At 68.2% G+C, this 56068-nt stretch carries 61 protein-coding genes (1 of these 61 running past the window's edge); 20 read left to right on the forward strand and 41 right to left on the reverse strand.

The genetic code is table 11. The features are described from left to right. From VH571_RS12870 to dnaK, 7 genes are all read right to left on the reverse strand, one after another. Positions 1–951, reverse strand: the 5' portion of a protein-coding gene (locus VH571_RS12870; RefSeq protein ID WP_423264919.1) for a glycosyltransferase. Its footprint begins 630 nt before the window's first position; 951 of the gene's 1581 nt are visible here — the first part of the coding sequence; it begins with the start codon at positions 949–951; its stop codon lies off the left edge, out of view. A gap of 64 nt (positions 952–1015) precedes the next feature. Further along, the gene (locus VH571_RS12875; RefSeq protein WP_423264920.1) at positions 1016–1765 is read right to left on the reverse strand and encodes a phosphotransferase; all 750 of its coding nucleotides are present in this window, start codon (positions 1763–1765) and stop codon (positions 1016–1018) included. A 57-nt stretch (positions 1766–1822) separates the two neighbouring features. Further along, positions 1823–2917: an acyltransferase family protein gene (locus tag VH571_RS12880; RefSeq protein WP_423264921.1), complete on the reverse strand. Its 1095-nt coding sequence runs from the start codon at positions 2915–2917 to the stop codon at positions 1823–1825. Between the two features lie 70 nt (positions 2918–2987). After that, positions 2988–3398: a heat shock protein transcriptional repressor HspR gene (locus tag VH571_RS12885; RefSeq protein ID WP_055961177.1), complete on the reverse strand. Its 411-nt coding sequence runs from the start codon at positions 3396–3398 to the stop codon at positions 2988–2990. Positions 3399–3446: 48 nt separating this feature from the next. Next, positions 3447–4442: a DnaJ C-terminal domain-containing protein gene (locus VH571_RS12890; protein ID WP_423264922.1), complete on the reverse strand. Its 996-nt coding sequence runs from the start codon at positions 4440–4442 to the stop codon at positions 3447–3449. A 94-nt stretch (positions 4443–4536) separates the two neighbouring features. Further along, positions 4537–5148, reverse strand: a complete 612-nt coding sequence (locus VH571_RS12895; protein WP_228514477.1) for a nucleotide exchange factor GrpE — start codon at positions 5146–5148, stop codon at positions 4537–4539. 3 nt (positions 5149–5151) lie between these two features. Then, the gene (gene dnaK, locus VH571_RS12900) at positions 5152–7014 is read right to left on the reverse strand and encodes a molecular chaperone DnaK (RefSeq protein WP_055961183.1); all 1863 of its coding nucleotides are present in this window, start codon (positions 7012–7014) and stop codon (positions 5152–5154) included. Positions 7015–7254: 240 nt separating this feature from the next. Here dnaK and VH571_RS12905 point away from each other — a divergent pair, with 240 nt between their 5' ends. The 5 genes from VH571_RS12905 (at position 7255) to VH571_RS12925 (ending at position 13191) form a co-directional block, all read left to right on the forward strand. After that, positions 7255–8520, forward strand: a complete 1266-nt coding sequence (locus VH571_RS12905; RefSeq protein WP_423264923.1) for a hypothetical protein — start codon at positions 7255–7257, stop codon at positions 8518–8520. Positions 8521–8817: 297 nt separating this feature from the next. Next, positions 8818–9522: a response regulator gene (locus tag VH571_RS12910; protein WP_423264924.1), complete on the forward strand. Its 705-nt coding sequence runs from the start codon at positions 8818–8820 to the stop codon at positions 9520–9522. Continuing rightward, positions 9519–10727, forward strand: coding sequence for a sensor histidine kinase (locus VH571_RS12915; RefSeq protein ID WP_423264925.1), 1209 nt, complete (start codon positions 9519–9521; stop codon positions 10725–10727). The genes VH571_RS12910 and VH571_RS12915 overlap by 4 nt, the downstream gene beginning before the upstream one ends. After that, positions 10724–11716, forward strand: a complete 993-nt coding sequence (locus tag VH571_RS12920) for a hypothetical protein (protein WP_423264926.1) — start codon at positions 10724–10726, stop codon at positions 11714–11716. Before VH571_RS12915 ends, VH571_RS12920 begins: the two co-directional genes overlap by 4 nt. A 92-nt stretch (positions 11717–11808) precedes the next feature. Further along, positions 11809–13191, forward strand: a complete 1383-nt coding sequence (locus VH571_RS12925; RefSeq protein ID WP_423264927.1) for an MFS transporter — start codon at positions 11809–11811, stop codon at positions 13189–13191. A 265-nt stretch (positions 13192–13456) separates the two neighbouring features. On the opposite strand, the gene VH571_RS12930 is transcribed toward VH571_RS12925, so the two are convergent. The 6 genes from VH571_RS12930 to VH571_RS12955 all read right to left on the reverse strand — a co-directional run bounded on the left by VH571_RS12930 (position 13457) and on the right by VH571_RS12955 (position 20960). After that, the gene (locus VH571_RS12930; RefSeq protein ID WP_423264928.1) at positions 13457–14317 is read right to left on the reverse strand and encodes a DsbA family protein; all 861 of its coding nucleotides are present in this window, start codon (positions 14315–14317) and stop codon (positions 13457–13459) included. Positions 14318–14404: 87 nt separating this feature from the next. Then, positions 14405–15580, reverse strand: a complete 1176-nt coding sequence (locus VH571_RS12935) for a glycoside hydrolase family 1 protein (protein WP_423264929.1) — start codon at positions 15578–15580, stop codon at positions 14405–14407. Positions 15581–15630: 50 nt separating this feature from the next. Beyond that, on the reverse strand, positions 15631–17370 hold the full coding sequence (locus tag VH571_RS12940) for an ABC transporter ATP-binding protein (protein ID WP_423264930.1): 1740 nt from the start codon (positions 17368–17370) through the stop codon (positions 15631–15633). After that, positions 17367–18305: an ABC transporter permease gene (locus VH571_RS12945; RefSeq protein WP_055961208.1), complete on the reverse strand. Its 939-nt coding sequence runs from the start codon at positions 18303–18305 to the stop codon at positions 17367–17369. Before VH571_RS12945 ends, VH571_RS12940 begins: the two co-directional genes overlap by 4 nt. 10 nt (positions 18306–18315) lie before the next feature. Then, complete coding sequence (locus VH571_RS12950) at positions 18316–19296, reverse strand: ABC transporter permease (protein WP_055961211.1); 981 nt, start codon at positions 19294–19296, stop codon at positions 18316–18318. After that, entirely contained in the window at positions 19293–20960 is a 1668-nt protein-coding gene (locus VH571_RS12955) for an ABC transporter substrate-binding protein (protein WP_423264931.1), read from the reverse strand. The genes VH571_RS12950 and VH571_RS12955 overlap by 4 nt, the downstream gene beginning before the upstream one ends. A 202-nt stretch (positions 20961–21162) precedes the next feature. Here VH571_RS12955 and VH571_RS12960 point away from each other — a divergent pair, with 202 nt between their 5' ends. Further along, positions 21163–22455, forward strand: coding sequence for a GNAT family N-acetyltransferase (locus VH571_RS12960; RefSeq protein ID WP_423264932.1), 1293 nt, complete (start codon positions 21163–21165; stop codon positions 22453–22455). Between the two features lie 188 nt (positions 22456–22643). Here the strand turns inward: VH571_RS12960 and VH571_RS12965 are convergent, their stop codons facing one another. Next, a complete protein-coding gene (locus tag VH571_RS12965) occupies positions 22644–23816 on the reverse strand; it encodes a LacI family DNA-binding transcriptional regulator (RefSeq protein WP_423264933.1) in 1173 nt (390 codons plus the stop codon). A 289-nt stretch (positions 23817–24105) separates the two neighbouring features. Here VH571_RS12965 and VH571_RS12970 point away from each other — a divergent pair, with 289 nt between their 5' ends. From VH571_RS12970 to VH571_RS12990, 5 genes are all read left to right on the forward strand, one after another. Next, on the forward strand, positions 24106–24903 hold the full coding sequence (locus VH571_RS12970) for an isocitrate lyase/PEP mutase family protein (protein ID WP_423264934.1): 798 nt from the start codon (positions 24106–24108) through the stop codon (positions 24901–24903). Between the two features lie 113 nt (positions 24904–25016). Continuing rightward, on the forward strand, positions 25017–25910 hold the full coding sequence (locus tag VH571_RS12975; RefSeq protein WP_123940712.1) for an ABC transporter ATP-binding protein: 894 nt from the start codon (positions 25017–25019) through the stop codon (positions 25908–25910). Beyond that, complete coding sequence (locus VH571_RS12980) at positions 25907–26719, forward strand: ABC transporter permease (RefSeq protein ID WP_423264935.1); 813 nt, start codon at positions 25907–25909, stop codon at positions 26717–26719. Before VH571_RS12975 ends, VH571_RS12980 begins: the two co-directional genes overlap by 4 nt. Before the next feature lie 96 nt (positions 26720–26815). Then, positions 26816–28057 carry a sensor histidine kinase gene (locus VH571_RS12985; protein WP_423264936.1) on the forward strand — a complete coding sequence of 414 codons (1242 nt, stop codon included), beginning with the start codon at positions 26816–26818 and terminating at the stop codon, positions 28055–28057. Then, positions 28054–28770: a response regulator gene (locus VH571_RS12990; RefSeq protein ID WP_423264937.1), complete on the forward strand. Its 717-nt coding sequence runs from the start codon at positions 28054–28056 to the stop codon at positions 28768–28770. The genes VH571_RS12985 and VH571_RS12990 overlap by 4 nt, the downstream gene beginning before the upstream one ends. A gap of 2 nt (positions 28771–28772) precedes the next feature. On the opposite strand, the gene VH571_RS12995 is transcribed toward VH571_RS12990, so the two are convergent. The 10 genes from VH571_RS12995 to VH571_RS13040 form a co-directional block, all read right to left on the reverse strand. Then, complete coding sequence (locus VH571_RS12995) at positions 28773–29897, reverse strand: YhjD/YihY/BrkB family envelope integrity protein (RefSeq protein ID WP_423264938.1); 1125 nt, start codon at positions 29895–29897, stop codon at positions 28773–28775. A gap of 24 nt (positions 29898–29921) precedes the next feature. Continuing rightward, on the reverse strand, positions 29922–30200 hold the full coding sequence (locus tag VH571_RS13000) for a DUF3618 domain-containing protein (RefSeq protein WP_055961236.1): 279 nt from the start codon (positions 30198–30200) through the stop codon (positions 29922–29924). Continuing rightward, positions 30197–30589, reverse strand: a complete 393-nt coding sequence (locus VH571_RS13005) for a phage holin family protein (RefSeq protein WP_055961238.1) — start codon at positions 30587–30589, stop codon at positions 30197–30199. The genes VH571_RS13000 and VH571_RS13005 overlap by 4 nt, the downstream gene beginning before the upstream one ends. A gap of 8 nt (positions 30590–30597) precedes the next feature. Continuing rightward, positions 30598–30867 (reverse strand): hypothetical protein, encoded by a 270-nt coding sequence (locus tag VH571_RS13010; protein ID WP_084816065.1) that lies wholly within the window; start codon positions 30865–30867, stop codon positions 30598–30600. 98 nt (positions 30868–30965) lie between these two features. Beyond that, positions 30966–31943 carry a prenyltransferase gene (locus VH571_RS13015; RefSeq protein WP_423264939.1) on the reverse strand — a complete coding sequence of 326 codons (978 nt, stop codon included), beginning with the start codon at positions 31941–31943 and terminating at the stop codon, positions 30966–30968. Next, complete coding sequence (locus tag VH571_RS13020) at positions 31940–32281, reverse strand: lycopene cyclase domain-containing protein (RefSeq protein WP_423264940.1); 342 nt, start codon at positions 32279–32281, stop codon at positions 31940–31942. The genes VH571_RS13015 and VH571_RS13020 overlap by 4 nt, the downstream gene beginning before the upstream one ends. Next, positions 32278–32646 carry a lycopene cyclase domain-containing protein gene (locus VH571_RS13025; protein WP_423264941.1) on the reverse strand — a complete coding sequence of 123 codons (369 nt, stop codon included), beginning with the start codon at positions 32644–32646 and terminating at the stop codon, positions 32278–32280. Before VH571_RS13025 ends, VH571_RS13020 begins: the two co-directional genes overlap by 4 nt. Further along, entirely contained in the window at positions 32646–34346 is a 1701-nt protein-coding gene (gene crtI, locus VH571_RS13030; protein ID WP_423264942.1) for a phytoene desaturase family protein, read from the reverse strand. Before crtI ends, VH571_RS13025 begins: the two co-directional genes overlap by 1 nt. Then, positions 34343–35218, reverse strand: coding sequence for a phytoene/squalene synthase family protein (locus tag VH571_RS13035; protein WP_423264943.1), 876 nt, complete (start codon positions 35216–35218; stop codon positions 34343–34345). Before VH571_RS13035 ends, crtI begins: the two co-directional genes overlap by 4 nt. Next, complete coding sequence (locus VH571_RS13040) at positions 35215–36309, reverse strand: polyprenyl synthetase family protein (protein ID WP_423264944.1); 1095 nt, start codon at positions 36307–36309, stop codon at positions 35215–35217. Before VH571_RS13040 ends, VH571_RS13035 begins: the two co-directional genes overlap by 4 nt. Positions 36310–36355: 46 nt before the next feature. Between VH571_RS13040 and idi the strand changes: the two genes are divergently transcribed. After that, positions 36356–36925, forward strand: a complete 570-nt coding sequence (idi, locus tag VH571_RS13045) for an isopentenyl-diphosphate Delta-isomerase (RefSeq protein WP_423264945.1) — start codon at positions 36356–36358, stop codon at positions 36923–36925. 138 nt (positions 36926–37063) lie between these two features. Here the strand turns inward: idi and VH571_RS13050 are convergent, their stop codons facing one another. Genes VH571_RS13050 through VH571_RS13075 form a run of 6 tightly spaced genes read right to left on the reverse strand, consistent with a single transcriptional unit; the run spans position 37064 to position 43901 of the window. Beyond that, positions 37064–38533: an aminopeptidase P family protein gene (locus VH571_RS13050; protein ID WP_423264946.1), complete on the reverse strand. Its 1470-nt coding sequence runs from the start codon at positions 38531–38533 to the stop codon at positions 37064–37066. Further along, on the reverse strand, positions 38530–39423 hold the full coding sequence (locus tag VH571_RS13055; protein ID WP_423264947.1) for an ATP-binding cassette domain-containing protein: 894 nt from the start codon (positions 39421–39423) through the stop codon (positions 38530–38532). The genes VH571_RS13050 and VH571_RS13055 overlap by 4 nt, the downstream gene beginning before the upstream one ends. Continuing rightward, on the reverse strand, positions 39413–40285 hold the full coding sequence (locus VH571_RS13060) for an ABC transporter ATP-binding protein (protein ID WP_055961253.1): 873 nt from the start codon (positions 40283–40285) through the stop codon (positions 39413–39415). The genes VH571_RS13055 and VH571_RS13060 overlap by 11 nt, the downstream gene beginning before the upstream one ends. Beyond that, complete coding sequence (locus VH571_RS13065; protein WP_423264948.1) at positions 40282–41211, reverse strand: ABC transporter permease; 930 nt, start codon at positions 41209–41211, stop codon at positions 40282–40284. The genes VH571_RS13060 and VH571_RS13065 overlap by 4 nt, the downstream gene beginning before the upstream one ends. Further along, entirely contained in the window at positions 41208–42287 is a 1080-nt protein-coding gene (locus VH571_RS13070) for an ABC transporter permease (RefSeq protein WP_233572958.1), read from the reverse strand. The genes VH571_RS13065 and VH571_RS13070 overlap by 4 nt, the downstream gene beginning before the upstream one ends. 6 nt (positions 42288–42293) lie before the next feature. Continuing rightward, positions 42294–43901, reverse strand: a complete 1608-nt coding sequence (locus VH571_RS13075; protein WP_423264949.1) for an ABC transporter substrate-binding protein — start codon at positions 43899–43901, stop codon at positions 42294–42296. A gap of 132 nt (positions 43902–44033) precedes the next feature. Between VH571_RS13075 and VH571_RS13080 the strand changes: the two genes are divergently transcribed. Beyond that, positions 44034–44618, forward strand: coding sequence for an Lrp/AsnC family transcriptional regulator (locus VH571_RS13080; RefSeq protein ID WP_233572956.1), 585 nt, complete (start codon positions 44034–44036; stop codon positions 44616–44618). A 23-nt stretch (positions 44619–44641) separates the two neighbouring features. Here the strand turns inward: VH571_RS13080 and VH571_RS13085 are convergent, their stop codons facing one another. Both VH571_RS13085 and dcd read right to left on the reverse strand, forming a co-directional pair. Beyond that, a complete protein-coding gene (locus tag VH571_RS13085; protein ID WP_423264950.1) occupies positions 44642–45010 on the reverse strand; it encodes a hypothetical protein in 369 nt (122 codons plus the stop codon). A 346-nt stretch (positions 45011–45356) separates the two neighbouring features. Beyond that, on the reverse strand, positions 45357–45959 hold the full coding sequence (gene dcd, locus VH571_RS13090) for a dCTP deaminase (RefSeq protein ID WP_423264951.1): 603 nt from the start codon (positions 45957–45959) through the stop codon (positions 45357–45359). Positions 45960–46152: 193 nt separating this feature from the next. On the opposite strand from dcd, the gene VH571_RS13095 reads away from it, so the two are divergent. Continuing rightward, positions 46153–47193, forward strand: a complete 1041-nt coding sequence (locus tag VH571_RS13095) for an NAD(P)H-quinone oxidoreductase (protein WP_423264952.1) — start codon at positions 46153–46155, stop codon at positions 47191–47193. Between the two features lie 110 nt (positions 47194–47303). Here VH571_RS13095 and VH571_RS13100 read toward each other — a convergent pair whose 3' ends face one another. From VH571_RS13100 to VH571_RS13120, 5 genes are read right to left on the reverse strand one after another with little or no spacing between them, the layout of a single operon-like run. Then, entirely contained in the window at positions 47304–47915 is a 612-nt protein-coding gene (locus VH571_RS13100) for a hypothetical protein (RefSeq protein ID WP_123940683.1), read from the reverse strand. After that, complete coding sequence (locus tag VH571_RS13105) at positions 47912–48556, reverse strand: hypothetical protein (protein WP_423264953.1); 645 nt, start codon at positions 48554–48556, stop codon at positions 47912–47914. The genes VH571_RS13100 and VH571_RS13105 overlap by 4 nt, the downstream gene beginning before the upstream one ends. After that, positions 48553–48999: a hypothetical protein gene (locus tag VH571_RS13110; RefSeq protein WP_423264954.1), complete on the reverse strand. Its 447-nt coding sequence runs from the start codon at positions 48997–48999 to the stop codon at positions 48553–48555. Before VH571_RS13110 ends, VH571_RS13105 begins: the two co-directional genes overlap by 4 nt. Then, complete coding sequence (locus VH571_RS13115; protein ID WP_055961273.1) at positions 48999–49187, reverse strand: DUF2273 domain-containing protein; 189 nt, start codon at positions 49185–49187, stop codon at positions 48999–49001. Before VH571_RS13115 ends, VH571_RS13110 begins: the two co-directional genes overlap by 1 nt. Then, positions 49184–49690, reverse strand: a complete 507-nt coding sequence (locus VH571_RS13120) for an Asp23/Gls24 family envelope stress response protein (protein ID WP_123940677.1) — start codon at positions 49688–49690, stop codon at positions 49184–49186. The genes VH571_RS13115 and VH571_RS13120 overlap by 4 nt, the downstream gene beginning before the upstream one ends. A 140-nt stretch (positions 49691–49830) precedes the next feature. Here VH571_RS13120 and VH571_RS13125 point away from each other — a divergent pair, with 140 nt between their 5' ends. From VH571_RS13125 to VH571_RS13135, 3 genes are read left to right on the forward strand one after another with little or no spacing between them, the layout of a single operon-like run. After that, positions 49831–50454 carry an RNA polymerase sigma factor gene (locus VH571_RS13125; protein WP_233572954.1) on the forward strand — a complete coding sequence of 208 codons (624 nt, stop codon included), beginning with the start codon at positions 49831–49833 and terminating at the stop codon, positions 50452–50454. After that, entirely contained in the window at positions 50451–51014 is a 564-nt protein-coding gene (locus VH571_RS13130) for a hypothetical protein (RefSeq protein WP_157510098.1), read from the forward strand. The genes VH571_RS13125 and VH571_RS13130 overlap by 4 nt, the downstream gene beginning before the upstream one ends. Next, positions 51011–51355, forward strand: coding sequence for a hypothetical protein (locus VH571_RS13135; RefSeq protein WP_423264955.1), 345 nt, complete (start codon positions 51011–51013; stop codon positions 51353–51355). Before VH571_RS13130 ends, VH571_RS13135 begins: the two co-directional genes overlap by 4 nt. A gap of 338 nt (positions 51356–51693) precedes the next feature. On the opposite strand, the gene VH571_RS13140 is transcribed toward VH571_RS13135, so the two are convergent. From VH571_RS13140 to VH571_RS13155, 4 genes are all read right to left on the reverse strand, one after another. Then, complete coding sequence (locus VH571_RS13140; RefSeq protein ID WP_423264956.1) at positions 51694–52221, reverse strand: flavin reductase family protein; 528 nt, start codon at positions 52219–52221, stop codon at positions 51694–51696. Then, complete coding sequence (locus tag VH571_RS13145) at positions 52218–52730, reverse strand: NADPH-dependent FMN reductase (protein WP_423264957.1); 513 nt, start codon at positions 52728–52730, stop codon at positions 52218–52220. Before VH571_RS13145 ends, VH571_RS13140 begins: the two co-directional genes overlap by 4 nt. A 300-nt stretch (positions 52731–53030) precedes the next feature. Further along, complete coding sequence (locus VH571_RS13150; protein WP_423264958.1) at positions 53031–53501, reverse strand: GNAT family N-acetyltransferase; 471 nt, start codon at positions 53499–53501, stop codon at positions 53031–53033. Further along, a complete protein-coding gene (locus VH571_RS13155; RefSeq protein ID WP_423264959.1) occupies positions 53498–53641 on the reverse strand; it encodes a hypothetical protein in 144 nt (47 codons plus the stop codon). The genes VH571_RS13150 and VH571_RS13155 overlap by 4 nt, the downstream gene beginning before the upstream one ends. Before the next feature lie 328 nt (positions 53642–53969). Here VH571_RS13155 and VH571_RS13160 point away from each other — a divergent pair, with 328 nt between their 5' ends. The 3 genes from VH571_RS13160 (at position 53970) to VH571_RS13170 (ending at position 56005) form a co-directional block, all read left to right on the forward strand. Continuing rightward, on the forward strand, positions 53970–54830 hold the full coding sequence (locus VH571_RS13160; RefSeq protein WP_423264960.1) for a hypothetical protein: 861 nt from the start codon (positions 53970–53972) through the stop codon (positions 54828–54830). A 92-nt stretch (positions 54831–54922) separates the two neighbouring features. Then, positions 54923–55501 carry a hypothetical protein gene (locus VH571_RS13165; RefSeq protein WP_423264962.1) on the forward strand — a complete coding sequence of 193 codons (579 nt, stop codon included), beginning with the start codon at positions 54923–54925 and terminating at the stop codon, positions 55499–55501. Positions 55502–55540: 39 nt separating this feature from the next. Continuing rightward, on the forward strand, positions 55541–56005 hold the full coding sequence (locus VH571_RS13170; protein WP_423264963.1) for a hypothetical protein: 465 nt from the start codon (positions 55541–55543) through the stop codon (positions 56003–56005). Positions 56006–56068 lie beyond the last annotated feature (63 nt).

Genomic DNA, 56068 nt, shown 5'->3' on the forward strand with positions numbered 1-56068 from the left:
GATGTCGGGGGCGTACTGCACGCGGAATCCGGCCTCGCGCGCTCGGATCGTGAAAGCCACGTCTTCGGCCACGACCTCGGGGAACCCTCCGGTAGCTCGGATCACGGCATCGTTCAGCAGGGCCCCGCGACCCATGAACATCGAGAAGCCGACAGCGGAGCGCGAGAGCTGGTTCGTGGCGACGTGGGTGCCGAGCATCGGCGCGAACTCGCTGGTGAACTGGGTCTCTCCCGACTTCGCCTCGTGGCGCCCCTGGACGACGCCGATCGGATCGCCGGGCCCGCCCGCAGCGAAGTGGTCGAGTGCTCGCTCGACGAAGGTCGGCTGCAGAATCTCGTCGCTGTCGAGGATCGCGTAGTGGTCGAATCGAGGGCCCGACCGGAAGAAGTTGTTGAGGTTGCCCGCCTTGAAGCCACGTTTGGCCTCGCGCCGCACGACGAGGGCATCCAGCTCGACTGCGAGGAGGTCGACGGTCGCCCGCGCCTCGACCGACGACGAATCGTCGAGAATCACCACCGTCACATCGGCGTGCGTCTGCCGAGCGGACTGACGCAGGGCCTCGGGGTTGACGTCGTCGGCCGTGCAGTAAAGCAGCGCGACCCGGGAGGACGACGCCGACGACTCGGGAACGGAGGCGGCTCGCGCCCGGCGAAGCGGCCGCCGAGCGAGGAAGAACGCATAGGCGCGCAGCCCACCCAACCAGACCGTTCCGATGCCGAGCCCGAGCGGAACGGCGACGACGACATCGATCGGGTCGAGCGGCTGACGGACGACGAGGATGCCCGTAATTGCCAGAACGCACAGCGCGACCCAGCCAATGACGTTCGCGGCGAAGTACACGTGCGACACGACCTTGGCAAGGCGACGGGTCGGGCCATTCTGCCGGGTCGTGGTCCCCTGGTGGCCCGCGAGGCCGTCGTGAACCACGGGCTGTGACTGCGTGAAGGGCATGCTTTGATCCTAGGCCGACAGGTATTTCGAATTTTCATACCCTTGGCTGATTTCCGAGTCGATCTCAGGTCCCATTCCAGAGCGACCGATAGAACGCTGTTCTCTGCGCATCGGGCTTCACACCATAGGCCTGCAGAAAGACATCGTCCCAACCCGGCCCATAGTTCCACCCGAGACTCATCGTCGCCACCGCGATGTCGGCCCAGCGATCAGCGACCCCCAGCGCATCCAGATCGACATGGCCTGCCCAGCTCCCATCGTCGGTGATGAGGGTATTGGGGGCGCACGGGTCGCCGTGACAGACCACCAGACGATCGACGGAAGGGACGGGGCCGAACGGGAGAAGCGCAGGATCCTTCGTGGTCGCCTTCTCAGACCGCGCCAGTCGCGTCTCGACCGACCAGTCGAACGGGCACTCGTCGACCGGCAGGGCGTCGTGCAACCGCCGCAGGCCCGTGCCCAACGCCGCGACCGCGCGCTCCGGCTCGGCACGCCACCGTGCATCGACCGCGCTGCGGCCCGGGAGCCCCTGCGTGACGAGCCAGTCGGCATCGGGGTCTCGGCCCGAGGCGAGCACCGTCGGCACCGGCGTGAACGAACGCGCCCATCGCAGGCGCTCCTCTTCGGCGCGCAGGTCGAGACCGCGACCGCGAGGTGCCCACTTCGCGAAGCGACGCGTTTCGCCGTGCCCGAGTTGGAAGGTCAGGCCACCCACCTCGTTGAGCCAGACCGGAGTGATCTCGGCGCCGGCCGCGAGTGCCTCAACCCGGGGTGGCACCGGAACGGGGCCCCGTGGCAGCTGAGCTATCTTCACCACACCATGCTTGCAGGCCGAGCCCGGCTCTCCAAGCGCGCGAGCGGAGAGGAACGGCTAGACGCGAGCCGGAGTCGATGGGCGGAGACCTCTGACACTCACTCGCTTCAGACCGAGAGCGGGTTTCTCGACGACGAACCACGAGCCGAGGGCCAACACGAGAGTGATCGTAACGAGGAGGAGCATCACGAACCACTCGCCCGAGAGGCCCGCCCAGGCCAGCAGGGCGATCACGAAGGAGTGCCAGATGTAGATGCCGTAGCTGAGGTCGCCGATTTTGTTGCTGATACCCCGAAACACCGCGGGGGCCTTGAGCCCGACAAAGAGGATGAGATAGCCGAGGGGCGCCGCGACGAGGGCGGACTTGAACAGGCCATAGACCGACTCGACAGCCGGCATCGGGCCGAACGTGACCAAGCCGAAGTAGATCGCCGCCGCCAGGAGGGCGAAGCCGCGCTTGAGCGGGATGCGACTGCCGTAGTGCGCGAGCAGGATGCCCACACCGAAATACGAACCGCGCTCGAGGAACGTGTGATGGAGCACATTGCCGACAAGGCCACCCATCGCCCCCGAGATCACGCCGCACCCGACCGTGACGACGAAGTACGGCACGAGCACTTTTGCGAGGCCCCAGCGGCGGATGGCCACGACCAGCAAGGGCACGATCAGGTAGAAGCTGCACTCGGCAGGGATCGTATAGAGCGGGCCGTTGATGACACCGCTGCCGATGCCCTCGAAGAACGGCGGGTGGTAGTTCGGCAGAAGGGCGAGGAAGGCTCCGAACCACACCACCAGGGGGAACGTCAGCAACTGCTTCGCCGAGACGGCGCCGACGAGGAGGAAGAGCACCGGGGCCAACACGGCGAAGGCGAGAAGCGCGGGCGCGATGCGGAGATACCGGTTGATGAAGAACGTCTTCCAGCCGATGCCCCGACTCGCCAGACTCTGGGCGGACGAGTAGACGAGTAGACCGGAAAGCACGAAAAAGATCGCGACCCCGTCGAAGAGCGCCGAAATATGGAAGCCCTCTCCGAAGCCGAGACCGGCGTGGCCGTGCTGGAAGACGACGACGAGGGCCGCGAAGAGCCTGAGGGCGTCGAAGCTGTTGGCGCGTGTGACCACGCGCTCGGCAGAGCCAATCTGCGTTGCCATTCGACACCCCCTCGAATTACCTGACGATTATTCTATGAAGAATATCAGATTTCGAGGGCGTGCAGAAGGGTTAGTTGTGTGGCCGCCAGAGCACGACGGCCGTCGGGCGCTGAGGCCGCGCGCCGTGCCGAAGAGGCACGGCGCCGCCGTGTTGCGATGCGGCGAAGACACGCGACCCTGGACGGTTGAGCAATTCGTCGGCCAAAGCTGATTCGAGCTCGCGGACCCGCGACTGAAGTGCGGTGACCTGATTCTCGAGCTCGAGGATCCTCTTGATTCCTTCCAGGCTGACACCCTCGCCGCTCAGCCGTGAGATCTCCCGCAGCTGATTGACGTCGCGCATCGAATACCGCCGAGACTTGCCGGCCGTTCGGGTCGGGGTGACGAGCCCCAGCCGGTCGTACTGCCGCAGAGTTTGCGGATGCATCTCGGCGAGCTCGGCCGCGACCGCGATCGCGAAGATCGGGGAGTGTTCATCCATGGCGGGCCTCCGCATCGGTTCGGTGGACGTCTGCTGCAGAAGTGGTCGCTACTGACGCGCTCGATCGAGCAGGTCGCTCCGGGGGTTCTCGCCGGGAAGCGCCTCGGCCAGGGCCTGGACGGCCTCGCGAGCCCGGTCGCTGAGGTGCGAGGGAACCGCGACCTGCACGGTTGCCAGCAGGTCTCCCTTGCCGTCTTTCGCGTCGACGCCGCGCCCCTTCACTCGCAAGACGCGCCCGCTCGGGGTGCCCGGAGCAACGCGCAGCCGGACCGGCTCGCCACCGAGCGTCGGAACCTCGATGGTCGCCCCGAGCGCCGCCTCGGCGAAGGTCACGGGAACGTCGAGACGGAGGTTGAGGCCATCGCGCTCGAAGATCGGGTGCGGTCGCACAGCCACCGTCAGAACGATGTCGCCGGATTCACCGCCGTCGGCACTCGGCTCTCCGCGGCCACGGAGGCGGATCTTCTGGCCGTCGTGCACGCCCGCGGGGATGCGCACCTTGATCGGCTTGCCCTGCGCCTGCGTGAGAGTGATCGTGTCGCCGCCGATGGCGGTGCGGAAGTCGAGCGTCGTGGAGGCAACGATGTCGCGACCCTTGGTGGGCCCGCCGTAGCCGCGGTAGCCGCCCGAGGTCTGCCCGAAGCCGCCGCCGCCGAACATCCCGCTGAAGATGTCTTCGAAGCCGCCACCACCGCCACCCGAGGTGCGTCGGCCGCCGCCCTGCTGGCCGAACATGCCGCCGAAGACGTCTTCGAAACCGCCTCCGCCACCACCCTGAGCGCCTGACCCGGCCGTGAATCGGGCCCCCGACCCCATGGCGCGGATCTGGTCGTATTCTTTGCGTTGCTCCGCGTCGGAGAGCACGGAGTGGGCCTCGGAGATCTCTTTGAACTTCGCTTCGGCCGCCGCGTCGCCCGGGTTCGAGTCGGGGTGATACTTGCGGGCGAGCTTGCGGTAGACCTTCTTGAGCTCGGCCGGGGTGACGTCTTTCGAGACGCCGAGAACGGCGTAGAAGTCTTTGTCGAACCAATCCTGGCTGGCCAAGGGGCGCCGCCTTTCGTGTGTTTCAGAAGTCTGCTGGTTCCAAGTATGGGCGGCGGGCCCCCGAGGGGACCCGCCGCCGGTAGTGCTGGTGGTGCTAGGCCGGGACCGAGACGGCGACCTTGGCCGCCCGAAGGACTCGGTCACCGAGGGTGTAGCCCGGCTCGATGACGTCGGCCACGGTGTTGACCGTGACGTCGGCCGTCGGGAGCTGGACGATCGCCTCGTGGATCTTCGGGTCGAATACGTCGCCCTTGGCACCGATCTGCGTCAGCCCGAAGCGGTCGAAACCGCCACGGAGCTTCTGCGCGATGACCACCATGGGCCCATCGGCGAGGTCGCCGTGCTGCTCGGCACGGCTGAGGTCGTCGAGGGCCGGCAGAACCGCCCGGACGACCTCGGCGATCACGGCGTCGCGGTTGGCTTCGCGGTCACGCTCGACGCGCTTGCGGAAGTTCACCAGCTCGGCCTGAGCACGTAGCATGTCTTGGCGCATGTCGGCCACGAGGTCGACCGACGCCTGATCGAGGATGGCCTCGTCTTCGGTGCTCAGTTCGACATCAGGGCCCTCGGCCTCGATGAGCTCCTCCGCGCCGTCGACGTCGGCGGTGCCGCCGTCTTCGGAGGGAGTCGCCTCACCGGGCTGCGGCTGGTCGGCGGCGGGCACGGTGGGCTCCTCGTCGGGAGCGCCGTTCTTCTCGTCAACCATCGGCTACTTCTTGTCGTCTTCGTCGTCGACGACCTCGGCGTCGACGATGTCTTCGTCGTCGCCCTGAGCCTGGCCGTCAGCCGGCTGCTCGTCGGTCGGTGCCGAAGCGGAAGCCTGGTCGGACGCGTAGAGCGCCTGACCGATCTTCTGCTGCGACTCGGAGAGCTTGTCGACGGCCGGCTTGATGGCCGCCTCGTCGTCGCCGGCGAGAGCCGTCTTGAGCGCGTCGACGTCGGCCTGGACCTCGGTCTTCACATCGGCGGGAAGCTTCTCGTCGTTCTCCTTGAGGAGCTTCTCGATGGAGTAGACCATCTGCTCGCCGTTGTTGCGGACCTCGTTCGCCTCGCGGCGAGCCTTGTCTTCGGCGGCGTGCTCTTCGGCCTCGCGGACCATGCGGTCGATGTCGTCCTTCGACAGCGACGAGCCGCCCGAGATGACCATCGACTGCTCTTTGCCGGTGCCCTTGTCTTTCGCCGACACGTGCACGATGCCGTTGGCGTCGATGTCGAAGGTGACCTCGACCTGCGGGATACCGCGGGGCGCCGGAGCGATACCCGTGAGCTCGAAGGTGCCGAGGTTCTTGTTGTCGCGGGTGAACTCGCGCTCGCCCTGGAAGACCTGGATCGCGACGGACGGCTGGTTGTCGTCGGCCGTGGTGAAGGTCTCGCTGCGCTTGGTCGGGATGGCCGTGTTGCGCTCGATGAGCTTGGTCATCGCGCCACCCTTGGTCTCGATGCCGAGCGACAGGGGCGTGACGTCGATGAGGAGGACGTCTTTGCGCTCTCCCTTGAGGACGCCGGCCTGAAGGGCTGCTCCGACGGCGACGACCTCGTCGGGGTTGACGCCCTTGTTGGGCTCCTGGCCACCGGTCAGCTGCTTGACGACCTCGGTCACGGCGGGCATGCGGGTGGAACCACCCACGAGCACGACGTGCGAGATGTCGGAGACCTTGACGCCGGCCTCCTTGATGACGTCGTTGAACGGCTTCTTGGTGCGGTCGAGGAGGTCGGAGGTCCACTGCTCGAACTGCGAGCGCGAGATCGTCTCGTCGAGGTTGAGCGGGCCCTCTGCCGTCAGCGTGAGGTACGGGAGCTGAATGCTCGTCGAGGTCGAGGAGCTGAGCTCCTTCTTCGCCTGCTCCGCGGCCTCTTTGAGGCGCTGCTTGGCGATCTTGTCGGTCGAGAGGTCGACACCGTTCGCGTCTTTGAACTTCTTGATGAGGTGCTCGACGATGCGGTTGTCCCAGTCGTCGCCGCCGAGGCGGTTGTCGCCCGAGGTCGAGCGCACCTGGATGGTCGAGAAGTCGTCGTCTTTGCCCACCTCGAGGAGGGAGACGTCAAAGGTTCCGCCACCGAGGTCGAAGACCAGGATGAGCTCGTCTTCTTTGCCCTTGTCGAGGCCGTAGGCGAGAGCGGCGGCGGTCGGCTCGTTGATGATGCGGAGCACGTTGAGGCCCGCGATCTCGCCGGCCTCCTTCGTCGCCTGACGCTCGGAGTCGTTGAAGTAGGCCGGGACGGTGATGACCGCGTCGGTCACGTCTTCGCCGAGGTACTGCTCGGCGTCGCGCTTGAGCTTGCCGAGGATGCGCGCCGAGATCTCTTGCGGGGTGTACTTCTTGTCGTCGATCTCGACCTTCCAGTCGGTGCCGACGTGACGCTTGACCGACGCGATGGTGCGGTCGACGTTGGTGACGTTCTGGCGCTTGGCGGTCTCGCCGACCAGCACCTCGCCGTCTTTGGTGAACGCGACGACCGAGGGGGTCGTGCGAAGACCCTCGGCGTTGGCGATAACGGTGGGCTCGCCACCTTCGAGGACGGCCACCACCGAGTTGGTGGTACCGAGGTCGATTCCTACTGCACGTGCCATGTGGCTGTTCTCCTTCGTCGTGCGGGTGCTGCGCAAGGCAGCCGAACAAATCTGAGGATCGGGGTTGAGTCCGACTGGCTCAAGTTTACGCATCGACTTCTCCGCGTCAAGTCGAAGCGTCAAAACTTGAGCAACACAGACTCAACTCCAAGGAAAGCCCCCTGCTTGACATCAAGGAAAGCAAATATTACATTTCTATGCGAGCATGCTCGATGCTCTGCGCCCGATCCCGAGGACGACATGACTCCCCTGCACCAGGCCCACCGACACGTGGGCGATCTCGCCCATCGGGTCTCCAACCGACTCCTCCGACTCCAGCACGAGCGCCACCTCGACCTTCTCGAGCCGGGGGCCTGGAGCGACTTCCGCGGACTGCTGCCCACCAGCGCCGCACTGGTCGGCTGTCGCGGAGTCGAGCGCGCCGCCACGACCGTTCACCTCCTTCTGCCGCCGCTCACGTCGGCTTCGGTCTTCGCCGGAGTGAGAACGGCCGTCGTCGCCAGTGCCGGCCTCGCCCACCGCCTCGGGCTCGACCTCCGGATCATCACCTTCGCACCCGATCCCTCTCGCCACACGCGCGCGGCCGTGACGAACCTCGTACATACCGAGACGGATCTCGCCCGAGAGCGAGTCTCGTTCCGCGGCGGCTGGACCCTCTCCGGCACCGACTTCTCCACCCGCGACATCTGGGTGCCGACCTACTGGAGCACGGCACACGCCGTCGACGTCGCCTGCCGGGTCGGCACGATCGACCCCGCCCGAGTCGCGTACCTCGTGCAGGACTACGAACCCGACTTCCTCCCCAACTCGACCGAGGCGAGCCTGGCAGCGGCGACCTACGAAGCGGGATTCCGGCTCGTGGTCAACTCGCGCCCGCTCCACGCCTTCCTCCAGACGCAGATCGGCTCCCTCGCCGACGACGCCGCGATCTTCCGCCCCGAGCTCGACGTGGCCCGCCTGCGTGCAGCAGCCGAGAGACGCTCTCGCACCGGCACGGCAAGAGTGGCCTTCTACGGGCGACCCGGCAAGCCCCGCAACGCCTTCTCCCTGGGGGTCGCGGCCCTCCGGGTCGCCAACCGACAGCAGAAGACCGGTGCGATCGACTACACGTCGGTCGGCCAGCGCCACGCCACCATCGACCTCGGCGGCGGCACTCTGCTCCGCAGTCGAGGTCAGCTCTCCTGGCAGGGCTGGTTCGACTTCCTCGCCGAGACCGACGTGCTCCTGAGCCTGCAACTGACGCCGCACCCGTCCCACCCCCCACTCGACGCAGTCGCCTCGGGCGGGAGGGCCGTCACGAACGAGCTCGGCGGCACGCGGGGCCACCTGAGCCCGAGGCTGATCGCGGCGCCGAGCGACCCGAGCGACCTCGGCGCGGCAGTGGTCGAAGCCTGCGAGCGGGCGAGGGCAGACGATTCCGAGGCGACCTACGACGGATCCTTCGTCGAGTCGTTAGGGCGACCCCTCGGGTCGGTCCTAGACGAGCTGGCGACGAGTCTGGCCTAGCCGACGAGGCTTCCCGGCGGTCTGCCGAGAGACGGGTGAGGGCTGCCGCGACGAAGGGATCCGGACCGTGGCCCCCCGGCCGGTCGATCGGTTTCCCCCCAGTTGGCGCGGCAGCCCCTCTGAGCGTCTCGATGATTCGGGCATCGAGGTCGGCGTCTCTTCCGACGACATCAGAATCGCACCAACCCATTCAGTTCGACAGAATCACATGTGCTGGCACCCGAACGGGGGGTATGCCCACCGAGCTGGGGGTTTTCTCCGAAATCGACGAACCCTAGACTTCGTGCAGGAGGACCGATGAGCAACCCGATGCCCGCCGACCGCACCGAAATCGCCGACAGCCTGCGCCTTCCCGTGCTGCGCGTCGCCCTGGTCGAAGACCACGAGATCGTGGCCGTCGGCTTCGCCGAACTTCTGCGACAGTACGCCGACATCGACGTGGTGACCGTGGCCGCGACCGTCCGCGAACTCGATTTCGTGGCCGCCCCGGTCGACCTGGTCGTACTCGACCTCCGGCTCGGCGACGGCTCGAGCGCCACCGACAACATCCGGCAGCTCGCCTCGGCGGGGATCGACGTGCTGATCCTCACCGCGGCGGAAGACCCGCAGGCCATCCGCGACGCCGCGAAGGCGGGAGTGCTCGGGATCGTCCGCAAGTCGCAGCCCGTCGACGAACTGGTCGAAGCGATCCGCGCGGCCGCGAGCGGCGAGACGGTCGCCGGCCTCGACTGGGCCGCCGCGATCGACGGCGACGCGGGGCTCGCCGATGCCGGGCTCAGCGCCCGCGAGCAGGAGATCCTCGCGCTCTACGCCTCCGGCGAGAAAGCGCAGTCGGTGGCGTATCTGACCGGCCTCTCGAAGTCGACGGTCGCCAACTACGTCTCGAGGATCCGGGCGAAGTACGCCAACGCCGGGCGCCCCGCCCACACCAAAGTCGATCTGCACCGGCGCGCCGCCGAGGACGGCCTCATCGGCGGCGACCTGCCCGCGCGCCGACAGTGACGACCCCGGCACCTCGCGGCGGATCGGCCCTCGACGACGCGGGCGAAGCGGAACGCCGCGTCCTCCGCATCATCTACCTCTCCATCGGCATCGGGGGGTTGGTGTATCTCGGCGTCGGCTTCGGCAAAGCGGCGGCTCAGATCGAAGCCATGGAGCACGGGTGGGCCCTCGTCGCCTACCTGCTCGCGGCTGGCGGCCCGGTCGTGCTCGCGACGACGTCTCTCTGGTTGCCGCTTCGGATCCTGAATCGGATCGCCGGCGCGTACGCGCTCGTGTTCCTGGCCGTGATGGTCACCTTTCCCCTCTTCGCGCGGCCACCCCTCCCCGACAACGGGTCGCCCTGGACCAACGACCTCATGGCGATTCCCGCAATCGCCCTCGCCATCGGGGCGCGCCAACGGACGATCTGGCCGTACGTCGTCGTGACCGGCATCACCTCCGGCGTGATCCGCTCCCTCACGGCGCCCGACGAGGGGCTCGCGGTCGCGGGGCTCGACCTTCTCTACAACACGTTCTTCGACACGGTCTTCGTCGCGATCACCCTGGTCAGCCGATCGAGCGCGCGCCGATTGGACGAGGCCGCCGCCGCCGCGCAGATCAAGACCTCTCGGGAGGCGGAGACGACCGCCCGAGTGCAGCAGCGGATCCGCATCGATGCTCTCGTGCACGATCACGTGCTGTCGGCCCTGCTCATCGCCTCTCGCGCCGACGACGTGCCGACCCCGGCGCTCCGCACTCTCGCCGCGACCACGCTCGCGACCCTGAGCGAAGACGCCCTCCCGCCGAGCGAGCTGCTGAGCGGCGACGAGTTCGTCGGGCGACTTCGATCGTCGGTCTCGTCGCAGTCGAGTGGAATCGAGTTCGAGATGTCGGTCGACGAGGCACGGATTCCCTCCGATATCGCTCAGGCGCTTCTTGAGGCGACTGCGGAAGCCCTTCGCAACTCCCTCCGGCATGCGGGGCAGGGGCGCGCGGAGGTCACACGACGGGTCAGCGTGCGAACGGCGACCTCGGGCATCGAGATCGGCGTGACGGACGACGGCGTCGGATTCAACAGCCGAAGGATCCCGCCGGAGCGCCTCGGGGTGCGTGTCAGCATCCTGAACCGCATGTCCACTCTGCCCGGCGGCTATGCCGACGTCGACAGCGGGCGCGGCAGCGGCACCCGCGTGACGATCGGCTGGCGGTCGGAGATGACCTCGTGACGTCCAGCGCCCCGTCGTTCCTCCGCCTCACCGGGGCCGCGACAACCCTCCTGTTCGGCCTGTTCGCGGTGACCCACATCGCAGTGGCTCTCTACGGTCTGCCGCAGGACACCGTGCCGGCCCTGACGCTGGTCGCCCTCGCGTGCATTCTGCTCGCGGGCTATCTCGTCACGCTGCCGGCCGAAGAGCCCTTCCCGCTGCGACTCACCCTCGTCGTGGTCGGCCTGACGACGCTCGGCTCGCTCAACGCCTGGAACCTGCCGGACCGGGGCTGGCCGGGCTGGGCGACCTGGCACTGGGGCGCGGTGTCGTTCGTACTGTTCCTGCTCACCCTGAGGGGCCGGCCGGGATGGACCTGGATCGGCTTCGGCATCATGACCGGCCTGACGATCGTCTGGAGCGTCGAGGTCGGCCGAGGGGCGGCCGCCGGTATCGGCTTCGTGATCCGCTCCGCCGCCCTCGTGCTCGTCGTCTGGCTGTTCTCGCTCCTACTCAGTCGCACCAGGAGGGCGATCCGGCGACTGCAGCGAATCGAGCTCAGCCGTGTGCGCTCCGAAGCGGCGGCTACCGCAGCCCTCGAGGAGCAGAACACCCGCCTCGAGCAGCTGCGACACCTGGCCACGCCGGCGCTCGAACGGCTCCTTTTGGCGGAGCGGATCACCGAGGACGATCGGCAGGCATTCGCCCTCGTCGAAGCGGGTCTGCGGGATCAGCTCCGGGCCAGCAACCTGGCGACGACTCGCGTGACGGACGCGGCGACCCGGGCTCGCGCCCGCGGCATCGACGTGTCGCTGCTCGACGACCGTCACGGGGCCGAGGTCTCGGAGAGCGTTCGCGAGCGCGTCGAGTCGGTGGTGGTCGAGCACCTCGACGCGGCAACCGCGGGCCGGGTGGTCGCACGCCTCCTGCCCGAGGGCCGAGACTCCGTCGCCACCGTGCTCGCCTCCGACGGGGAGTCGACGACGCGCGTCGCCATCCCCGAGGAATGACGCCGGGGTGCCTCTTCGCCGGTGAGATGTCGCCGACACCGTTCATCCGGCCGCGGTAGCGCCCTGGCTCCCCGACGGGATATCGTCGCGACATGACTCAGGCGACGCTGGCTGACACCACTCCCATTCCGCGCCGGCGCATCGTCTCGTGGGCCCTGTGGGACGCCGGGTCGGCGGGATTCAACACGATCGTCATCACGTTCGTCTTCTCGACCTACCTCGCCTCCAACTCGTTCGTCTCCCCCGACATCGTGGCGGCGGCAGGCTCTAACGCCTCGAACGCGGCCCTGGTCGCCGCGAAAGCGCACAACGCCTCGGTCGTGTCGACGGCACTGACCGTCGCGGGGCTGCTCATCGCGCTGCTCGCCCCTCTCCTCGGACAGCGCTCCGACGGAACCGGCAAGCGGAAGCTCTGGCTGGGCGTGAACACCGGCATCGTGATCGTGGTCATGACGGCGATGGTGTTCGTGGCGCCGATTCCCTCGTACCTGCTGCTCGGGGCGTGCCTGCTGGCTCTCGGTAGCGTCGTGATCGAGTTCGCGAACGTCAACTACAACGCGATGCTCGTGCAGGTCTCGACCCCGAAGAACGTCGGGCGCGTCTCGAGCTGGGGATGGGGCGCCGGCTACCTCGGCGGCATCGTGCTGCTCGTGATCCTGCTCGTGCTGTTCATCCAGAGCTTCGGTGTCGAGGGACACGCGGGACTGCTCGGCCTCGACTCGTCGATCGCCGGTGGGGTCTGGACGGTGCGATTCGCGATCCTCGCCTCGGCGGCCTGGTTCGCCCTGTTCGCCGTGCCGCTCTTTCTCGCCGTTCCGGAGATGCCGCCGACCGGCCCGGCCCGGGAGCGCCTGAGCGTGCTCGGCTCGTACCGACGCATCGGCCGGACGATCGCCGAGCTCTACCGCAAGAACCCGCAGGTGCTGCTCTTCCTGGCGGCCTCCGCCGTCTACCGCGACGGCATCGCGGCCGTCTTCACGTTCGGCGCGATCATCGCGGCGGTGGTCTTCGGCTTCACGCCGACCGAGGTGCTCTACTTCGCCGTTGCCGCAAACGTGGTCGCCGGCACCGGGGCCTTCTTGGCCGGGCGCCTCGACGACCGCCTCGGCGCGAAGACGATCATCGTCGTGTGCGTCGGAGGTCTCGTGGTGGCGGCCGTCGCGATCCTCTTCGTCGGTGACGGCAAGGCGGGGTTCTGGGCCTGCGGCCTCTTCCTCTCGCTGTTCGTGGGCCCGGCCCAGTCGTCGAGCCGCTCGTTCTTGGCCCGGGTGACCCCGCCCGGACGCGAAGGCGAGATCTTCGGGCTCTACGCGACGACCGGCCGCGCCGTCAGCTTTCTGGCGCCGGCCCTGTTCACGCTGTTCGTCACGCTGACCGGCGACACCCGGTTCGGGGCGATCGGCATCGCCATCGTGCTCACTGTCGGGCTGGTGCTCATGACTCGGGTGCACGCGACGCAGCGCGCGATCGACTGAGCCGCTGGGTCGGTGCTGGCTGGGCCGGCCGGGCCGGCCGGGCCGGCTGCGCTGGGCGCCGCGTGTCGAGTGCCGAGTGCCGCCAAATGCTCGGCGGGCTGCCTATCGGACGCCATTTGGCGGCATTCAGCGACCCGAGGAATACGTCGGTCGGCGCCAGGTGTCACTGCCGTTCTCGCAGCAGGCGGCACCCCCGTCGAGACGTTTTGCGGGGCATCAAATGTGACGCGGATCGAAGCGAGGGGCGGGCGTGCCGCGGTGGCGGCTAGTTCTTCGTGGTGTCGGAGATCGCGACGGTGACGAACTCTGTGAAGGTGAGCTTCGTGCCGTCCCAGGCCTTGCCGTTGACGATCACGGTTGGGGTGCCGACGAACTTCTTCAGGTCGCTGCCCTGCATCGCGTTGTCGCCGGCGCGCGAGGTGGCATCTGCCACCCAACCAGCGAACTCGCGGTCGTCGATCGCCTTCTCGATGCTCTTAAGGTTGTCGATCCCCGTGACGTCGCCGGCAATCGACTTGAGTCGAGCGTCGGAGAGGCCCTCGGAGTTTTCGGCCGGCTGGGCCGCGAAGAGAGCCTCGTTGAACGCGAAGTACGAGTCGGGCGAGTAGTTGGCGACCGCGGCGGCAGCGTTCGCCGCTCGAGTCGAGTAGTCGGTGCCCATCGATGCCCGGTCGAGGATCGCGATCGGGTGGTACTCGATGGTCGCCCCGCCCGACTTCACGAGGCCCTTGATGTACGAGCCGTTCTGCTGCTCGAACGCTCCGCAGTTGGGGCAGAGGAAGTCGCTGTAGAGGCGGATGTGCGCGACCTTGTCGGTCGACGGCGTCTTCGTCGGGGTGGGCTCCTGACCGGCGTCGAGGGCTGCCGTGCGCTCAGCCACGAGCCCCTTGCCGATGACGATGCCGTCGCTCGCCATGTTGCGCGGGCCGGGCCCCGCCGGCTTGATGCCGGTCACGATGACGAGCGCGACCACGGCGACGAACGCCACGATGCCGACGAGAATGCCCGATCGGACGAGCAGCTTCTGGCGAAGTTCGCGCTTTTTTTGCGCCGCCATGGCGGCCCGGGCACGCTCGCGGGCGGCTTCGCGGCGTTCGAGCTTGGTGGGGCGGGCGGGGTTCGGCACTGCATTCTCCTCGCGATCGGGGCACGGTCGGAGAAGAGAATACAAATATTAAATGCCGAAACACTGGGAGGTCCGCGCCGCTCGGTCTCAGCCCAGCGCGTTCGCCTTCGCCACCTCGCCGTACCAGTACGCGCTCGGCTTCGGGGTGCGTTCGAACGTCTCTTTGTTCCACGCGATGAGCCCGAACGTCGGCCGGAATCCCGACGCCCACTCGTAGTTGTCGAGTGCACTCCAGTGCTGATACCCGAGCACGCCGACACCTTCCTCGATCGTCTGGTGAATGCCCTCGAGCGCTCCCTGCGTGTAGGCGATTCGACGGTCGTCGTCGGCCGTGGCGATGCCGTTCTCGGTGACCATGACGGGCACGTGCTCACTGAGCTCCCAGGCGGCGCGGATGCCCTCGGCGGCGGCGGGCGGATAGAACTCCCAGCCGGTCAGCGTCGTCTCAAGCCCCTCGGCGACAGGGCGAGGGCCCTCCGGCCCGATGAACGTCTGCGTATAGGCCTGCACCCCGACGAAGTCGTCTCCGCGGGCGTTCTCGAGGTACCAGTCGTCGCGGGGGTAGGCGTACTCGCGGAGCTTCTCGGCCGCGCCGGGCTCGTCGACGGCCTTGAACGCCTGCGTCGCGACGGTCCAGCCGGTCTTCAGGCCGGACACCTGCGACAGCACCTCCCGCGAGCGCTTGTGCGAGGCCAGGAGGGCGTCGGCCACCTGCAGGTCGGGATCGGGCAGGCCGTGAGCGACGAGGTTCGACGCATCCTCTCCCCCGGCGAGCATGGCCGCGATGTTGGGCTCGTTGATGGTGCAGACGTAGCGCACACCCTCGGAGACGACCGGCAGGGCGGCCTCCGTGTAGCGGGCGAAGAGGTCGGCCGCGTCGCTCGCGCGCCAGAAGCCGTCGCGCTCGAACCAGCGCGGCACGGTGAAGTGCATGAGCGTGACGATCGGCTCGATGCCGAACTCGCGGCAGGTGTCGACCATGCGGCGGTAGTGATCGAGCTCGGCTCGCGAGACGAACCCGCGCTCGGGCTCGATGCGGGCCCACTCGATGCTGAACCGGTAGCTGTTCAGCCCGAGCTCCGCAAGGGTGCGGATGTCGTCGCGGAACCGGTGGTAGCTGTCAGCCGCGTCGCCCGAGGGCTCGACGATCGAGGTGCCCGGTGTGTGCTCGTGCACCCACCAGTTGCTGTTGACGTTGTTGCCTTCGATCTGGTGCGCCGCGGTGGCGGCACCCCACAGGAAGCCATCGGGGAAGGTGAGCACGGGTGCTCCTTTCGGGGACGAAACGGGAAGAAGACGAGGATCCGACAGAGTCACGTGGCCCCGTGCGCTCGCGCCGGGTTCGGCACGGCGTCGAGCAGCGCGACCGTGTACGCGTCGGTCGGTCGCTGCAGCACTTCGGCGGTCTCGCCGCGCTCGACCACGGCGCCGTCGTGCAGCACCATGATGTTGTCGGTGATGAGCCTCGCGCTGAGCAGGTCGTGCGTGATGTAGAGCAGGCTGACGCCCCACTTCTCGCGGAGGTCTTCGAGCAGCGCGAGCACGCCGGCCCGGAGCGACACGTCGAGCATCGAGACCGGCTCGTCGGCGATGATCACCTGGGGGTCGGAGGCGAGGGCACGAGCGATGACGACACGCTGGCGCTGACCGCCCGAGAGCTCGTGCGGCAGCTTCGCGGCGAACTGCTCGACCGGCGTGAGCCCGACGGTGTCGAGCAGCTCGCGGACGCGGTGCCGTGCGTCGTCGCCCTTCAGTCCGGTGAAGTTCACCACGGGGCGCATCAGCGTGTACTCGATGGTGTGCAGCGGGTTGAGCGCGGCGTACGGGTCTTGGAAGACCATCTGCACGTTGCTGTGAAGGTCACGGAGCTGGCCGCGGCGGAGCCTGGCCACGTCGAGGCCGCCGAACGAGATGCTTCCCTCGGAGGGCTTCTCGACGCCGGTGATCATCTTCGCGATCGTCGACTTGCCCGATCCGGACTGACCGACGAGCGCGAGCGACTGGCCGGGCTCGAGTGTGAACGAGACGTCGCGCACCGCCCGGACCGGCTGCTCGCCTCGGCGGGGCGGCGGGTAGGTCTTCGAGACGCCCTTCACGACGATCGACTCCTGCGCGGTGCTGATCGACCTCGTCACGACGGTCGGCGCATGCTCGGGCGATGCGAGAGCACTGCGGCTGACACCCTGGTCTCGGCGGATCGATCGGTCTTCGAAGCCCGGGAGGGAGACGATCTTGGCGCGCGGGTCGGCGTAGTGGCTGAGCAGCATCCGCGTGTAGTCGGCCGAGGGGTTGCTGAGGATCTGAGACGACGGACCGTCTTCGACGATGACACCCTCGTGCATCACCAGCACTCGCTCGGTGGCCTCCAGCACGATGCCGAGATCGTGGCTGATCAGCACGGCGGTGAATCCCTCGGACTTCTGCAGGTCGCGGATCGTGTTCATCACGGCGTGCTGCACGAGCACGTCAAGGGCCGTCGTCGGCTCGTCGAAGACCATCAGCTGCGGCTCGAGCGAGAGAGCCAGGGCGATGGAGACGCGCTGGCGCATGCCTCCCGAGAGCTCGCCCGGAAAGCGGTCGAGCGTCGCAGCAGGGAGCTCGACCTTGCCGATCAGGTCGCGGGCGCGCTGCTCGCGACGGTCGTGCGGCACGTGCCCGTGCGCCGCGAACACGTCGAAAAAGTGGTTGCGGATCGATCGCACCGGGTTGAGCGCGTTCATGCCCGACTGCAGCACCATTGCGAAACCGCCCTGCCGCTGCTCACGCAGAGCCTCGGAGTCGATCGAGGCGATGTCGCGCCCGTCGAAGAGGATCCGGCCGTGGCTGATCCGAGCCGGGGGCTTGGACAGGCGGGTCAGCGCGAACCCCAGGGTCGATTTGCCGGATCCTGATTCACCGACCAGCCCGACGAATTCGCCGCGACGGAGATCGAACGACACGTTCTCGACGGCGAACGTCGGGTCGGCGCCGGCGGGCTCGTAGACGACGCTGAGGTCGCGGACCGACAGGAGTGCGTCCGAGGGGGCGGCGGGACCGGGGGCTTCGGTGCTCATTTCGCGGCCTTTCGCGATTCGCGGAGTCGCGGGTTGCTGAGGCCGTCGACGCCGAAGTTGATGAGGGTGAGACTCGTCGCAAGCAGAGCGATGCAGAGACCCGGGGCGAACAGGAGCGCCCACTGGCCGGTGAGGAGGGCGTTGGAGTTCTGCGCCCAGAAGAGCATCGTTCCCCAGCTGACCGTCGACGGGTCGCCGAGCCCCAAGAACTCGAGGCCGGCCTCGGCGAGGATCGCGCTCGTCGCGGCGCCGAAGAAGTTACCGACGATGAGCGAGGTCATGTTAGGGAGGATCTCGCGGAAGACGATGCGAGCCGGACGCTCGCCGCTGAACACGGCCGCCGTCACGAAGTCGCGACCGCGGAGCGACTGCGTCTGGCTGCGCAGCACGCGCGCACCCCAGGCCCATCCGGTGATCACGACCACCAGGATGATCATGCCGATGCCGCCGTTCTGCAGGTAGGCGGCGATCACGATCATGAGCGGCAGCCCGGGCACGACCAGGAACAGGTTGACGACGAAGTTGATGACGTCGGCTCCCCAGCCCTTCACGTAGCCCCAGCTGAGGCCGATGAGCACGGCGATGGCCGTCGAGAGGAGGCCTGCCACGAATCCCACGAAGACACTGATTCGGGCGCCCTGGATGAGCTGACTGAGCACGTCTTCGCCGGCCGCGGTCGTTCCGAGCCAGTGGGCGGCACTCGCGTCCTGGCTGCGAGCGAAGGTGGTCGCGCTCGGGTCGTAGGGAGCGAGCAGCGGGGCGAAGATCGCCACGACCACGAAGAGCAGCAGGATGATCACGCCGATGCGGGCCTTGGTATTCGACCAGATGGTCGAGGCCACACGGGTGATCACCTGCCAGGGGCCGGGGGCTGCGAGCAGCGTGTCGTCGACCGGAACGGTCTCGGCGCTCGGGTTCAGCGGTGTCGTCGTCATCGTCGCACCTCTACTTTCTGGTTCGCGGGTCGAGGACGCCGTACAGGATGTCGACGAGGAAGTTGGCGAGCAGCACGCTCACCGTGATCATCAGGAACAGGGCCTGCATGAGCGGGTAGTCCTGGTTGGTCACGGCCTTGAGCAGCAGGTAGCCGATGCCGGGATAGCCGAAGACGGTCTCGACCAGCACGGAGCCGCCGACGACGCCACCGAGGGCGAGCCCGAAGCTGGTGAGGTTCGGCAGGATTGCGTTGCGGGCGGCGTAGCGGAGCGCCACCGTGCGGGGCTTCAGGCCGTTGGCCTCGGCGAAGGTCACGTAGTCGTCGCCGAGGGTCGAGATCATCGTGTTGCGCATGCCCAGGATCCAGCCGCCCAGCGACGTGATCAGGATCGTCACCGCGGGAAGCACCGCGTGGACGGCGGCCGAGCCCAGGAACGCCGCGTTGAGGCCCGGGGTGTTCGTCACCCCGTAGGCGCCCGACGTCGGGAAGATCTTGAAGACGTAGCCGAGGAAGAAGAGGAGCAGCAGGGCAGTCCAGAAGTACGGGAACGCGCTGGCGAACGAGCCGCCGAGAGTCGGCAGGGCGTCGAGCCAGGTGCCGCGCTTCCACGCCGCCAGCACTCCGAGGAGGGTGCCGCAGACGAAGGCGACGATGGTCACGAGACCGACCAGGATCAGCGTGTACGGCAGCGCCTGGCTGACGAGCTCGGCGACCGGCTGCGGATAGAAGGTGTAGCTGATGCCGAACTGCAGCGTCACGACCTGCTTGAGGTACTGGAGGTACTGCTCGAGGACGTTGCCGTCGGGCACACCGAGCTGGATCTCGATCGCCTTGCGCGTCGCCGCCGTGACCGGGCCGTTCTGCGACAGCTTGGCGATCGCGGCATCGGTCGGGGAGCCCGGCATGAGCCGCGGCAGGAAGAAGTTCAGTGTGATGGCCGCCCACAGGGTGAGGATCAGCAGGCCGACCTTGCGGAGTGCGTACTTCACTTGGTCGCCTCCGACTTCTTCAGGTGGGTGAGGATCGACAGCGCCGTCGACACGTATGTCTTCGGGCTGGTGTACGGGTCTTCCGCGCTGGGCCAGCCGGTGAACTTCTGGGTGGAGAAGAGACCCCAGGATCCGCCGTAGTACAGCCCGATCGAGGGCAGCTCGTCATAGTAGATCTGCTGCAGCTGGTACCCCAGCTCTTTCTGCTCCTGCTCGTCGGTGGTCGACTTGAACCGGGTCAGAAGAGCGTCGACCTCCGAGCTCTTGTAGCGGCCGAAGTTGCCCGACGCCTGCTTGCCGATCGGCGCGTAGAACTCGCTCGACAGGTTGTTGGCGAAGTCTTGGTACACCGATCCGGTGCCTCCGACCGAGCCCATGGCGAGCTGGAAGTCGCCGTTGCGGAGGGCGAGTTGATACGCCGCCGGTTGGGGCTGAGCGACTTTGACGGTGATGCCGACCGCGGCCCATTGCTTGGTGATCGACTGCACGGCACGGAGCCAGTCGGTATACCCGTTGGCCGTCGTGATCGTGATGGTGAGCGGCTTTCCGTCGGATCCTACGAGTTTGCCGTTCTTGGTCGTGTAGCCGGCTTTGGCGAAGTAGCTCGCCGCAGTCTTGTCGTTCTGAGTGATGAGGCCCTTGTCGGGGATCGCGGGGTTGAGCAGGGCGTCCTGGTTGGGAAGCAGCATGCCGGTCTGGCCGGCCTGCTCCATGTAGCCCTCGGCGGCTGCGTCGCCGACGGCCTTGCGGTCGAGGGCGTAGCTGAGACCCTTGCGGAAGTTCACGTCGTCGAACGGCTTCTCGGTGAGGTTCGGGAACAGGCTGATCGTGCCTCCCGGCGGGAACCAGTAGGTGTTCGAGGGGTTCGCCTTCTCCCACGTGCCCTTGACGTCGGTGATGAACGAGAAGCCCCAGTCGTAGCCCTTCGTCACCACGTCGAGCTGCGTGTTGCTCGCCGGGTAGACGAGGTGCTCGGCCTCGACCTTGTCGGCCTGCCAATAGAGCTTGTTCTTGTCCATCGCGTACTCCTGCGGCGTGAAGTTGCCGAGGGTGTACGGGCCGGTGCCGACCGGGTCGGGGTTGGTGAAGGTCGTCGGGTCTTTCACCTTCGACCAGATGTGCTCGGGCACGATCTGCGTCTGCTCGATGACCTGCGCGGCCGGCACATCGTCGCCGTTGAGGTGCACCACGACGTCGTCGCCCTTCACCTCGACGCTCTTCATGTACTGCCACGCGCCCTTGAGGTCGAGGCTCGGGTTCTTCTTCAGGAGGTCGAAGGTGAATGCGACGTCGGCGGGCGTGAAGGCCTGGCCGTCAGACCACTTGACACCCTCGCGAATCGTGAAGACGACGGTCTGCGCATCGGGGATAGTCGTCTTCGACGCGAGCCACGGCACGTCTTCGCCTGTGAGGTCGTTGAGGATCGCGAGCGGCTCGAACATGTTCCAGCTGCCGATGCGCGTGTTGGGCAGGTACGGGTTGAAGACCCGCTGCATCGACGGGCTGCCCGTGTCGGCCGCGATCAAGAGGGTGTCGGCGCCGAGGCTCGGGTCGGGCGCGCTCTTGATGTCGATGCTGCAGCCGGTGAGGACGAGGGCCGAGGTCGCGAGTGCGGCGATGACCGCCGTGAGGCGGCGCCGGCGTTTCGGGGTATTCGTGTGCATCTTTGCCACGTGCTTTCTGTGCGGTCGTCTTCGACATCTCCGTCGGTTCAACTGTGCCCGAGTGTAAGCGCATACATTCACTGCACGCAAGGGCCGCCTGCCGAATTTGAAGGAGATCCGGGGAGGTGGGGGCGGCGGATCCTTGATTTCTCGTTCGGGGCTGGGCGTTTTTCCTTCGAATTCGGGTGACTACGCTGGAACGATGGCCTCCTTCGACGATGACTACACCGTCCGCACCTTCACCCCAGCCCTCGACGACGGCGTGCCCGACGCCGCCACAGCGGGCTGGCTCGGTGCGACTCGCATCGGATTCCACGAGAACTCGAGCGCGGACAACATCCGTGAGTCGGCGATCGGCGCGATCGACGACGGCCGCGCCTTCACCGGCGTCTACAACAGGCACCCGCTGCCCGGCACCCTCGACGAGACCTGGCCTGTTGCGACCTACACCGGCTACACGAAGACCGTCAACGTGGGCGGCGGCCGCCTCGTCGACACCTACCTGATCTCGGACGTCACGGTCAGGCCCACCCACCGGCGTCGCGGCATGCTCCGTCACCTGATGACCGAGCGCCTGGCAGCGGCAGCGGCCGCCGGCCACGCACTCGCGGCACTGACCGCCAGCGAATCGACCATCTACCGCCGCTTCGGCTTCGGGCCCGCTACCCGCAAGCGCACGGTCGTGCTCCACCGTGAGACGCCGTTCGCCCTGCTCTCGCAGCCGACCGGACGCGTCGAGCTCGCCCCCGCCAGCGCCATCGCGGCCGTCGGGCCCCGGGTCTTCGCGCGCTTCCACGAGACGACGCCCGGCTCGGTCGACCGGCAGGGGCAGTACGCCAACCTCTACAACGGGCTCGACTACGGCACCGGCAAGCCCGACGAACACGCCCGCGCTGCGATCCACGTGCCCGCTGCAGGTGGAGAACCCGACGGCTACGTCGTCTATTCGGTGAAAGAGGAGGCCGGCAAGTCGGTGCTCACGATCGCCGACCTCGTCGCCGCCGACTCGGCCGCGTTCCTCGCCCTCTGGGACTTCCTCGGATCCGTCGACCTCGTCGACCTCGTCCGCTGGCGCAAGGCGCCCGTCGAAGGACCGCTGCTGCACGCGCTGGCATCGAGCCGCTCTCTCGAGACCGAGAGCGAGCACGATCACGTGTGGTTGCGGATCCTCGACGCTCCCGCCGCCCTCTCAGCCCGCCCCTACCCGATCGACGGAACGCTCACCCTGAAGGTGCACGACAAGCTCGGGCACGCCGACGGGACATTCCGGCTCGAGGCCTCCGACGGCGCCGGGCATGCGGTGCGCGTCGGCGAGAGCGAACCGGCCGACCTCGAGCTCGACGCCGCGACGCTCGCGACGCTGTACCTCGGCGGCGTGGCCGTGACGGTGCTGGCCGAAGCGGGGCTCGTGGTCGAGCACACCGCGGGCGCTCTGGGGCTCGCGACGCGACTGTTCGCGGCGGACCGGCCGGTGCACGGGATGACCGACTTCTAGGGGTTTGCGCCGGGCTGTTTGCGGGGCGGTCGCGGGGCGGTCGCGGGGCGGTGCCGGGGGCTGTTGCAGGCCGTTTGCCGGGGTGGTTGCAAATTTGAAGGAAAAATTGTCGCGGGCGAGCACAAAATCAAGGATCCGACGGGGTGCGGTGCGCAGATCTCCTTCGAATTTGCATCGGGCGCGGCGAGCTAGGGGGCCGGCGGGCAACTCTCGCGCAGGAGCACCTCGACGGGAAGCGTGACGCGCTGAGGATCCCGCTCGGGGGCGGCCAGCCGGTCGACGATGGCTCGCACGGCGGCGCGCCCGAGCTCGGCCATGGGCTGTCGGACCGTCGTGAGGCGGGGCCTAGAGAACCGGCCCGCCTCGATTCCGTCGAAGCCGGTGACCAGCACGCGACCCGGCACGTCGATGCCCTCGGCCGCGAACACGTCGAGGACGCCCAGCGCCGTCTGATCGTTGGCGCACATCACGGCGTCAGGAAGGCGACCGCCGACCAGGAGCTCCGTAGCCACCTCGCGGCCCCGGTCGCGACCGAACGTGCCGGGGACGACGCGAAGATCACCCGCGAAAGCGCCCTCACGGAGGCCCTCGTCCAGACCCGCTCGGCGATCGGCCTCGTCGGGTGAATCGGCGGGGCCGGAGACGTAGACGAGAGAACGGACGGAGTGCGACGCGATGACGTGCCGCGCCAGAGCACGCATGCCCCCGAGGTTGTCGACACCGACGTGATCGATGTCGTCGCCCGGGCGCGAGTCGGCGACTAAGACGACAGGGATCCGACGTGCCACGTGCGCGACGAGATCGGCCGGAACCGTCTGCGACAGCACTGCCAGCCCATCGACGCGGCCCGCGATGTCGTTCACCATCACCTCGCGACTGGAACCGCGACCGGCGGCCACCATGAGAGCGAACCCGTGGCGCCACGCCTCGATCTCGGCTCCACGCAGAACCTCGTCGAAGTAGAGGCCGGACGGGGCCGGGGCCGCGCGGTCGTCGCGATCGTCAATGAGGGGCGTTGCCGCGGGGCCGCTGGCAGCTGCGTAGGTTGCGTCACCGTTAGCTGCGGTAGCTGCGTCCGCGGCGGCGGCATCTGCCCCGGCTCCGTCTCCGGTGGGGGCGGGCTGCGCGGTCTCGTCGAGGCCGTCGTGGCCCGGGAGGAAGAGGCCCAGGACTCCGGTGCGGCGTCCGGCCAGGCCCCGCGCTGAACCGCTCGGCACGTAGCCGAGGTCGCGCACGGACGACAGCACTCGCGCTCGCGTCTCGGGCCGGACGGCGTCGGGCCGACGAAGGACGCGCGAGACCGTGGCGATCGACACCCCGGCGTGATCGGCTACGTCGTAGACGGTGGGGACCTTCTGCATTGCACTCCCCCGTGATCGCTGGGCCAAAGGCCGTGCTCCCAGTGTAATTCGTCGGCTCGGCGGGGGTTTGCGGCGGTGGGCGTGCAAATTCGAAGGAGAAAACGGCCGGGGCGCACGCAGAATCAAGGATCCGACGGGGTGCGGTGCCGAAATCTCCTTCCAATTTGCAGAAGGGGGGCGGCTTTGCAGGAGGGCGGCGTTGCAGAGGGGCCGGCAGGGGAGGCCCGGCGACGGGAGGCGCATCGAGCTGGCGCTGGCGCCTCCGGGCCAGGACTGGTTGGCTGGTGCCATGTCGATCCAGTCCACGGCCGAGAAGGCCGAGCTCCTCCGCTCCCTCCACATCCCCGGCGACCCGCTCATCGTGACCAACGTGTGGGACAGCATCACCGCCCGCATCGTCGCGGGTGCCGACGGCGTCAAAGCACTCGCCACGGCGAGCCACTCCATCAGCGAGGCGCACGGGGTCGAAGACGGCGAGGGGCTCGACGTCGACGAGGCTCTCGCTGCCGCGCGGTTGATCATCCGATCGGTTGATCTGCCGGTGTCGGTCGACTTCGAGAAGGCTTATGCCTCAGACGCCGCCGGCACTCGCGACAACGTCTGGCGGCTGATCGAGGCCGGCGCCGCCGGCCTCAACCTGGAAGACTCGATCGGCCGCAGCAAGGCCGAGCTCTACGACATCGACACCCAGGTCTCCAAGATCGCGGCGGCGCGAGCGGCCGGTGACCGTGCCGGCGTGCCGATCGTCATCAACGCGCGCGTCGACGCCCTCGCCGGCGATCCGTCGCTCTGGGACGACGCGATGAACCGCGCCAACGCCTACCTCGACGCCGGGGCCGACGTGGCCTTCGTGCTCGGGCTCTCGACCGAGGAGACCGTCGAGCGCGCCCTCGCTGCCATCCACGGCAAGGTGTCGGTCATCGCGAACCCCTCCCAGGTGCCGCTCGCGCGTCTCGCCGAGCTCGGCGTCGCGCGTGTCAGCTTCGGCCCGACCGTGATGGGCCTCACGCTGTCGCACCTCCGCGACGCAGCCACGACGCTGACGGCTCGGGGCGACTACCCGAGCGAACTCGGATTCGCCTTCTAAGCGTCGGGCTCCTCGGCAGCGCCCCACGCGGCGACGGGCATCAACCGATCGGTTGATGGAGGTGTAGCCGATCCACTGTGGTGCCAGCGCGCGAGCGGCGAGAGGCTAGGGGCATGACCCCCACCACCCAAGACCACGTGATCGTGCGTGACCTCCGCAAGACGTACGGATCCTTCGCTGCCGTCGACGGCGTCAGCTTCGAGATCCGCCGAGGCGAGACATTCGCTCTGCTCGGCCCGAACGGGGCCGGCAAGAGCACGACCATCGAGATCCTGGAGGGGTATCGAGGGCGCACGGGCGGCTCGGTGACCGTCTTGGGTGAAGACCCAGCGCACGCGGGCCGCGACTGGCGCGCGCGTCTCGGCATGGTGCTGCAGTCGAGCGGAGAGAGCGGCAACGTGACCGTTCGCGAGCAGGTCGCGCACTTCGCGCGCCTCTACCCGAACCCGCGCGGCGTCGACGAGACGATCAGCGCCGTCGGCCTCACCGAGAAAGCGGGCACCCGCATCAAGGCCCTCTCAGGAGGGCAGCGCCGACGCGTCGACGTCGCCCTGGGGGTCATCGGTCGCCCCGAACTTCTCTTTCTCGACGAGCCGACGACAGGCTTCGACCCCGAGGCCCGCCACGAGTTCTGGGAGCTGATCCGCTCGCTCAAGCGCGAGGGCACCACGATTCTGCTGACCACCCACTATCTCGACGAGGCCGCCCAACTCGGCGACCGCGCCGGGGTGATCGCCGGCGGGCGGCTCATCGACATCGGCCGCATCGACGAGATCGGAGGGCAGGCGGCAAGGATCCCGGTGGTCCGCTGGCGAGACTCCTCCGGCCTCCACGAAGAGCGCTCCACGACGCCGGGGGCTCTCGTCTCTCGACTCCACGCCACCCTCGGCGACCAGCTCCGCGACCTCGAAGTCGTGCGCCCCAGCCTCGAAGACATCTACCTCGAGCTCGTGGCCGCGCACTCCCCCGCGGCGGCCGCGCTCGAGACGGTCGGAGCGCACGCATGAACGCCCTGGCCCTGGGCGTCGCACGCGCCCGCTACGAGACCCGCGTCTACTTTCGGCAGGGCGACACGATCCTCTTCACGTTCCTCTTTCCGATCATCATGCTGACCATCTTCTCGGTCGCCTTCAGCTCGGCCGGCAACATCGGCACGCTGCCCGATGGCTCCGGCGGAATCGCGCCCGCGGCCTTCTACCTGCCCGGAATGATCGCGGCCGGCATCCTGCTCTCGGGCGTGCAGAACTTGGCCGTCGACATCGCGGTCGAGCGCGGAGACGGCACGCTCAAGCGGCTGGCCGGAACACCCCTGCCAGTCGTCTCCTACTTCATCGGCAAGCTCGGCCAGGTCTTCGCGACATCGATCTTGCAGATCGTCCTGCTGATCGCCATCGCGCACTTCGCCTTCGGGGTCGAGCTTCCGACCGACCCGGCGAAATGGGCCACCTTCGTCTGGGTCTACGCTCTCGGCATGATCACGTCCGCCGTGCTGGGCATCGCGCTGTCGAGGGTGCCGCGGTCGGGCAAGAGCGCGACCGCCGTCATCATGCCGATCGTGCTCGTGCTCCAGTTCATCAGCGGCGTCTACCTGCAGTTCTCGATGCTGCCGGTCTGGCTTCAGAACTTCGCGTCGGTGTTTCCGCTGAAATGGATCACTCAGGGCACTCGCTCGGTCTTCCTCCCGGCGACGTTCGAGACCCAGGAGCAGGGCGATGTCTGGAACCTCACCGGAGTCGCCGTGGTCTTGGGCATCTGGCTGGTCGTCGGGGCCGTCGCCGCTCTGGTCACGTTCCGCTGGATCCGCAAAGACTCGTGACGCGGTGCTCATGACCAGCGGTCTCCGAAGCGGTCGGCACACCAGCCCTGTGGAGAACCTCTGCGGGCTCCTTCCGAGCCGTGGAAGGCTGTGCGCATGAACGGCAACAGATGGTGGCACACGCTCTTCGCGGTGACCATGGCAGTGCTCACGACAATCGCCCTGTCGAACCTCATCCAGGGGCACGGCGACGAGATCCGTGCCCTGGCCGCGGTGGCACTGCTGGTCGTCGCCTACGTCACGCTCGGGCGACGAGGCTTCTCCGACGAACGCCTGGGCCGAGGGTTCGCCATCATCCTGGTGCTGTGCTCCGGGGTCGCCGTCTCAGCGGATGCATCGATGGCGATCATCCAGTGCATAGCGATGCCGCTGATGTGGATCCTGCTCCCGCGCATCCGCGACGCCGTTATCGGCAACGCCGTACTCGCACTCGTGATCGGGGCGGCCATGACGTGGTCGCTTCGTCGGGAAAGCGACGGGGCCGTCCAGTCGATTCTGACCGAGGCGCTGAGCTTCGCGGGAAGCCTCGCCCTCGGTCTCTGGATCAGCCGCATCGCCGAGCTCAGCGAGGAGCGCGCCCGCCTCGTCGACGAGCTCCGAGCGGCCGAGGCGCAGGTCGAAGCGCTCGGGCGGCAGGCGGGCATCACCAGCGAGCGAGAACGCTGGGCGCGCGACATTCACGACACCATCGCCCAGAGCCTGACCGGTCTGGTGATGCTCGGGCAGCGGGCGCAGAGAGAGCTCACTGCCGCTGCCCCACGGCCGTCGGGGCCTTCGGGGCCGTCGAGCCCGCTGAGCGAGACCCTGCATCTTCTCGAAGACACCGCCCGCGAGGCGCTCGCTGAAACGCGCTCGCTCGTCGCCGCCACAGCGCCCGTCGATCTCGGCGCCGGAATCACCGCTGCCCTCGAGCGACTCGGTGCTCGCTTCGAACGGGAAACCGGTGTCGCCGTCGGCGTCGTCGCGCCGCCCGACACCGCGCAGGCCAAGCACCGATCACCCCGCGACTCCGATGTCGTTCTCCTCCGATGCGCACAGGAGGCACTCGCGAATGTGCGCAAGCACTCCGCTGCCTCGGCTGTCGAGATGCGCCTCACAGAGACGGCAGGGCACGTGAGCCTCACGATCCGCGACGACGGTCGGGGGTTCGACGCTACTCAACCCCTCGCCGGTTTCGGGCTCAATGGCATGCGCGAGCGGGTCTCCCTGGTCGGTGGGCACGTCGAGATACAGAGTCTCGTCGGCGACGGCACCATCGTGTCCGTCACGCTCCCCGACGTCGGCGAGGCGTCTGCCTCCGGTCGCCCGACTCCACTCCGAGCAGGAGTCACCGCATGATCCGGGTACTCGTCGCCGACGACCACCCGATCGTGCGGAGCGGCATCGTGGCGCTCCTCAGAGCGGCCGACGACTTCGAGGTGGTCGACGAGGCCGCTAATGGCGCCGAAGCGGTCGATCAGGCCCTACTGTTGCGGCCCGACCTCGTGGTGATGGACCTCCGGATGCCCGTCATGGAGGGCGGAGAGGCGACCGGGCGGATCCTCGCGGTTGATCCGGGTATTCGCGTCGTCGTGCTGACCACCTACGACACCGACGAGGCCATTCTGCCGGCCATCGAGCAGGGCGCGAGCGGCTACCTGCTCAAGGCCGCACCCGAGGCCGAGATCCTGGCCGGCCTGAGGTCGGTGGCCCGGGGTGAAGTCGCACTGGCCCCGTCGATCGCCGCGTCGCTGGTGCGCCGGGTAGCGCAGGGCAGGGGGCCGGCCAGCACAGGCGGCTCAGGTGACGGCGCCGGGGCCGGGGCCGGGGCGGCTGCCACCCGGGGCGTCACGTTAACCGACCGCGAGAGGCAGGTGCTGCGACTCGTCGCCAACGGTTCCACGAACCGGAAGACGGCCGATGCCCTCTTCGTGAGTGAGGCGACCGTCAAGACGCATCTGCTGCACATCTTCGAAAAGCTCGACGTGAGAGACCGCACCCGCGCGGTGACCCGCGCCATGGAACTGGGGTTGCTCGATTCACCAGGCGAGGCTCGAGGGGAGGCTCCGTGAGATCAGACGAAGTCGGCAGGATTGTCGACGGGGTTTTTCGGCTTGCGCTCCTCGTCGTCGCGGGCCGCTTCCTCCTGGTCGCGCCACTCCTCCGCCGCCTCGCGCACCTCGACCGCCTCCTCGACGTCTTTGGCGCGCTTCTCTTCCATCTTCTCGATCTGACGGGTGTCGCGCGGAGGCAACTGGATTTCTTCCTCCGCCTTGATGCCCGCCTGCAGCTCGCGCCCTCGCTCCACCTCGGCGTCGAATTCAGCACCCAGCAGAAGGGCGATGTTGGTGATCCACAGCCAGAGCAAGAAGATGATCACGCCACCGAGTGCGCCATATGTCTTGTTGTAGCTCGAGAAATTCGCGACATAGAAGGCGAAGCCGACCGAGGCAAGCGCCCAGATGAAGATGGCGAGGAACGCCCCCATGCTCATCCACCGGAACTTCGGCTGCTTGACGTTCGGGGCGAAGTAGTAGAGCACGGCGACGACGACCACGACGATGACGGCGAGCAGCGGCCACTTGACGATGAGCCACACGGTGACGGTCGCGTCACCGAGTCCGATGAAGTCTCCGACCGTGCGGGCGATGTCGCCCGAGAGCACGAGGATCAGCCCGGCGACGACGATCAGCACGACCGCCACGATGGTCACGAGCAGGTTGGTCGGGCGGAGCTTCCAGATCGGTCGGCCCTCGTCGCGGCTGTAGATGCGGTTGAGCGCGCGCCCGAACGCCCCGACATAGCCCGACGCCGACCAGATGGCGCCGACGAGACCGACGACGAAGGTGATGCCCGCTGCGTCGGAATCCGCGAGCGCCTCAACCGGCCCGCGAATGGTCTCGACGACATTCGACCCACCGAGCTGCGTGATGAGATCAAGGACCTTCTCGGTGGTGCTTTTGCCCTGACCAAACAGACCCAGGATCGACACGATCGCGAGCAGCGCGGGGAACAGCGCCTGCACGGCGAAGTACGTCAGCGCCGCAGCCAGATCGGTGCACTGGTCGCGGGTGAACTCGCGAAGCGTCTTCTTGAACGTGTAGACCCACGTCCGCTTCGTGATCTCGGGAAGGGTGTCGGGTTTGGCGTCGTCCTCGACGGGAGGGGTGTCCTGAAGGGACGAAGAGCTCTGGGCCACGGTGATCTCCGAGAAAAGGGGCGGTTAGCGGCGCGAGCGCGCGGCGAGCTTGGCGATGCCGGTGACGACTGCGGCCAGACCGGCAGCACCGGCAGCAGCCACCGCCAACACCTTGGGGTCGTTCGTCACCTTGCTCTTGGCCCGCCGGATGTTGGCCTTCGGGTTGAGGCGATCCTCGATCTCGTCGAGGGTCGCGGCGAACTCGTCACGAGTTCGGGCGACCTCGTCGGCGATGCCGGGAACAGTCTTCGGCGACTCGTCTTCGGTGCCGGGCCCCGAGGGATCCTTCGCTGCGGGGGTCATTTCGTGCCCTTCAGTGCATTCACGTCGCTCTTGAGGCTCGCGACGGTCTCGGTCGGCACGGGAGGCACGCCACGCTTGAGCGCGCGAATACCCACCAGTGCGAGGATCGCGGTGATGATCAGAAGCCCCGCCGCGATCAGAAGTGCGGCGAGCCAGGCCGGGAAGACGGTGGCAGTGGCGAGAACCGCCGCGGCGATCAAGACCTCCAGAAGGAGGAACCCGAAGAGGGCCGCGGCGGCGAGGATGCCGATGCCGACTCCTGCGGCTTTCAGTTTCGCCGTCAGTTCGGCGCGCACCAGACGGATCTCGCCCCGGATGAGGCGCGAGATCAGATCGGGCAACGACGAAAACAGGCTGCCGAGCGAACGACGCTCAGAGGAGTCAGACATCTGCGGCCTTACGGGGTGTCGTTCTTCGAGGTGGCCGACTTGACCTTCTCGGTGGCGGCGTGAGCGGCATCGGAGGCCGTCTCCTGGATCTTCTTGCCGACGATCGGGGCCTTCTCGGCCACGAAGTCTTCGGCCTTGGTCACGCCACGCTGAACGTTCGGGTCGTTCCAGACCTGGTCGGCGCGGTTCTTGATCTTCTCGTACGACTGGCGACCCGCGCGGGCACCCACTACGTAGCCCGCGGCGAGGCCGGCGACAAACAGGATCTTGCCTTTCATGGGGTTCTCCTTCTGGGGTTGTTCGGTTCGTAGGATCCTACGGTGCCACGTGCGAGGGGCGAGGGGCCAGATCCGCCATCAGTGTCAGTCAATCTTCCTCAGCCGCCGAGCACGACCCACCAGATCAACAGCATCGTCGTGACGAACCCGCAGACGAAGTTGATCGCCAAGAACCGGCGCCAGCCACGGTTCGCCTCCTCGGCGCGGTCATCGGGCACCGACCACCAGGGCGCCACCGTCACGAGGTACGGCACCACGAGAAGCGCCGCGAGGGGTCCGGGCCAGCGAGTCAGTAGCATCAAGACACCCCCGAGTGCATAGGCGACGAACGAGAACCGCACGGTCGCGCGCGCGCCGATCACGGTCGCGATCGACGCGATGCCGCCCTCGCGGTCGGCGACGACGTCTTGCACGGCCCCGAACGCGTGGCTCGCAATGCCCCACAGGAAGAACGCGCCGAGCAGGGCGTACAGCTGCGGGGTGAACGTCGCGCCCGCGAGCACCAGCCCGTAGACGGCCGGGCTGGTGAAGTGGGTGCTCGACGTCAGCGAGTCGAGGAACGGCCGCTCTTTGAAGCGGAGGCCGCCCAGCGAATAGGCGATCACCGCGAAGATGCTCACCGCGAGCACCAGCCAGCTCAACGGGCTGCCGACCGCGATCAGGAACACCAGGAACGGCACGTTCGTGAGCACGACGGCCCGCAGGATCGCACTGTGGAAGCTGCGGTCGAGCATCGCCCCCTCGACGCCGCCCTTGCGCGGGTTGCGCAGGTCGCTCTCGTAGTCGAAGACGTCGTTGATGCCGTACATGGCGAGGTTGTAGGGGATCAAGAAATAGAGGATCCCGACGACCGCGATCAGCCAGTCGACCCTCGCGAAGTCGAAGTCGGTGACCTTGAGCAGGTCACCCGGGCTCAGCGCACCGTCGGCGAAGCCGATGGTCCAGTCGTTGCCGCGACCGGCGGCGAGCCCCGGAGTGCCCGCCGATCCGAGGATGTACGCGGCGGCGAACGGGAACGCGGTGTTGATCCAGCTCAGCGGTCGGGAGACGGCAAAGAGCGCGCGAAGGGTTTTCACCGGGAGGGCCTCTCGTTCTGATTCGGGGCCGGGCGTCGTTCGAGCAGCACCCACAGCGACGGCAGCAGCACCAGGGCCGCCACCGCGTAGGCGAAGTCTTCGAGAGGGGCGATGCCGACGAAGACTCCGCTGATCTTGGCCTCGTCGTACCCGACGAGGCCGATGCCGATCATGACGTTGTCGAAGACCGCGGTCATGACGAGCAGGATTCCGGCGACGAGAGCGGCGTGGGCGAGGCTGGCTCGCGGAGCACGACGACGACGCCGCACGACGAGAGCGACAATGCCGGCCACGGCCGTGACGGCGAGGAACGGAACGTTCAGGCCCCAGTAGGTCACGGACGCTCCTCGAGAGCGGGAGAGCCAGCTCGGGCCCCGTCGCTCCGGGCACGCAGCGCCCGGGTGATCAGCGGCACGCCGGCGGCCAGGTTCATCGTCAGGTAGCAGAGCAGCGTCAAGAAGAAGAGCTCCTCGACCGGCAGCTCACGGGCGATTTGAATGCCGGTCATGAAGCTGGTCTCGCCGCGGAAGAAGACGCCGAGGCCGATTCCGAAGAGATCCCAGACCAGGAAGAAGACGATTCCGGCGACGAGCACGATGGCGGCACGGCGTGCGTCTCGCCAGAAGAACAGCGTGAACCGTCGGTCGAGCACGACCATCCCGGTGAGGGCGACGAGCAGGCCGAGGAGGTAGAGAACCGGCATCAGGGCAGGTGAGGCTCGGGCAGAGGCTCGGTGCTGGTATCGCCCCGGAGGTTCTTCAGCAGCACCTCGGCACTGATCAGGCACATGGGGAGGCCGATTCCGGGGCGCACAGATCCGCCGACGTAGTGCAGGCCACGGACCCTCTTCGACTGGTTTCCGGCACGGAACATCGCGCTCTGCGCCAGCGTGTGCGCCGGCCCGAGCATGCTGCCCGACCACGAGTTGTAGTCGTCGACGAAGTCCTGCGGGCCGCGGCTGCGGCGGAGCACAATTCGAGAATTCAGGTCAAGGACACCCGCCCATTCCGCGATCTGCTGAATGACGGCATCGCCGAGACGCTCGAGCTGCCCCGGGCCTGAATTGCCAACACCTGCGGCAGCACCATCGGCAGCGCCTTCAGAGCCAGCGGCACCCGGCATCGACCCCAGCCCGAGCTCGGGCTGCGCCGGCAGCGGCACCAGCACGAAGAGGTTCGTCTGCCCCTCCGGCGCGGTGGCCGGGTCGACGACCGACGGCTTGCAGACATAGAACGACGGCGGCTCGGGAATGCTCTTCGGCTCATCGAAGATGCGGCCGAAGTTGTCGTGCCAGTCGCGGGAGAAGAGCAGCGTGTGGTGCTCGAGCTCAGGGATCTCGCCCTCGACACCCAGATACAGCAGCAGGGCACTCGGCCCGGGGTTCTTCTCGGCCCAGTACGACTCGCCGTACGTCTGCAGCTTCGCGGGGAGGAGCTTCGTCTCGGTGTGGTGGAGATCGGCGGCGGAGACCACGAGGTCGGCGCGGAGGAGGTGCGTCATGCCGCTCGCGTCGGACCACTCGACACCGGTGGCTCGGGGGTGGAGGCCGCCGCTGGTTCGGATCCTTGTCGCTGTCGCCTCGGTGACGATCGTCACGCCGGCGTCGTGGGCGAGCCGCTCGATGCTGCCGATGACGGCACTGATGCCGCCCATCGGGTACTGCACGCCGTCGTCGAGATCCAGCGTCGACATGAGGTGGTACATGCTCGGAGTCTCGAAGGGCGAGGAGCCCAAGAAGACGGCCGGGTAGCCCAGGATCTGCCGAAGACGAGGATCCGAGACGGTGCGACCCACGAACGAGTCGAGATTCTGCAGCAGCAGCCGCGCGAGCTTGGGCAGCCGCGTCAGCACATCCCGGCGCAGCAGCGGCAGCAGGGTGCGGAACGACGTGTAGAGAAAGCGGCGCTTGGCAATGTCGTACGTGTCGCGGCTGGAGGCGAGATAGTCGCGCATGCGGGCGCCCGCGCCGGGCTCGATGCGGTCGAACAGGTCGACGTTCTTCTCGAGGCCGAGCGGGATGTCGATCGGCTCGCGCTCGCCCTCGAAGTAGACGCGGTAGCCCGGGTCGAGGGCGCGGAGGTCGAGTTCTGCCTCGGCGGTCGTGCCCATCAGGCGGAAGAAGTGGTCGAACACCTCGGGCATGAGGTACCAGCTCGGGCCCATGTCGAAGCGGAATCCATCGGACTGCCACGACGAGGCGCGGCCGCCGACCTGGTCGGACTTCTCGAGGATCGTGACGTCGTAGCCGTCGCGGGCGAGCAGCCCTGCCGAGGCCAGACCCGAGATGCCGCCGCCGATGATGACGACGCGCTGGCCGTTCTTGGCGCTCTGGCCCTTCTTGGGGCTCTGGCCGCTTTTCGAGCTCAGACCCTTTTTCGAGCTCAGACCGGACTCGGTACTCATCGGGCTCCCACCGTCGTGATGCGGCCCGCCGCCGAGGCAGCGGCGATCCGCAGTTTGACCGGGTTCGGCACCCGGATCCGCGTGTGCATCAGCTCAGACGCCGGCGTCACTGCCAAGCGTCGGTTGAGCTCGGCGAAGAGACCGTGGGCGAGAGCCACGGCGCGACGCGACGAATTCGGCAGCAGCGGGATGATCTCGCCCGACACCCGGAGGTCGTCGTCGATGTCAGCCACAAGGCGGTCGCGCTCGGCATCGGTGAACGACGTCGGGTCGACGCCCGGAAAGTAGCTGCGGCCGAGGGTCTCGAAGTCGTCGGAGAGGTCGCGCAAGAAGTTGACCTTCTGAAAGGCGGCGCCGAGAGCCCGCGCGCCGCGAACGAGCCGCTCGCTGGTGACTTTGTCGTACGACCGGCCCTGCACGAACGCCCGCAGGCACATCAGGCCGACCACCTCGGCCGACCCGTACACGTAGGTGTCGAACGACTCGGCATCGTGCTCGGACTGCTCGAGGTCGTTGCGCATCGACGTGAAGAACGGCGCGGTCAACTCGGCGCCGAAGCCGGTCTCGCGGGCGGTCGCGGCGAATGCGTGCACGACGAGGTTGGCGCTGAAGCCGAGTTGGATCGCCTGCTCGGTCTCGGCTTCGAAGGCATCGAGGATCCGGGCGCACGCCTCGGCATCATTACCCGCCTCGGCCGCCGGGCCATCGACGATCTCGTCGGCCACTCGCACCAGCGCATAGATGTTCTCGACGTGCGAGCGCACCTCGGCACCGAGCAGGCGCGACGCCAGCCCGAACGACGTCGAGTAGCTGCGGATGACATCGGCCGACGCCTCGTGGGCGACGCGGTCGTAAAGGGCCAGGCGAGTCATCGAGTCCGTTCGAGCACGGTGTCGACGATGGGGCGGAGGACGTCGCGGAGGTCGTTCGAGATGACCTCGCTGTCGAGCACGGCGAGCGCGCGGCCGGCGTGCTCGTCGATGAGACGCTCGGCCAGTGCCCGCGACCCGCAGGAGTCGAGGCGACCGCGCACGTGCTCGGCCTCCTCGCGGGTGAGGTCGGCCTTGCCGATGAACGGGCGAATGGCGAACCACTCATCGGTGGTCGCCGCGTGGGCGATCAGCACGGTGCGCTTGCCCTCGCGGAGGTCGCCAAGGGTGGTCTTGCCGGTTTCTTCTTCGACCCCGTAGACCCCGAGGAGGTCGTCGACGATCTGGTAGGCGATGCCGACCTCGCGACCGAACGCCTCGAGAGCGTCGACGACGGCGTCGTCGGCCCCGGCGAGGATCGCCCCGGCCATGAGCGGGGCCTCGAACGAATAGACGGCGGTCTTGGCGCGCTCCATCTCGAGGATTTCGGCGACAGTCGGCATCTCGGGGGCGAGGCTCAGCTCGACATCGAGCAGCTCACCGCCGGCGCTGGCGAAGATGGCGTCGTCGAGCACGTCGAGGAGTCTTGCACGAACGTCTGCCTCGCACGTGACGGCGAGGAGGAGGCGGCTTGCTCCGGTGAGAGCGAGGTCGCCGGCGATGACCCCGGCGCTCATGCCGCGGTGCTCGGCGGCCGGAGTCGAGAAACCGGCGGTTGTTGCCGTATCGCGGTAGCTGCCGGAGACGTTGGGGATGCCGCGGCGCGAGAAATCGCGGTCGATCACGTCGTCGTGGACGATGAGCGCGGTGTGCAGCAGCTCAAAAGCGGCGCCTACTGCAGCGCAGGCGTCTTCGTCTCTGCCGCCGAGACCTTCGTAGGCGGCCACGACCATGCGCGGCCGGAACCGCTTGCCGCCGATCGAATTGCGCTCGAGCACGTTCCAGAGGTCGACGTACCGGGCTCCGAGGAGAGAGGCGCGTCGCTTGCCCTCGGCGAAGAAATCGCCGAGCACGCCATCGACCCGCTCGGTCGTCGAGAGGGCTGACGCCGTAGTGTCAGAGGACGCCCCACCGTCCATAGGCCTACCTCGCATCTCTGCGAGCAGGTGATCACCGTCCATTAGGGCAGACTACCGCGAGATGAATCCCGAACCCCAGGCACTTCCCCAGCAGTCGACCGCTGCCGACACCGTTCTCCACGACGAGCTCGTGGTATTGCTCGATGAGGGGGGAAATCCCTCGGGGGTGTACCCCAAGCGCGACGTGCACACCACCGAGACGCCGCTCCACCTGGCCTTCTCCTGCCACGTCGCGAACGACGCCGGAGACATTCTCGTCACCCGTCGCGCACTGACGAAAGCCACCTGGCCCGGCGTCTGGACCAACTCGTTCTGCGGCCACCCGGCACCGGGCGAGACCCCGGCCGAGGCCGTCCAGCGTCGCGCGTTCCAGGAGCTGGGCATGGAGGTCGCCGAGATCGCGCCGATCCTGCCTGACTTCCGCTACCGCGCCGTCGACGCATCGGGCGTCGTCGAGAACGAGATCTGCCCCGTGTTCACGGCCGTCGCCGTCGGTTCGCCGCAGCCGTCGCCCGACGAGGTCGCCGAGTGGGCCTGGGTGTCTCCCGCCGACCTGCGCGCCTCGGTGGCGGCCGCACCGTTCGCATGGAGCCCGTGGCTCGGGTGGCAACTCGAGGCCTGGCCTAGCTAGCTGCCGTCGTGCGGCCGGGCGGGCTGGCTGCTGCCGCAGCCCGCGCTTGCCAATTTGCGAGTGATCCGGGGGATTCGCCGCGCGGATTCCGCCGAATCGCGCGTTTCGCTCTCGAATGTGAGGCGGGGCGCGGCCGAACTACCGAGCGCGCTCGGCCATCCAGGCCTCGACCTCGCCGGGCTCGCGGGGCAGAGCCGCCGACAGGTTGATTGACGAGGTCTCGGTCACGACGAGGTCGTCTTCGATCCGGATGCCCATGCCCCGCAGCTCGGCCGGCACCGTCAGGTCGTTCTGCTGAAAGTACAGCCCGGGCTCGACCGTGAGCGCATTGCCGGCCGACAGCACGCCGGTGAGGTACGAGGCCTGCGGCGCGTGGTTGCAGTCGTGGATGTCCATGCCGAGCATGTGGCCGGAGCGCGAGATGCTCCAGCGGCGCTGATACAGGGCAGAAGGATCCATCGCCTCGTCGACCGAGCACGTCAACAGTCCGAGATCGATGAGACCCTCGCTCAGTGAGCGCGCACAGGCATCCTGGTAGGCCTGGAACGCGACTCCGGCACGGAGTGTGTCGATACCGGCCTGCTGGGCGCGCAACACGATCGAGTAGACGTCGCGCTGCAGGCTCGTGAACTCGCCAGTGACCGGAAGGGTGCGAGAGACGTCGGCCGAGTAGAGGGACTCGAGTTCGACGCCCATGTCCATCAGCACGAGGTCGCCGTCGCGGAGGGGCCCCGTATTGGACGTCCAGTGCAGCGTGGTGGCGTGCGCCCCGGATCCTACGATCGATCCGTAAGCGGGGCCTTCGCCGTCGAGGCGCGCACGACGGGTGAAGGTGCCCTCGAGGTAGCGCTCGCCACGACCGGAGGCGCGAGCCGCCGACCACTCTCGAGCGCAGTCGTCGAAGCCGAGCACGGTTGCGTCGACCGCTGCCTGGAGCTGCCCGATCTCCCAGTCGTTCTTGATCAGGCGGAGCTCGTCGAGGGTGCTCTTGAGCAGCAGGTGCGGCTCGAAGTCGGGCCCGCAGATCGACTTGACGAGCTCGTCGACCCGGTCGTCGAGGGTCGGCAGCACGCGGACCCGCTTGGCCCGCCGAGCCGCGCTCGCGAGGTCGGCCTCGAAGTCGTCGAGGGAGCGGCACTCGATGCCGAGGGCGTCCTGCGTCTCGCGGAGCGACGGGCGCGGCCCGACCCAGAGGTCGCCGATGGCGTCGTTGCGCCAGAACTCGTCGGTCTCGCGCCCGGACGGAGCGTGCAGGTACAGCACGGCGCCGGCCTCGCCACCGGTCGTGTCGACAAGGAGCACACTCGAGGCCGAGCGGTTGCCGGTCAGCCAGAGGTGGTCGGTGCCGGGACGGAATCCGAACGAGGTGTCGTTCGACCGGGTGCGGATCTCGCCGGTCGGGATGACCAGCAGTTCAGCCGGCAGCGCCTCGGCGAGCCGGGCGCGACGCTCGGCCGTGTACGAGACGACCGGGTCGTCGGCGGCGAGCACCGGAGCGGCATCGCCCCAGCCCGCCAGCATGAAGGCGCCGTTACCGGGGAGCGGAGCGCGATTCTGCGCCCGCGGCATACGCCAGAGAGCGGACGGGTGAGCGTCGACGGTCGTCACGCGGGGGTCCTTTCGAGAGCGGCGGGCAGGGCCGCGGTCCAGTCGACGCGATCGGCCTCCGCCGGGGCGAGCGGTAGCCGGCCCGACCCGTCGGGCACCGGGATCGCCGCCAGGAGAGCACGCGTGTAGGGGTGCACCGGGTTCTGCCAGATCGTCTCGGTGTGGCCCGATTCGACGATGCGCCCGCGGTACATGACGAGCGTGCGGTCGGCGATGCGCCTGACCACCGAGAGATCGTGCGAGATGAAGAGCATGCCGGCACCGGCCTCGACGCTGAGCGTGCGCATCAGGGCCGCGACGCTGGTCTGGGTCGAGGCGTCGAGGGCCGAGATCGGCTCGTCGGCGACCAGCAGGCGCGGCCTCGCGGCGAGCGCGCGGGCGATGGCGATGCGCTGCTTCTGCCCGCCCGAGAACTCGTGCGGATAGCGGCCGACCATGGCCGGGTCGAGGCCGACGCGAGAGAGCCACTCCGCGGGATCGGACGGCTCATCACCGCGGGCGACAGCGGCCCGCACTCCGTCGCCGATCTGCTCCCCCACCGGGCGGCGGGGGTTCAGCGACGAGTTCGGGTCTTGGAAGACCATCTGCACGCCGGTCATCTCGGTGCTTCGGCGTCGCAACCCGAGCACGGGCACCTCGGTGCCGCCGAGCAGCACGGAGCCGCCAGCACGCTTCTCGATGCCGACCACCGCGCGGGCGAGGCTCGACTTGCCGCACCCGCTCTCGCCGACGAGCGCCACGACCTCGCCGGGGGCGATGGTGAGCGACACCCCGTCGACGGCGCGGAGGGCGGGTCGGCGGTATTCGACGGCGACGTCGGTCGCGGTCAGCACGGGGCCCGCGGTGCTGCGAGGGCGGCCGGTGCCGCCGGTGCGTGGCTCAGGAGTCATGGTGTCCGCCTTCTGCGAGCAGATCGTCGACGAGCTCGTCGGGGGTCTCTTCGAGCGTCGACCCGGGCAGGGCCGCCAGCAACGACCTCGTGTAGTCGTGCTGCGGCGCGGTGAACAGCTGCTCGCGCGGCGCCGACTCGACCACGACGCCCTGGCGCATGACCGTCACCACGTCGGCGACGGCACTCATCACGCCGAGATCGTGCGTGACGAGCAGCACGCTGAGCCCGCCCTCGTCGACGAGCTCGCGCAGCAGGTGCAGCACGCCGGCCTGCACGGTCACGTCGAGCGCGGTGGTCGGCTCGTCGGCCAGCAGCACGTCGGGGCCGCACGCCAGCGCGACGGCGATGGCGATCCGCTGCCTCTGTCCGCCCGAGAACTGGTGGGGGTACTTCGCGAGAGCGCCCGCAGGATCCGGCACCCGCACCCGATCGAGCAGCCCGTGCGCCTGCTCCTGCGCTGCCGCCTTGCTCAGCTTCAGGTGGTGCCGCAGGTGATCGGTGAGCTGGCGCCCGACCGTGAGCTGCGGGTGGAGGCTGGTCGAGGGATCCTGGAACACCATCGCCACTCGACGGCCGCGGATGGCGCCGAGCACCTGGCGCGACGCGCCCACGAGCTCGACGGAGTCGCCACCCGCCGAGACGGGGGTCGACAGGAGGATCGAGCCGGTGGCGGTCATGGTGTCGGGGAGCAGGCCGAGGACGGCCAAGGCCGTCATGGTCTTGCCGGATCCTGATTCGCCGGCGAGGCCGTGGATGCGACCGCGTTCGAGCGCGAGATCGATGCCGCGGACGATCGGCCGGGGGCCGTCGGGCGTGCGGAGGTCGATGCGCAGATCGGTGATGGTGAGCGAGTCGGTCACAGGGTCGGGCCTCCTCCGCGCAGCGTGCGCGACTTCGGGTCGAGGGCGTCACGGAGGGCGTCGCCGACGAAGTTGAACGCGACCACGATCGTAAGGATCGCCAGGCCCGGGAACACGCCGAGCCACCACGAGTCGAAGTTCTGGACGGCGTCGGAGACCATCGAGCCCCACTCGGGAGTCGGCGGCTTGGCCCCGAGCCCGAGGAACGACAGCCCGGACAGCAGCAGGATGGCCGTGCCGATGTCGAGACTCGCGAGCACCAGGATCGGCCCCACGATGTTCGGGGCGATGTCGCGCCAGAGCGACCGCAGCGGGCTGAAGCCGAGCAGCTGCCCCGACACGACGTAGTTCGAGGTGCGGAGCCCGAGCACGAGGCCGCGGGTCAGCCGCGCGTACGACGGCCACGACACGATCAGCGCCGCGAGCACCGCGTTGAGCAGCGAGGCGCCGAGGGCCGCCGCGATCACCATCGCGAGGATCACCGTCGGGAACGCCATCACGAGGTCGGTGACGCGCATGATCAGCTCGTCGACCCAGCGGCCGAAGAAGCCGGCGACCGCCCCGAGGATCGCGCCGATCAGCACGCTCATCACGACCAGCAGGAGAGCCAGCGGGATCGTGACGCGAGCACCCGACAGCAGCCGCGAGAACACGTCGCGACCGAGCGCGTCGGTGCCGAGGAACGTGCCCTGGCCGGGCGCCTGGAGGATCGGCAGGTCTTGCGCGAGGGGATCGTGCGGCTGGATCACCGGGGCGAGGATCGCGATGACGATCCACAGCAGGGCTACTAGCGCGCCGGCGATGCCGAGCGGGGCCGACCAGCGGCCGAGCCGCAGTCGCGGGCGACGCCAGCGGCCGGGAAGATCGAGCGCGGGATCTGACGCCTCAGCCTTCGAGAACGCCCGGTCGAGCGTGGGCCGGCTCACGACGCCAGCCTGACGCGCGGGTCGATGACTCCGTAGAGAAGGTCGACGATGAGGTTCACCAGCAGGTACATCACTCCGATCAGGAGGCCGACGCCCATGACGCCGGGGAGGTCGAGGTGCGAGGCGGCCTGGTACGCGTAGCTGCCGATGCCTGGCCAGGCGAAGATCGACTCGACCAGCACGGTGCCGCTCAGCAGGCTGCCGAAGGCGAGGCCGACGACGGTGAGGATGGGGATGCTCGCGCCACGGAGCACGTAGCTCCAGATCACTGTGCGGGTCGGAAGGCCCTTGGCACGGGCGGCCCGCACGTAGTCCTGGTCGAGGATCTCGAGCACGGCCGTGCGGACGAACCGGGTGAGCAGGCCGACCGTGTAGAGCGTCAGCACGAGTACCGGGAGGAAGAGGTGCGCGGCCGCATCGAGGAACGTGTCGAGCTGACCGGCGAGCAGAGCGTCGACCGTGTAAAGGCCGGTGATCGTCGGCGGAGCGTTGAAGTCGCTGCTCAGCCGGCCCGAACCGGGCGCGATGTGCAGCTTGAAGTAGAAGACGTAGTAGAGCACCAGGGCCAGCCAGAAGGTCGGCACGCTGAGGCCCGCGAGCGAGACGACGCGGAGCACGTGGTCGGACGCCTTGCCACGACGGTAGGCCGCGACCGTGCCGAGCACGACGCCGATGATCACGCTGAGCACAATGGCGCCGATCGCGATCTCGAGCGTCGCGGGAAGTGCCGAGGAGAGGTCGGACGTCACCGCGTTGTGCGTGGTGGTGGACGTGCCGAGGTCGCCGTGCAGGAGGTTGCCGAGGTAGGTGAAGTACTGCACCACGAGCGGCTTGTCGAGGCCGTACTCCGACCGGAACTGAGCGACGATCGCGGGGTCTTCTGCGGCCCGCTGGCCGAGCGCCGCCGCGACCGGGTCACCCGGCACGAGGTTCGTCAGGATGAACGTCACCAGAGTGACGCCGACCACCAGCAGCAGCGAGGTGATCACGCGACGCAGGGCGTACCGGGCGAAGGGGTGACCCCCGCGCGACACGGAGCGTGCGCGCGGGGGTCGGGTGGCGGTGCTGGTTGTCACAGTCGACTACTTGCTGCGGAGGGCCGCGATATCAATGGTCCATACGGCGTTGTAGACGACGCCGGTGACGTCGGACGCGGCCGCGATGTTGTTGCCCGGCTGCAGCAGCGGGATGAACGGGCCGTCGTCGTTGAGCGCCTTCTGCAGGTCTTCGAACTGCGTCTGACGCTCGTCGTTCGAGCCGCCGACCGCTGCCGCATCGGCCAGCTTCGAGATCGCCGGGTCGGCACCCGCGGCCCAGCCGGCACGCAGGCCGACGACGTTGCCCGGGGTGAAGACGAGGTAGTCGCTCGGGTCAGGGTAGTCGGGGCCCCAGTACCAGAGACCGACGGTCTCGGTGCCGTTGCGGTAGGCGTCGAGCTCGGTGGCGACCGGAGCAGGAGCGAGGTCGACCGTGATGCCCGCGGTCTTGAGCTGTGACTGCAGGCGCTGGGCGATCGTCGGGAACTCGATGCCGTTGAGCGTGATGTCGCTGGGGAAGTTCAGCGTGATCTTCTCACCGTTGTACCCGCTCTTGGCGAGGTCGGACTTCGACGCGGCCAGGTCTTGCTTGAGGGCATCGCCCTCACCGAGAGCACCGAGGAACATGCTCGGCACGACGCCGGCCGCCTGAGCGGTGCCGGTGCCGGCGATCGACACGAGGTCGTCGTAGTCGATGGCCTCTTTGACGGCCTTGACGAAGTCGGGGTTACTGGTGATCTTCGACACCTTGGAGCTCTGGTTGAGCAGCAGGAAGATCACGTTGGCCGACGGGTCGCTGGTGACGTCGACCGAGGATCCGAGCCCCGCCGCCTGCGTACCCGACAGATCGAGGGCCACGTCGGCACTGCCACCCTGCACGTTGATCTTCTGGGTGGCGCCCTCGACGTTCTGGATCACGACGCGGCCGTAGCCGGGCTGCTCGCCGTCGTACTTCTTGTTAGCCGTCAGAACGACCTTCGACGACAGGTTCAGCGAGTCGAGCACGTACGGCCCGGAGCCGGCGGAGTGGGCGTTGAGGTATCTCTCGGCGGTGTCGCTCGAGTCGGTTGCCCCACCGTTGGCCTTGACGACCTTGGAGTTGAGGATGCCGAGCGCCGGGTTGGCGAGGATCGACGGGAGCGCCGGGGTGGCGGTCTTCGTGGTCAAGATGACGGTCTTCGCGTCTTTCTTCGTGACGGTGACGCCGGCCAGGAGGAACGACGGGTTGCCCTTGAGGCCGATGACGCGCTGGAGCGAGAACACGACGTCGTCGGCCGTCATCTCGGTGCCGTCGGAGAAGGTGTGAGTGCCGTTCAGGGTCAGGGTGAACGTCTTCGCATCGGACGACTCGTCGAGGCTTGCAACGCCGTCGACGACCTTCGAGACGTCGCCGCCCTTGAAGGTGAGGAGGGTCTCATAGAGGGCCTTGTCGACCAGCTGGCCGGTCGGCTCGTACATGCGGCCCGGGTCGGCCGTCTTGAGGTCGAACGCCTTGTCGATGGTCAGCGTCTTCGACGCGCCGTCGGTGCTCGAGGCCTTGCCGGACGAGCAGCCGGCGACGACGAGGGTGAGGGCGATGGCTGCTGCACCGATCGCGACTCGCTTCGCCGTGTGCTTCGTGGTGGTGGAGCTGTTTCGCGTGGAAAAAGCCACGTGTTCCTCCTGGGGGGAAAGGGGGGTCACCTTGGACGGTGTGGAGAAACTGTGGCACGATTCCGAGCACGTCTTCACCTCAGGCCTCGATCTGTGGATAAATTGCGACTCACCCCCCGATGGGAGTACCAAGTGTCGAACACCGAGCAAGACAACCGCCCGGCCCCTGGACAAAGGGCGACCGGTCTCGATGAGGTGGATCTTCGGATCCTCGGCGTGCTCCGCGAGAACGGACGCATCTCGATGGCCTCACTCGCCGAGACCGTCAACGTGTCGAGAGCCAGCGTCTACAACCGCGTCGAGCGGATGACCGCGACCGGCGTGATCACCGGCTTCACCGCCCAGATCGACCCGGGCATGGTCGGCCTCGACGTGTGCGCACTCGTGTTCGTGACGGTGCACCCGCAGAGCTGGCATCGGTTCCGCGAGGGCATCCTGCAGATGCCCGACGTCGAGTACTGCTGCATCACGACCGGCGAGCACGACGCCATGCTGCTCGTGCGATCCCTGGATATCGGGGGGGTGCACGACTTCGTGACCGGCGTCGTGGCCGCGCGGCCCGAGGTGAAATCGGTGGTGAGCGTGGTGATCCTCGACGAGGTGGTGAGCAAGTCGTACCTGCTGCCGACCGACATTCCCGACCGCTCCGGCTCGTCGAACCGGCTCGGCATGACGCGGTTCACGACCGCGGGGAACGGGCGAGACTCGGTTCGCTGAGGCTGTGGACGTAGCCCGTTCTTCTAGCTCTCGTCCTGCGCCGACTCCTCGACGCACACACTCACGTGGCCGACGCCGTCAATCTCGAAGCGCTCCACGAGGCGCACGCCGTCCGGCCCGGTCACGACCTCGCTGCCGCCCGTGCCCGCGACGACCGAGCCGTCTTCGACGAGCACATGCACGAACGAGACGGATAGGTCGTCACCGACCCGGGTACCGACAAAACGTCCAAACGTGACGGTGTCTCCGTCGTAGTCGCCCCAGATCACGCCGTCTTTCTCGAAGTAGCGGAAGCGCGAGGGCGAATCGGGGTCGACGGGGCTGTTGGTCGACGACTCCATCACGAATCGGCGGGAATCGAGGCTGGGAGCGAGTGCTGGCTGGACGGTCACGACACGAGTATGAATGCCGGGCCGCTCCCGTTCCAGTCGAGTGCAGAACGTCCAGGATCCGGGCGCCGCCGCCGCTGCGACTGGACGAATGCGCGCCTGTTGACGCCGATCGGGCACAACCCGCTTCCCTTGCAAATTCGAGAGTGATCGCGGCTACGGGCCGGTCCGATCTGCGTCGGGTCGCGGATTTTGCTCTCAAATTTGCAGGCGGGGGCGCCGGATCCTGGGCCCCGGGCACTGCCTTTGCAAATTTGAAGGAGATCCTCGCGACACGCCGCGCCGATCCGCCTCACTTTTGCCGGATCGCGAGTTTCTCCTTCAAATTCGGCAGGAGCAGAAGCAGCAGCTAGTCGCGAGCAGACGACGGCTCGGCGCCGGTGTCGGTCGCGCTGAAGTTCTGGAACGACCGCGACGCCGTCGGACCCCGCTGCCCCTGGTAGCGCGACCCGTAGACCGACGAGCCGTAGGGGTTCTCGGCCGGCGACGACAGCCGGAAGTAGCAGAGCTGCCCGATCTTCATGCCCGGCCACAGTTTGATCGGCAGCGTCGCCACGTTCGAGAGCTCGAGGGTGACGTGGCCCGAGAATCCGGGGTCGATGAACCCAGCGGTCGAGTGCGTCAGCAGGCCGAGCCGACCCAGCGACGACTTGCCCTCGAGGCGCGCGGCGATGTCGTCGGGCAGGCTGACCCGCTCGTAGGTCGAGCCGAGCACGAACTCACCCGGGTGCAGAATGAACGGCTCGTCGGGCTTCGACTCGACGAGATGCGTCAGCTCGGGCTGATCGACGGCCGGGTCGATGAACGGGTATTTGTGGTTGTCGAACAGCCGGAAGAAGCGGTCGAGGCGCACATCGATGCTCGACGGCTGAATCAGGCTGGGGTCGTGGGGGTCGAGCCCGATTCGTCCGAGTTCGAGTTCGGCCTTGATGTCGCGGTCGGAGAGCAGCACGCGGTCAGCCTACTGAACCGGGGCCCGCCCGAGCCCGCGTCGACAAACTAGGCCACAAGGATCCGGCCCGACCCCGCTCCAGCCCCGACACCGCTCTCCCCTCGACCCCGCTCCCACCCCGCGTCGCGTCGCGTCGGCAGCTCAGGCCATAAGCGTCCAGCCCGCCGGAAACCCCAGGGTGCAGGATCGGGGGATGCGCTTAGTCCTGATTTCCCAGCCGGGAGGGCCCGAGGCCCTCGTCACCGCAACCGCCCCCGACCCCGTGGCCGGCCCCGGCGAACTCCTCATCCGCGTCGCGGCCGCCGGCATCAACCGTGCCGACGTCGGTCAGCGCCAGGGCAACTACCCGCCGCCTCCCGGAGCCCCCGAGTGGCCGGGGCTCGAGGTCTCGGGCACGATCGAGGCCATCGGACCGGCTATCGAGACAGCCAGCGCCAGCGACTCCGGCGATGGCGACGACACCGGCACCGGCACCGGCACCGGCACCCCCGACTGGAAGGTCGGCGACCAGGTCTGCGCTCTCCTCGCGGGCGGCGGCTACGCCGAGCTCGTCGCGGTCGATGCGCGCCTCGTGCTTCCCGTCCCCTCCGGAGTCGACCTCGTCGAAGCCGCCGGCCTCCCCGAGGTCGCCGCGACCGTCTGGTCGAACGTGTTCTGGCACGCCGGCCTGCAGCCGGGCGAGACGCTTCTCGTGCACGGCGGAACCAGCGGCATCGGCACATTCGCGATCCAGCTCGCGACGGCACTGGGGTCGAAGACCATCGCGACCGCAGGATCCGACGCCAAGGTCACCTTCATGAACGACCTCGGCGCCGCGGGAGTCAACTACCGCACGACCGACTTCGTCGAAGCGGCGAAGCAGCTCACGGACGGACGCGGCGTCGACGTGATCCTCGACCTCGTCGGCGGCGACTACCTGGCGCGCAACATCGACGCGCTCGCGATGAACGGCCGGATCATGGTGATCGCCAACCAGAGCGGCGAGGCGTCGTCGTTCCAGCTGGGTGCGCTCATGCAGAAGCGCGGCCGCATCTGGGCGACCACCCTGCGCGCGCGGCCGATCGAGGAGAAGGCCGAGATCGTGGCCGGAGTGGGCCGCGACGTGTGGCCGCTGGTCGAGCGCGGCATGGTGAAGCCGATCATCGACGAGGTGTTCCCGCTCGACGAAGCCGCCGACGCCCATCGGAGGATGGACGCCGGCGGGCATATCGGCAAGCTGCTGCTGAAGGTGTAGCTGGCTACGGGCCGCCACGTGGGAGTTAGCAGACCTCGTGCGGACTACGAGACGTGCCGCGGCACGAGGGGTAGTCCGCACTACGTAGTGCGGCGGGCAGGGCTCGGGCGTCAGCGAACGCGCGAGTCAGCCCCGGGCCGCACCGGCGACGCGCCGACGACCTCGACCAGCACCGGGATCTCCGCTTCTCCGCCGAGCACGCGGTCGAGGCCGCGCACCGCACCGGAGGCCGCTTGGACGGCGTCCGTCGGAGCCGATCCGGCGGTGAGCCGCAGGCGGATCTTGAGCGCGGGCGCGCCCTTCAATTCGTACGCGACCACCGAGACCGAAGCGACGTCACGGCGAGAGGACAGCGCGTCGACCAGGGCGGTCTCGGCGAAGCCCGACGACACGATCACGCGCCCGGCGTTCTCGTCGAGGTCGACCACTCGGTCGGTGCGTCCGCGACCGCGGGTCACGATGGCCACCAGAGCGATGATGACGATCAGCAGGCAGAGCACTGCGAGCAGCCACGGCAGGTAGCTGCCGTCGAACGGCTCGTTGCCGCCGGCCCGGGTGTTCGAGAGCGCCGTCGACTGGGCGTCGCGGGCGGTGGTCAGCCAGTCGCGCAGGAGCGGCGCTCCGGGCAGCGCCGTCGCGGCGACGAAAAGCCCGACGGCGAGCGAGATGACGCCGAGCACGATCAAGAAGAGGCGATTCGCGAAGCGATTCGTGGTGGTCATGCGCCGAGCCTTCCGTTCGGGGTGACGCGCGCTTCGGCGGTCACGGGCGGGCGGTACGCGATGCGACCGAGCTCGTCGTTGGCGGCGCGCAGCACGGCATCGGTGTCGGCGGTGGAACCCGACGCCGGGGTGATCGTGATGCGGGCGCTCGAGCGAGCGACCCACGCGGTGACCTGGCCGGGAGCGAGTCCGCCGGCGATCCGCGCGTTGCGGGCGAGAGAGGCGGCAATCACCTGGTCGTCGACGACCACGGCGACGCGGTCGTCGTCGATCGTGTGGCGACCCCGGCGGCCCGGGGTGAGCCCGATCACGACGAGCACGAGACCGAGGATCGCCGCGGCGATACCGGCCGCGATGACGAGCGCGGGCTGGGCGGTCGCGGCCGACAGCAGCGTGGCGACGGCGTCGACGGGCGAGAACAGCAGGGGCGGTTGTCCGAGCGCCGCGTACACGGCCTCGACGCCGACGTATCCGACCGCAAGGATCAGCACGATCAGCATCACGACGGTGGCCCCGGAGCGCGACGAGTGGGTCTCGCGACGCAGGATCCGCCGGGTCACCCCCGAAGGAACGCGCGCCACGGCAGACGTCGGCTTCGACTGGGAGCCCGCCGAGGGATCCTTGGTGGGTGCGGTGGTCATCGCAGCTCCTCTTTCTTTTCGAGCTGGCTGCCGGTGATCGTCACGTCGACGCGCGACACGGCGCGACCGGCGATCTCGTTGACGCGACGGGTGACGGTCTCTTGGAGCGAACGCACGGTGCCGATCACTCCGCCGGCGGGAGCCTCGGTCGCAGCGTCGAGGCGCGGGATCGTCAACGGGGTCGCGACGCGGAGGGCCAGTCGACCCTCGTCGTCGTGCGCGTCGACCCGCACGTCGTGGTGCGAGACACGCAGCTCGTCGGCGACGATCGCGCTGCCCACGCGCTGAAGAGCGCGCGGGGCGATGCTGACGTGGCCGGGGATGACCGGGCTCGCACCCGGCACGTCACGGCTAAGAGTGGCCGTCGGGGAATCAGGATCCGACGACCACTCGCTGGAGGCCGCGCCGGCTGCGTCGCCGGTCGCGGCGGTGTGGGGACCCATCAGGACGAGCGCCGTCCGCGCAACACGTCGAGAAGACTCGAGGCGTCGAGCTTGCCGGAGGCGATCCGGCCGACGAGGGCGCCGACAGCGATGAACACGGCGACGAGAAGGAAGGCCCAGAAGCCGAATGCCACCGCGACGACGCCGAGCACGGCGCCGATCGCGATGCCGGTGGTGGTGGCGGTCACGAGACGCGGCTCTCGGCGGGCTGGTCGTCGTTGTCGTCGTCGTCACCGGGGATGTGCACGTCGTTGATGGCGACGTTGATCTCGGCGACCTCCATGCCGACGAGCTCGGTGATCGCCTGGGCGACCGCGACACGGACCTGCTCGGCGACTGAGTTCATCGGCACCGGGTATTCGACGACGATGGTGACGTCGGCGGCGACCTGGGTCTCGCCGACCTCGACGCGCACACCCTGCGACAGGTCGGTCGAGCCGATCACGTCGCGGATCGCACCGAACGCACGAGCCGCACCGCCACCGAGGGCGTAGACGCCGGGAACCTCGCGGGCGGCGATGCCGGCGACCTTCGAGATCACGCTGTCGGCGATGACGGTCTTGCCGGTCGCGGTGGAGGCCGTGACGGCACTCGACGTGGTGGTGACCGGGGTCGCGACCTTGTCGACGCGGCTGGTCGAAGTCGGGGTGGTCGAGGTCGGGGTGGGAACGGTGGGCTTGGTGTCGGCCATGTGATGCTCCTTCGATGCGTGAGGGGGCGACGAAATCGCCGCTCAGGAGTGAGACGGTACCCGCTCCAGAAACGTCACGGAATTCGTTGAAAAAGTTTTCGGGGCCCCCGTTTGTCGTCGGCATGGTGTTTGCTGAACGGGTGAAGGTCGCCGCATCTCCTGAGGCCCCGCACCCGCCCGAGCAGCAGCTCGCCCCCCAGGCCGGTGCCGGCCTCGACGGTGCCTCCGACGGGCTTCTCGCTCGCCGGGCCGCCGACGGCGATTCACGAGCCTTCGAGGTGCTCCTCCGCCGCCACCTCTCGCTGATGACCGCCTATGCAGTCCGCCTCACCGGTTCGCGGGCCGACGCCTCCGATGCCGTCCAAGAGGCGTCGATCGCCATCTGGCGCGAGCTGCCGACGCTCACCACCCCCGACGCGGTGCGCGGCTGGATGATGCGCATCGTGTCGCGCAAGGCCTTCGATCTGATGCGCGCGCGGAAGCCGGTGGATGACATCGACGACGAGGCGGTCTCGAACCGGTTGCCGGTGAGCGAGTCCGCGGATCCTGCGCGTCTCGCTGTGACCGGCGACGCCATGTCGGGCCTGCGCGCGGCGCTCGATCGGCTGCCGCCTCTGCAGAGGCAGAGCTGGATCCTGCGCGAAGTCGGCGGTGAGTCGTACGGCGAGATCGCCGAGCACCTCGGCATCACCACCACAGCAGCCCGCGGTCAGCTCGCCCGCGCCCGAGAAACCCTGACCCGAGAGATGGAGGCGTGGCGATGAGCGAGCAGACCGTGACGCTCGAGCGGCTGTCCGACTACCTGGATTCGGGCCGGTTCCCCTACGACCCCGAGATCGAAGACGTTCCCGAGAACGCCGGGCAGTTGGCCGTGCTGCAGCGGCTCCGCTCGCTCTCGGGGCGCCTCATCTCTGACGAGGCCGCAGCCGAACCGGAGCCCGACCCGAGCTGGTTCTCCGGGGTGATGGACCGCGTGCGCCGCGAGGCCCGCTCCGGGCGAGACATCCCTCTGCTCGCGAGCGACGCGTTCGAGACGCTCCACGTGACCGAGGGCGCGGTACGCGGCCTCATCCGCGAGGCCGGCGACTCCGTTCCCGGGGCCGTCGTCATCTCATGCTCGATCGACGGTTCGGTCACCGAGCTGGGCGCGCCACTCCACATCGAGGTGACGATCAGCGCTCTCCGCGGCGAGTTCGTGCCCGCCATGGCCGACGAGGTCAGGCAGGCCGTCGCCGATCGGCTGACCGCGCAAGAGCTGGTGGTCGAGACGGTCGACATCGTCATCGGCGACGTGCATCTGCTCGAAAGCGAGGCCTCGCAATGAGCGTCGACCTGTCTCGCAGTCTCGCCGATGAGATCCTCGCCCTCGCCAAGGCAACGCCCGGGGTCGCTGGCGTCTACGCCCGCCCCGGCATCGGCCAGCTGTCGCGCATCGTGCGCGAGGGCGTCGCGGTCGTCTCGGGCTCGGGCTCCGACGGCTCGGTGTCACCCATCGACGTGCACGTGACCGCCGAGGCCACCCGCATCGAGTTCGACGTCGCCCTCGCGCCCGGCCAGGTCGGCCCCGCCGTCGCCCGGGCTGTGGCTGCTGCCGCTCGCACCGCGGCCGCCGCGAGCGGGTTGCCGCCGGCCGTGGTCGACGTGCGGGTGGTGTCACTGGGCTGAGCGGGCTGCGCTCGGGCCTCTGCGTGCGCTCTCTTTTGCCAATTCGAGAGCAAAACCGCGACTCGACCCGGATCGGCCCGGCGTTTCACCCCGATCGCTCTCACAGTGGCGAGCGGGGCGGGCGAGACTCAGGATCCGGCGCCCGGCGTGGTCACTTTCCAGAAGCCTCGCGGCGCCACCCCCACCGCTCGGCCCGGGCCCGCCTCTGCAGCCGGTTTCTTCTCGACGGTGGCCGCCGTGAGCGGTGAGTGTCCACGATCTGCTGGTATTCGGGGCGCTGCACCAGCAGATCCTGGACACCCACCGCCCGAAGGCCGGGCGGGAGGGAGCGACGGCGGCTACACAGCCGTCAGGTGACGGAAACGCGTGCCGTGATAGATCAGAGGATCCTGGCCCTCGCCGACCCGCACGGCCGTTACTTCCAGCAGGACCACGTGGTGATCACCCGCCGGAACCTCGCTGCGGATCACGCATTCGAGCCACACCGCGGCGTCGTGCACGAAGATCGCACCCGACTGGGGCTGGTGCAGGTCGAGCCCGGCGAAGCGGTCGCGGGTGCGGCTCGACAGCTGGTAGCAGGCCTCGTCGTGAGCAGAGGCGAGAATCGAGATGCCGATCCGCTCGGCCTGCTTCAGCACCGGCCAGGTGGTCGACGAGTTCTGCACCGAGAACATCACCATGGGCGGATCGAACGAGACTCCGACGCTGAATGACGACGACACCATGCCGACCTTGACGCCGTCGATCTCGGCCGCGAGCGCCGCCACTCCCGAAGGGAACGCGCCGAACGCCGACTTGATCGCGAGGGCGGCATCAGGGTGCTCGGCCCCGGTGAGCAGGGCGGGAGTGACCTCGGCGAGACTCATTTCTGACCTGCCGCGCTGAGCCCGGCAGTCGCAAGCACAATCTCGCGCCATTGCCCGAGCCACTTTTCGTAGGATCCTTCGTCGGCGTACGTGTTCTCGTTCAGATACAGCCCCTGCGTCGGCGCGGTCGCCCCCAACTCGACGAGGATCGGCTTGAGCAGCAACTCCGGAGCCAACGCATGCGCCGGCCCCGCCCCGAGCATCAGCGGCACCACCGTGACGCCCGCGAGCCCGGTCGCCCCGGCGAACTGGTCGAGGAAGCACTTCAGCACCCCCGTGTAGCTCGCCTTGTACGTCGGAGACGCGACGACCACGAGGTCGCTGCCCGAGACGGTCTCGACGGCGGCCTTCACGGTCTCGTCGCCCCAGCCGAGCAGCGAGGGCCCCAGCGTCACGACGTCGACCACGCTGTCGGGCGCTCGGCCGGTCAGCGATTCGGCCACGTGCCGCGCGGCGTCGAGCGTGCGAGAAGCCGGCTTGGGATTACCGGCAACAACAGTGACGATCATTCGCTCTCCTCGGGGTTGGCTGCGCCCAGTCTTCGCCCGCCGCGTTTCTGTCGCGTACCCTCCGAATTAAGCGTCGATTACGCCAGCGCACTGCACCATTCCGCCGCGTGCGTTCCGACAAAAGCCCCGATCAGCATCCGAATCGCGTCCCGTTGAGCCCCAAACCGCCGCCGCCCCGAGTGATTCGGCCACCACACCCGGCACCCTCTTCCGCGGCCGCCGCTCGGCTCGAGGCTTCACGGCCCGTTGCATCGGCCGCCGCACGACAGGGGGCAGCGACACTGCGGCCGACCAGGCCGCCTAGTGACTAGACGACTCGACGGGCAGGTCGTATGTGACCCACCGGGTCGCCGTCGCGACGGAGTCGTAGAGCGACCGCGCCGTCGAGTTGTCGGCCGCGGTCACCCAACGGACGACTGTGGATCCTTCCGCCCCGGCGATCCGTCGAGCCTCGTCGATCAGCTCGGACGCGACGCCCGACCGCCGATGCCCGGGACTCGTGAAGAGGTCGTCGAGATACAGGCCGGTGCTGGCCGACGACGGGCGCGCGAACCGCCGGAGGTTCGCCAGGCCCGCCAGCTCCCCGCCGCGGACGACGACGAGCCCGGACAGCCCGAACTCCCCCTTCGACACCCACCCCCAGGTGCGGTCGACAGCGTCGTCATCGGGAGCGAGCTCGTAGAAGGCGCGGTACTCGCGGTAGAGCCGCTTCCACTCGGCCTCGTCTTCCCCCATCACAGCGCGAACAACGGACCCGATTTCGTCAGTCATCCCGGAAGGGTACCGGCCCCGCCCAGGCCTGAGCCGAGCTCGGTGGGCCCGCCCGTGGTCGACGTGCGGGTGGTGTCGCTGGGCTGAGCGGCCTGCGCCCCGGCGATCGTGCTGTGCGCAAATTTGAGAGCGAAACCCACGACTCGACGCGGATCCGCCCGGCTTCTGGCCACGATCACTCTCAAATTGACGGAAGAGCCGAGGATCCGGCGCCAGCGCATGCACGAACCGGGAGTCTTGCGGCGCCACCGCCGCCGCTCGGCCCGGGCCCGCCTCTGCAGTCGGTTTCGCGTCGGCGGTGGCCCGCCGCGAGCGGTGACTGTCCCCGATCTGCTGGTGTTCGGGGCCGGGCATCAGCAGATGGCGGACACTCATTGCCCGGGAGGGCGGGAGGCGTGCAGGCGGACGGGCGTCACCTCCGGCACGACGACGTGGTGACTGACCGACCTGCGGCAGCTACGGGTCGACGTGCCTCAGACTGAGCGGGTGAAGTGGACGGATGACATCGACCGGGGTGCGTGGCTTCGAGAGCGAGTTCCCTTCGACGGCGGCTATGCCACCGTTGCGGGCACCGGCTGGGATGCCTACGCCCGCATCCTGCATCCCGCGAGGGCGTCCGGTGAAGTCAATGGCAAGTTCGTCGAGCACGAATGGACGTGGGCCGAGGCCGCCCGACGCCGCGGAGTCGGCATGCATCCCTTCGTTGGCTGGAACACGATCGGGCGCCAGGACGGCCAGGTGAAAGTCGATGGCCTCCTCCTCTCCCCTGGCCAGGAGGGTCTCCTCGAACCCCATCTGCTGCGCCACCTCGCCTCCGTTCTGGAAGGGGCGACGACGACCCCGGATGACATCACAGTCGGCGTCTGGAACGCATCCGGCCTCGAGGCCGGCACAGGCACGGTGGCCGCGTTCGCATCCTCGTCCGGGCCGAACGGAGCTGAGCCCCGAGTGGCACCGACCGACGCCGAAATGCGGGCACTGATGGAACGCCTGGCTGAGGAAGCGTGGTCGCAGCTCCGCTCGGGAAATCTGCCCCAACCCTCCGAGGTTCCTTATCTGGAGTTGCCCTACCGGGAGTACTACCTGTCGATCACCACCCTGCACGAACTGGGAGACCTGGCCGAGCACGATGACGACCTCGACATGGGTGTGCACTTGATCTGGCCTGACGACCATCAGTGGCTCGTTGCCAGCGAAATCGACTTCGACTCCACCGTCGTCGGGGGTTCGAAAGGGCTCATCGAGCGCATCGTCGCCCATCCCGCCCTCGAGGCATTCGAGGTTCGCGAGACCGATCATTTCGACGTCGACGCTCGCACTGTGAGGTAAGGCCTTTCTCGGGATGAACTTCAGGGACCGTTGCAAAGCTCACGAAGACCCCGCAGCCATAAAGTGAGTCGCCGAGCCGATACGCTCTGGGCATGAACGTGGGGTCGGTAGTACTCGGGGTGTCGACGGCGCTGGCGATCACGGCAGCGGTCGGCGCGGTTATCGCGATCAGCGCCTCGCAACCCGTTCAGGGGCCGGAGCCGATCCGTGGGCCGCAGATCGGCGTCTGCGGGTCGCCCCAAGAATCGGACGCCGCGACTTTCCACGCGATGGCGGCGAGCTTCCTCATCAAGAACACCTCAGGCTCACCGGTGACGATCCGCGCCATCCGTCCTCAGACTCTGAAGGGGCTCGCCTCTGCGAGGGTGACGCTCGCCCTGGGAGCGGACGACAAAAAGACGGACGGCTACGAGGTGGCAGCATCAGTAGGCGTTCCGGCCACGGAAGTGGCTCACAGCTCGACGGTCGCGGCCGACGGCACCACAATCGCCCCGCACTCGTTCGCAACGATCATCACGAGCATGACGCTGGCCGATGGCGCGAGGGCCGGGAGCGCCGGCGACTTCGAGCTGACATCGAATGGCCCTTCTGGCTCGCTCCACACCCAGATGATCCGAGCATCCGTCGGCCTCGGCGTAGACGATCTGGCCTGCTCCGCTCTGCCTGGGTAGCAGCGCCGCACGGAACCGCCGTCCCACTACAGTTCCCCTATGCCAGAGGAGCCCGTCGAGAAGGTCCCCGTCGGGTTCTGGCGCCACGTGCCCTGGATCTACGTGGTCGGCCTCGTCGTGTCGGCAGTTCTCGTCGGGTTCATCGGCTCGTACTACGACACGTCTGGCGGGGCGGCCGTCATTCTCTGGGGTGGGTTCATCACGGCTGGATTCCAAGAGTCACGCAAGTCGGAACGCAAGCGAATCGCAGACGGCGACCCGCAGCCGTCTCGCCGTCCGACAACGAACGCGGCCGAGGTCGCACTGACGGCCGCCCTCATCCTCTTCAGCGGTGCTCTGGTCGTCTTCGTGTCGTACATCAACTTCGGCGACGACGACCGTTCGCCGACACCGACGGAGGCAGTCCTCGCAGGGATCGCCGTCCTCATCAGCGCCCTCACGGTCACCGCCGTGGTCCTGTGGGCAAGACGAAAGAACAAGCTCAGAGACCAGGCCGCAGCGTAGCGGCGTGCTCGTGCAGAAACGCCAGTTCAGGATCCGACTCGCGTCCCCTCCGCACCCCAACCG

It is taken from the genome of Frondihabitans sp. 4ASC-45, from assembly GCF_049472575.1.
Taxonomy (GTDB): Bacteria; Actinomycetota; Actinomycetes; order Actinomycetales; family Microbacteriaceae; genus Frondihabitans.

Coding starts and splice junctions, on each gene's coding strand:
- VH571_RS12880 (WP_423264921.1), bottom strand. CDS start 2,917: ATGGCAACGCAGATTGGCTCTGCCGAGCGCGTGGTCACACGCGCCAAC.
- VH571_RS12885 (WP_055961177.1), bottom strand. CDS start 3,398: ATGGATGAACACTCCCCGATCTTCGCGATCGCGGTCGCGGCCGAGCTC.
- VH571_RS12895 (WP_228514477.1), bottom strand. CDS start 5,148: ATGGTTGACGAGAAGAACGGCGCTCCCGACGAGGAGCCCACCGTGCCC.
- dnaK (WP_055961183.1), bottom strand. CDS start 7,014: ATGGCACGTGCAGTAGGAATCGACCTCGGTACCACCAACTCGGTGGTG.
- VH571_RS12905 (WP_423264923.1), top strand. CDS start 7,255: ATGACTCCCCTGCACCAGGCCCACCGACACGTGGGCGATCTCGCCCAT.
- VH571_RS12910 (WP_423264924.1), top strand. CDS start 8,818: ATGAGCAACCCGATGCCCGCCGACCGCACCGAAATCGCCGACAGCCTG.
- VH571_RS12925 (WP_423264927.1), top strand. CDS start 11,809: ATGACTCAGGCGACGCTGGCTGACACCACTCCCATTCCGCGCCGGCGC.
- VH571_RS12940 (WP_423264930.1), bottom strand. CDS start 17,370: ATGAGCACCGAAGCCCCCGGTCCCGCCGCCCCCTCGGACGCACTCCTG.
- VH571_RS12945 (WP_055961208.1), bottom strand. CDS start 18,305: ATGACGACGACACCGCTGAACCCGAGCGCCGAGACCGTTCCGGTCGAC.
- VH571_RS12955 (WP_423264931.1), bottom strand. CDS start 20,960: ATGCACACGAATACCCCGAAACGCCGGCGCCGCCTCACGGCGGTCATC.
- VH571_RS12960 (WP_423264932.1), top strand. CDS start 21,163: ATGGCCTCCTTCGACGATGACTACACCGTCCGCACCTTCACCCCAGCC.
- VH571_RS12965 (WP_423264933.1), bottom strand. CDS start 23,816: ATGCAGAAGGTCCCCACCGTCTACGACGTAGCCGATCACGCCGGGGTG.
- VH571_RS12970 (WP_423264934.1), top strand. CDS start 24,106: ATGTCGATCCAGTCCACGGCCGAGAAGGCCGAGCTCCTCCGCTCCCTC.
- VH571_RS12975 (WP_123940712.1), top strand. CDS start 25,017: ATGACCCCCACCACCCAAGACCACGTGATCGTGCGTGACCTCCGCAAG.
- VH571_RS12980 (WP_423264935.1), top strand. CDS start 25,907: ATGAACGCCCTGGCCCTGGGCGTCGCACGCGCCCGCTACGAGACCCGC.
- VH571_RS12985 (WP_423264936.1), top strand. CDS start 26,816: ATGAACGGCAACAGATGGTGGCACACGCTCTTCGCGGTGACCATGGCA.
- VH571_RS12990 (WP_423264937.1), top strand. CDS start 28,054: ATGATCCGGGTACTCGTCGCCGACGACCACCCGATCGTGCGGAGCGGC.
- VH571_RS13000 (WP_055961236.1), bottom strand. CDS start 30,200: ATGACCCCCGCAGCGAAGGATCCCTCGGGGCCCGGCACCGAAGACGAG.
- VH571_RS13005 (WP_055961238.1), bottom strand. CDS start 30,589: ATGTCTGACTCCTCTGAGCGTCGTTCGCTCGGCAGCCTGTTTTCGTCG.
- VH571_RS13010 (WP_084816065.1), bottom strand. CDS start 30,867: ATGAAAGGCAAGATCCTGTTTGTCGCCGGCCTCGCCGCGGGCTACGTA.
- VH571_RS13025 (WP_423264941.1), bottom strand. CDS start 32,646: ATGCCGGTTCTCTACCTCCTCGGCCTGCTCGTCGCCCTCACCGGGATG.
- crtI (WP_423264942.1), bottom strand. CDS start 34,346: ATGAGTACCGAGTCCGGTCTGAGCTCGAAAAAGGGTCTGAGCTCGAAA.
- VH571_RS13035 (WP_423264943.1), bottom strand. CDS start 35,218: ATGACTCGCCTGGCCCTTTACGACCGCGTCGCCCACGAGGCGTCGGCC.
- VH571_RS13040 (WP_423264944.1), bottom strand. CDS start 36,309: ATGCGAGGTAGGCCTATGGACGGTGGGGCGTCCTCTGACACTACGGCG.
- idi (WP_423264945.1), top strand. CDS start 36,356: ATGAATCCCGAACCCCAGGCACTTCCCCAGCAGTCGACCGCTGCCGAC.
- VH571_RS13055 (WP_423264947.1), bottom strand. CDS start 39,423: ATGACTCCTGAGCCACGCACCGGCGGCACCGGCCGCCCTCGCAGCACC.
- VH571_RS13095 (WP_423264952.1), top strand. CDS start 46,153: ATGCGCTTAGTCCTGATTTCCCAGCCGGGAGGGCCCGAGGCCCTCGTC.
- VH571_RS13100 (WP_123940683.1), bottom strand. CDS start 47,915: ATGACCACCACGAATCGCTTCGCGAATCGCCTCTTCTTGATCGTGCTC.
- VH571_RS13105 (WP_423264953.1), bottom strand. CDS start 48,556: ATGACCACCGCACCCACCAAGGATCCCTCGGCGGGCTCCCAGTCGAAG.
- VH571_RS13110 (WP_423264954.1), bottom strand. CDS start 48,999: ATGGGTCCCCACACCGCCGCGACCGGCGACGCAGCCGGCGCGGCCTCC.
- VH571_RS13120 (WP_123940677.1), bottom strand. CDS start 49,690: ATGGCCGACACCAAGCCCACCGTTCCCACCCCGACCTCGACCACCCCG.
- VH571_RS13130 (WP_157510098.1), top strand. CDS start 50,451: ATGAGCGAGCAGACCGTGACGCTCGAGCGGCTGTCCGACTACCTGGAT.
- VH571_RS13135 (WP_423264955.1), top strand. CDS start 51,011: ATGAGCGTCGACCTGTCTCGCAGTCTCGCCGATGAGATCCTCGCCCTC.
- VH571_RS13140 (WP_423264956.1), bottom strand. CDS start 52,221: ATGAGTCTCGCCGAGGTCACTCCCGCCCTGCTCACCGGGGCCGAGCAC.
- VH571_RS13145 (WP_423264957.1), bottom strand. CDS start 52,730: ATGATCGTCACTGTTGTTGCCGGTAATCCCAAGCCGGCTTCTCGCACG.
- VH571_RS13150 (WP_423264958.1), bottom strand. CDS start 53,501: ATGACTGACGAAATCGGGTCCGTTGTTCGCGCTGTGATGGGGGAAGAC.
- VH571_RS13165 (WP_423264962.1), top strand. CDS start 54,923: ATGAACGTGGGGTCGGTAGTACTCGGGGTGTCGACGGCGCTGGCGATC.
- VH571_RS13170 (WP_423264963.1), top strand. CDS start 55,541: ATGCCAGAGGAGCCCGTCGAGAAGGTCCCCGTCGGGTTCTGGCGCCAC.